Annotated in this window: 62 protein-coding genes and 1 other annotated feature (2 of these 63 cut by a window edge); of the genes, 43 read left to right on the plus strand and 19 right to left on the minus strand. The window is 65.7% G+C overall.

All coding sequences use genetic code 11. The features are described from left to right. The 7 genes from LL253_RS03195 to LL253_RS03225 all read left to right on the plus strand — a co-directional run. On the plus strand, positions 1–512 hold the final stretch of the coding sequence (locus LL253_RS03195) for a beta strand repeat-containing protein (protein ID WP_228226176.1). 1,081 nt of this gene lie to the left of the window's left edge; the window shows 512 of its 1,593 coding nt (coding positions 1,082–1,593); the start codon falls outside the window, past its left edge; the stop codon is at positions 510–512. A 72-nt stretch (positions 513–584) separates the two neighbouring features. After that, positions 585–1,994 (plus strand): hypothetical protein, encoded by a 1,410-nt coding sequence (locus LL253_RS03200; RefSeq protein WP_228226177.1) that lies wholly within the window; start codon positions 585–587, stop codon positions 1,992–1,994. 66 nt (positions 1,995–2,060) lie between these two features. Further along, complete coding sequence (locus tag LL253_RS03205) at positions 2,061–2,717, plus strand: hypothetical protein (RefSeq protein ID WP_228226178.1); 657 nt, start codon at positions 2,061–2,063, stop codon at positions 2,715–2,717. An 18-nt stretch (positions 2,718–2,735) separates the two neighbouring features. After that, complete coding sequence (locus LL253_RS03210; RefSeq protein ID WP_228226179.1) at positions 2,736–3,479, plus strand: hypothetical protein; 744 nt, start codon at positions 2,736–2,738, stop codon at positions 3,477–3,479. A gap of 26 nt (positions 3,480–3,505) precedes the next feature. After that, positions 3,506–3,838 carry a curli-like amyloid fiber formation chaperone CsgH gene (gene csgH / locus LL253_RS03215; protein ID WP_228226180.1) on the plus strand — a complete coding sequence of 111 codons (333 nt, stop codon included), beginning with the start codon at positions 3,506–3,508 and terminating at the stop codon, positions 3,836–3,838. 205 nt (positions 3,839–4,043) lie between these two features. Further along, positions 4,044–5,546, plus strand: a complete 1,503-nt coding sequence (locus tag LL253_RS03220; protein WP_456115068.1) for a peptidoglycan DD-metalloendopeptidase family protein — start codon at positions 4,044–4,046, stop codon at positions 5,544–5,546. Between the two features lie 42 nt (positions 5,547–5,588). Next, positions 5,589–6,371 carry a nucleotidyltransferase family protein gene (locus LL253_RS03225; RefSeq protein WP_228226182.1) on the plus strand — a complete coding sequence of 261 codons (783 nt, stop codon included), beginning with the start codon at positions 5,589–5,591 and terminating at the stop codon, positions 6,369–6,371. Here LL253_RS03225 and LL253_RS03230 read toward each other — a convergent pair. Beyond that, on the minus strand, positions 6,368–7,681 hold the full coding sequence (locus LL253_RS03230) for a lipopolysaccharide biosynthesis protein (protein WP_228226183.1): 1,314 nt from the start codon (positions 7,679–7,681) through the stop codon (positions 6,368–6,370). The genes LL253_RS03225 and LL253_RS03230 overlap by 4 nt on opposite strands. 118 nt (positions 7,682–7,799) lie before the next feature. Between LL253_RS03230 and LL253_RS03235 the strand changes: the two genes are divergently transcribed. The 7 genes from LL253_RS03235 (at position 7,800) to LL253_RS03265 (ending at position 14,769) form a co-directional block, all read left to right on the plus strand. Then, complete coding sequence (locus tag LL253_RS03235; RefSeq protein ID WP_009821199.1) at positions 7,800–8,570, plus strand: phosphocholine cytidylyltransferase family protein; 771 nt, start codon at positions 7,800–7,802, stop codon at positions 8,568–8,570. Positions 8,571–8,629: 59 nt separating this feature from the next. Beyond that, positions 8,630–8,685: a sequence feature (sul1 is cis-regulatory element that is thought to sense ions involved in sulfur or methionine metabolism; They are found in Alphaproteobacteria), on the plus strand. 68 nt (positions 8,686–8,753) lie between these two features. After that, positions 8,754–10,244 carry a SulP family inorganic anion transporter gene (locus LL253_RS03240; protein ID WP_228226184.1) on the plus strand — a complete coding sequence of 497 codons (1,491 nt, stop codon included), beginning with the start codon at positions 8,754–8,756 and terminating at the stop codon, positions 10,242–10,244. Positions 10,245–10,309: 65 nt separating this feature from the next. After that, positions 10,310–10,957, plus strand: a complete 648-nt coding sequence (locus tag LL253_RS03245) for a glutathione S-transferase family protein (protein ID WP_228226185.1) — start codon at positions 10,310–10,312, stop codon at positions 10,955–10,957. Between the two features lie 157 nt (positions 10,958–11,114). Beyond that, positions 11,115–11,666 carry a hypothetical protein gene (locus LL253_RS03250; protein WP_228226186.1) on the plus strand — a complete coding sequence of 184 codons (552 nt, stop codon included), beginning with the start codon at positions 11,115–11,117 and terminating at the stop codon, positions 11,664–11,666. A 116-nt stretch (positions 11,667–11,782) separates the two neighbouring features. Next, the gene (locus tag LL253_RS03255) at positions 11,783–12,013 is read left to right on the plus strand and encodes a hypothetical protein (protein WP_228226187.1); all 231 of its coding nucleotides are present in this window, start codon (positions 11,783–11,785) and stop codon (positions 12,011–12,013) included. Between the two features lie 284 nt (positions 12,014–12,297). Then, positions 12,298–12,792 carry a hypothetical protein gene (locus tag LL253_RS03260; protein ID WP_228226188.1) on the plus strand — a complete coding sequence of 165 codons (495 nt, stop codon included), beginning with the start codon at positions 12,298–12,300 and terminating at the stop codon, positions 12,790–12,792. Between the two features lie 669 nt (positions 12,793–13,461). Further along, on the plus strand, positions 13,462–14,769 hold the full coding sequence (locus tag LL253_RS03265; RefSeq protein WP_228226189.1) for a M28 family peptidase: 1,308 nt from the start codon (positions 13,462–13,464) through the stop codon (positions 14,767–14,769). Positions 14,770–14,812: 43 nt separating this feature from the next. Here the strand turns inward: LL253_RS03265 and LL253_RS03270 are convergent, their stop codons facing one another. Then, positions 14,813–15,013, minus strand: a complete 201-nt coding sequence (locus tag LL253_RS03270; RefSeq protein WP_009821206.1) for a hypothetical protein — start codon at positions 15,011–15,013, stop codon at positions 14,813–14,815. A gap of 115 nt (positions 15,014–15,128) precedes the next feature. On the opposite strand from LL253_RS03270, the gene LL253_RS03275 reads away from it, so the two are divergent. Continuing rightward, entirely contained in the window at positions 15,129–16,442 is a 1,314-nt protein-coding gene (locus LL253_RS03275) for a DNA-packaging protein (protein ID WP_228226190.1), read from the plus strand. A gap of 24 nt (positions 16,443–16,466) precedes the next feature. On the opposite strand, the gene LL253_RS03280 is transcribed toward LL253_RS03275, so the two are convergent. Then, on the minus strand, positions 16,467–16,928 hold the full coding sequence (locus LL253_RS03280; RefSeq protein WP_228226191.1) for a hypothetical protein: 462 nt from the start codon (positions 16,926–16,928) through the stop codon (positions 16,467–16,469). 256 nt (positions 16,929–17,184) lie between these two features. Between LL253_RS03280 and LL253_RS03285 the strand changes: the two genes are divergently transcribed. From LL253_RS03285 to LL253_RS03295, 3 genes are all read left to right on the plus strand, one after another. Continuing rightward, the gene (locus LL253_RS03285; protein WP_228226192.1) at positions 17,185–17,484 is read left to right on the plus strand and encodes a GIY-YIG nuclease family protein; all 300 of its coding nucleotides are present in this window, start codon (positions 17,185–17,187) and stop codon (positions 17,482–17,484) included. 132 nt (positions 17,485–17,616) lie between these two features. Next, the gene (locus LL253_RS03290; RefSeq protein ID WP_228226193.1) at positions 17,617–17,955 is read left to right on the plus strand and encodes a hypothetical protein; all 339 of its coding nucleotides are present in this window, start codon (positions 17,617–17,619) and stop codon (positions 17,953–17,955) included. A 116-nt stretch (positions 17,956–18,071) separates the two neighbouring features. Next, positions 18,072–19,196: a phage portal protein gene (locus tag LL253_RS03295; RefSeq protein ID WP_228226194.1), complete on the plus strand. Its 1,125-nt coding sequence runs from the start codon at positions 18,072–18,074 to the stop codon at positions 19,194–19,196. A 43-nt stretch (positions 19,197–19,239) separates the two neighbouring features. Here LL253_RS03295 and LL253_RS03300 read toward each other — a convergent pair whose 3' ends face one another. Further along, positions 19,240–19,413, minus strand: coding sequence for a hypothetical protein (locus LL253_RS03300; protein ID WP_228226195.1), 174 nt, complete (start codon positions 19,411–19,413; stop codon positions 19,240–19,242). Positions 19,414–19,459: 46 nt separating this feature from the next. On the opposite strand from LL253_RS03300, the gene LL253_RS03305 reads away from it, so the two are divergent. Then, on the plus strand, positions 19,460–19,768 hold the full coding sequence (locus LL253_RS03305; protein ID WP_228226370.1) for a DUF6127 family protein: 309 nt from the start codon (positions 19,460–19,462) through the stop codon (positions 19,766–19,768). Further along, positions 19,765–20,226 (plus strand): HK97 family phage prohead protease, encoded by a 462-nt coding sequence (locus LL253_RS03310; protein WP_228226196.1) that lies wholly within the window; start codon positions 19,765–19,767, stop codon positions 20,224–20,226. Before LL253_RS03305 ends, LL253_RS03310 begins: the two co-directional genes overlap by 4 nt. A gap of 41 nt (positions 20,227–20,267) precedes the next feature. Here the strand turns inward: LL253_RS03310 and LL253_RS03315 are convergent, their stop codons facing one another. Then, a complete protein-coding gene (locus LL253_RS03315; RefSeq protein WP_228220475.1) occupies positions 20,268–20,807 on the minus strand; it encodes a hypothetical protein in 540 nt (179 codons plus the stop codon). 72 nt (positions 20,808–20,879) lie between these two features. Continuing rightward, positions 20,880–21,548: a phytanoyl-CoA dioxygenase family protein gene (locus LL253_RS03320; protein WP_228226197.1), complete on the minus strand. Its 669-nt coding sequence runs from the start codon at positions 21,546–21,548 to the stop codon at positions 20,880–20,882. A gap of 162 nt (positions 21,549–21,710) precedes the next feature. On the opposite strand from LL253_RS03320, the gene LL253_RS03325 reads away from it, so the two are divergent. The 7 genes from LL253_RS03325 to gp17 are packed head-to-tail and all read left to right on the plus strand — an operon-like array spanning position 21,711 to position 26,000. Then, entirely contained in the window at positions 21,711–22,826 is a 1,116-nt protein-coding gene (locus tag LL253_RS03325) for a phage major capsid protein (protein ID WP_228226198.1), read from the plus strand. A gap of 60 nt (positions 22,827–22,886) precedes the next feature. Continuing rightward, a complete protein-coding gene (locus tag LL253_RS03330) occupies positions 22,887–24,410 on the plus strand; it encodes a tail fiber domain-containing protein (protein WP_228226199.1) in 1,524 nt (507 codons plus the stop codon). Further along, positions 24,407–24,580 carry a hypothetical protein gene (locus LL253_RS03335; RefSeq protein ID WP_228226200.1) on the plus strand — a complete coding sequence of 58 codons (174 nt, stop codon included), beginning with the start codon at positions 24,407–24,409 and terminating at the stop codon, positions 24,578–24,580. The genes LL253_RS03330 and LL253_RS03335 overlap by 4 nt, the downstream gene beginning before the upstream one ends. Continuing rightward, entirely contained in the window at positions 24,577–24,855 is a 279-nt protein-coding gene (locus tag LL253_RS03340) for a phage fiber-tail adaptor protein (RefSeq protein WP_228226201.1), read from the plus strand. The genes LL253_RS03335 and LL253_RS03340 overlap by 4 nt, the downstream gene beginning before the upstream one ends. Then, entirely contained in the window at positions 24,855–25,391 is a 537-nt protein-coding gene (locus LL253_RS03345) for a head-tail connector protein (RefSeq protein ID WP_228226202.1), read from the plus strand. Before LL253_RS03340 ends, LL253_RS03345 begins: the two co-directional genes overlap by 1 nt. Before the next feature lie 10 nt (positions 25,392–25,401). Further along, a complete protein-coding gene (locus LL253_RS03350; RefSeq protein WP_228226383.1) occupies positions 25,402–25,599 on the plus strand; it encodes a hypothetical protein in 198 nt (65 codons plus the stop codon). Beyond that, a complete protein-coding gene (gp17, locus tag LL253_RS03355; protein WP_228226203.1) occupies positions 25,596–26,000 on the plus strand; it encodes a tail completion protein gp17 in 405 nt (134 codons plus the stop codon). The genes LL253_RS03350 and gp17 overlap by 4 nt, the downstream gene beginning before the upstream one ends. A 108-nt stretch (positions 26,001–26,108) precedes the next feature. Here the strand turns inward: gp17 and LL253_RS03360 are convergent, their stop codons facing one another. Further along, entirely contained in the window at positions 26,109–26,432 is a 324-nt protein-coding gene (locus LL253_RS03360) for a hypothetical protein (RefSeq protein ID WP_228220466.1), read from the minus strand. 138 nt (positions 26,433–26,570) lie between these two features. Here LL253_RS03360 and LL253_RS03365 point away from each other — a divergent pair, with 138 nt between their 5' ends. From LL253_RS03365 to LL253_RS03410, 10 genes are all read left to right on the plus strand, one after another. Further along, complete coding sequence (locus LL253_RS03365) at positions 26,571–26,978, plus strand: phage tail tube protein (protein WP_228226204.1); 408 nt, start codon at positions 26,571–26,573, stop codon at positions 26,976–26,978. Continuing rightward, positions 26,975–27,286, plus strand: a complete 312-nt coding sequence (locus LL253_RS03370) for a gene transfer agent family protein (protein WP_228226205.1) — start codon at positions 26,975–26,977, stop codon at positions 27,284–27,286. The genes LL253_RS03365 and LL253_RS03370 overlap by 4 nt, the downstream gene beginning before the upstream one ends. Continuing rightward, positions 27,283–27,501 (plus strand): phage tail assembly chaperone, encoded by a 219-nt coding sequence (locus LL253_RS03375; RefSeq protein WP_228220464.1) that lies wholly within the window; start codon positions 27,283–27,285, stop codon positions 27,499–27,501. Before LL253_RS03370 ends, LL253_RS03375 begins: the two co-directional genes overlap by 4 nt. A 56-nt stretch (positions 27,502–27,557) precedes the next feature. Beyond that, positions 27,558–28,115, plus strand: a complete 558-nt coding sequence (locus LL253_RS03380; RefSeq protein ID WP_228226206.1) for a tail tape measure protein — start codon at positions 27,558–27,560, stop codon at positions 28,113–28,115. A gap of 2 nt (positions 28,116–28,117) precedes the next feature. Further along, the gene (locus tag LL253_RS03385; RefSeq protein ID WP_228226371.1) at positions 28,118–30,463 is read left to right on the plus strand and encodes a DUF2460 domain-containing protein; all 2,346 of its coding nucleotides are present in this window, start codon (positions 28,118–28,120) and stop codon (positions 30,461–30,463) included. Then, positions 30,460–31,269, plus strand: coding sequence for a DUF2163 domain-containing protein (locus tag LL253_RS03390; protein ID WP_228226207.1), 810 nt, complete (start codon positions 30,460–30,462; stop codon positions 31,267–31,269). The genes LL253_RS03385 and LL253_RS03390 overlap by 4 nt, the downstream gene beginning before the upstream one ends. Beyond that, positions 31,266–31,649, plus strand: a complete 384-nt coding sequence (locus LL253_RS03395; protein ID WP_228226208.1) for a C40 family peptidase — start codon at positions 31,266–31,268, stop codon at positions 31,647–31,649. The genes LL253_RS03390 and LL253_RS03395 overlap by 4 nt, the downstream gene beginning before the upstream one ends. 13 nt (positions 31,650–31,662) lie before the next feature. Beyond that, positions 31,663–33,861 carry a phage tail protein gene (locus LL253_RS03400; RefSeq protein ID WP_228226209.1) on the plus strand — a complete coding sequence of 733 codons (2,199 nt, stop codon included), beginning with the start codon at positions 31,663–31,665 and terminating at the stop codon, positions 33,859–33,861. 42 nt (positions 33,862–33,903) lie between these two features. Beyond that, complete coding sequence (locus LL253_RS03405; RefSeq protein WP_228226210.1) at positions 33,904–34,401, plus strand: DUF2793 domain-containing protein; 498 nt, start codon at positions 33,904–33,906, stop codon at positions 34,399–34,401. Between the two features lie 200 nt (positions 34,402–34,601). Next, a complete protein-coding gene (locus tag LL253_RS03410) occupies positions 34,602–35,678 on the plus strand; it encodes an OmpA family protein (RefSeq protein WP_009821233.1) in 1,077 nt (358 codons plus the stop codon). 715 nt (positions 35,679–36,393) lie between these two features. Here LL253_RS03410 and LL253_RS03415 read toward each other — a convergent pair. Beyond that, positions 36,394–37,695, minus strand: a complete 1,302-nt coding sequence (locus LL253_RS03415) for a dicarboxylate/amino acid:cation symporter (protein ID WP_228226211.1) — start codon at positions 37,693–37,695, stop codon at positions 36,394–36,396. 152 nt (positions 37,696–37,847) lie between these two features. On the opposite strand from LL253_RS03415, the gene LL253_RS03420 reads away from it, so the two are divergent. Continuing rightward, complete coding sequence (locus LL253_RS03420) at positions 37,848–39,215, plus strand: M20/M25/M40 family metallo-hydrolase (RefSeq protein WP_228226212.1); 1,368 nt, start codon at positions 37,848–37,850, stop codon at positions 39,213–39,215. Positions 39,216–39,304: 89 nt separating this feature from the next. On the opposite strand, the gene leuA is transcribed toward LL253_RS03420, so the two are convergent. From leuA to miaA, 7 genes are all read right to left on the minus strand, one after another. Further along, on the minus strand, positions 39,305–40,978 hold the full coding sequence (gene leuA / locus LL253_RS03425) for a 2-isopropylmalate synthase (protein WP_228226213.1): 1,674 nt from the start codon (positions 40,976–40,978) through the stop codon (positions 39,305–39,307). 241 nt (positions 40,979–41,219) lie between these two features. Beyond that, positions 41,220–41,843 carry a YceI family protein gene (locus LL253_RS03430; RefSeq protein WP_228226214.1) on the minus strand — a complete coding sequence of 208 codons (624 nt, stop codon included), beginning with the start codon at positions 41,841–41,843 and terminating at the stop codon, positions 41,220–41,222. Positions 41,844–41,989: 146 nt separating this feature from the next. After that, positions 41,990–43,009, minus strand: coding sequence for a ketol-acid reductoisomerase (ilvC, locus tag LL253_RS03435; RefSeq protein WP_062734658.1), 1,020 nt, complete (start codon positions 43,007–43,009; stop codon positions 41,990–41,992). A gap of 202 nt (positions 43,010–43,211) precedes the next feature. Beyond that, positions 43,212–43,727, minus strand: a complete 516-nt coding sequence (gene ilvN, locus LL253_RS03440) for an acetolactate synthase small subunit (RefSeq protein WP_009821240.1) — start codon at positions 43,725–43,727, stop codon at positions 43,212–43,214. Continuing rightward, the gene (locus LL253_RS03445; RefSeq protein ID WP_228226215.1) at positions 43,727–44,095 is read right to left on the minus strand and encodes a hypothetical protein; all 369 of its coding nucleotides are present in this window, start codon (positions 44,093–44,095) and stop codon (positions 43,727–43,729) included. Before LL253_RS03445 ends, ilvN begins: the two co-directional genes overlap by 1 nt. Before the next feature lie 10 nt (positions 44,096–44,105). Next, positions 44,106–45,857 carry an acetolactate synthase 3 large subunit gene (locus LL253_RS03450; RefSeq protein ID WP_228226216.1) on the minus strand — a complete coding sequence of 584 codons (1,752 nt, stop codon included), beginning with the start codon at positions 45,855–45,857 and terminating at the stop codon, positions 44,106–44,108. Positions 45,858–45,957: 100 nt separating this feature from the next. Beyond that, the gene (miaA, locus tag LL253_RS03455; protein WP_228226217.1) at positions 45,958–46,908 is read right to left on the minus strand and encodes a tRNA (adenosine(37)-N6)-dimethylallyltransferase MiaA; all 951 of its coding nucleotides are present in this window, start codon (positions 46,906–46,908) and stop codon (positions 45,958–45,960) included. On the opposite strand from miaA, the gene serB reads away from it, so the two are divergent. Then, complete coding sequence (gene serB, locus LL253_RS03460; protein ID WP_228226218.1) at positions 46,907–47,785, plus strand: phosphoserine phosphatase SerB; 879 nt, start codon at positions 46,907–46,909, stop codon at positions 47,783–47,785. The genes miaA and serB overlap by 2 nt on opposite strands. Positions 47,786–47,821: 36 nt before the next feature. Here the strand turns inward: serB and LL253_RS03465 are convergent, their stop codons facing one another. Further along, entirely contained in the window at positions 47,822–48,574 is a 753-nt protein-coding gene (locus tag LL253_RS03465) for a MauE/DoxX family redox-associated membrane protein (RefSeq protein WP_228226219.1), read from the minus strand. Positions 48,575–48,645: 71 nt separating this feature from the next. Here LL253_RS03465 and LL253_RS03470 point away from each other — a divergent pair, with 71 nt between their 5' ends. Continuing rightward, complete coding sequence (locus LL253_RS03470; protein WP_228226220.1) at positions 48,646–49,029, plus strand: MerR family transcriptional regulator; 384 nt, start codon at positions 48,646–48,648, stop codon at positions 49,027–49,029. Positions 49,030–49,055: 26 nt separating this feature from the next. Here the strand turns inward: LL253_RS03470 and ruvX are convergent, their stop codons facing one another. Both ruvX and LL253_RS03480 read right to left on the minus strand, forming a co-directional pair. Then, the gene (gene ruvX / locus LL253_RS03475) at positions 49,056–49,523 is read right to left on the minus strand and encodes a Holliday junction resolvase RuvX (protein ID WP_198005942.1); all 468 of its coding nucleotides are present in this window, start codon (positions 49,521–49,523) and stop codon (positions 49,056–49,058) included. A gap of 38 nt (positions 49,524–49,561) precedes the next feature. Beyond that, positions 49,562–50,680, minus strand: a complete 1,119-nt coding sequence (locus LL253_RS03480; RefSeq protein ID WP_228226221.1) for a DUF3089 domain-containing protein — start codon at positions 50,678–50,680, stop codon at positions 49,562–49,564. A gap of 128 nt (positions 50,681–50,808) precedes the next feature. Here LL253_RS03480 and gatC point away from each other — a divergent pair, with 128 nt between their 5' ends. From gatC to gatB, 3 genes are all read left to right on the plus strand, one after another. Next, a complete protein-coding gene (gatC, locus tag LL253_RS03485) occupies positions 50,809–51,096 on the plus strand; it encodes an Asp-tRNA(Asn)/Glu-tRNA(Gln) amidotransferase subunit GatC (protein ID WP_009821249.1) in 288 nt (95 codons plus the stop codon). Between the two features lie 102 nt (positions 51,097–51,198). Then, positions 51,199–52,698 (plus strand): Asp-tRNA(Asn)/Glu-tRNA(Gln) amidotransferase subunit GatA, encoded by a 1,500-nt coding sequence (gene gatA, locus LL253_RS03490; RefSeq protein ID WP_228226222.1) that lies wholly within the window; start codon positions 51,199–51,201, stop codon positions 52,696–52,698. A 228-nt stretch (positions 52,699–52,926) separates the two neighbouring features. Beyond that, entirely contained in the window at positions 52,927–54,432 is a 1,506-nt protein-coding gene (gene gatB / locus LL253_RS03495) for an Asp-tRNA(Asn)/Glu-tRNA(Gln) amidotransferase subunit GatB (protein WP_009821251.1), read from the plus strand. Positions 54,433–54,645: 213 nt separating this feature from the next. Here gatB and LL253_RS03500 read toward each other — a convergent pair whose 3' ends face one another. Then, positions 54,646–54,823 carry the final stretch of an autotransporter outer membrane beta-barrel domain-containing protein gene (locus LL253_RS03500; RefSeq protein ID WP_228226223.1) on the minus strand. It continues 3,038 nt past the right edge of the window, so the window shows 178 of its 3,216 coding nt (coding positions 3,039–3,216); the start codon falls outside the window, past its right edge — the gene reads right to left on this strand; the stop codon is at positions 54,646–54,648.

A 54,823-nucleotide genomic window follows, 5' to 3' on the forward strand; every position in this document is an offset into this window, starting at 1 on the left:
GCCAGCTGTCCGATGCCATGATCGACCAGATCGGCGACGACAACTATGCGTCGATCGATCAGAGCGTCGGCAATGCGCCCAACCCTCCGGGCGGTCCCGATCCGCGCGTTGCCACCGCTTCCATCTCGCAGGATGGCAGCAACAACAGCAGCACAATCGACCAATTCGGCGGCAGCGCCACCATCAGCGCGCGTCTGATGGAAGCGAGCAGCAGCCAGGGCGGCGACAACAACCAGAGCACGATTTCGCAGACCAATACGCTGGTTGCGGGTGCAAGCTCGGGTAACTTCGCCAGCGTCGACCAGGGTGGTAACGACAACATCTCGACGGTGATGCAGGACGGCGCGCTGAACGAGGCCATGGTCGACCAGAGCGGTAACGGCAACGAGTCCTGGGTCTCGCAGGCCGGTTCGGGTCACTCCGCCACCGTCACGCAGAGCAGCGACATGAACAATTCGGTCGTCAACCAGACCGGCATGAACAACACGGCCACTGTCACGCAGGGCATGTGATTGGAAAGGGGATCAGCGCTGCAGAATCGCGGCGCTGGTCCCGCCTTTCGCACAGACTAAAGGGATAAGATCATGCAGCGCATCCTTCTTGCGAGCGCGTCGGCGCTTGCCTTCCTGGCCGCGGTTCCGGCCCTGGCGCAGAGTAACGGCTCCACCGTGACGCAGACCGGCACCGACGCGACGGCCACCGTCACCCAGTCCGGGTCCAACGCGGCCTCCACCGTCACACAGGGTGGCGACAATAATGCGGCGACCGTGACCCAGTCGGGCAATGGCGCTGAATCCATCGTCCTGCAGGACAATGGCACCGGCGGCGGCAGCAATGCCAGCGACGATGATAACAGCGCCACCGTCGACCAGACCGGCGACGCCTGGTCGCGCGTCCGTCAGTATAATGACAATGCTGACGCGCAAGTGACGCAGAATGGCGATGGCAACAGCTCCGACATTTTGCAGACCGGCGACAATGACGACGCGACCGTCGATCAGCAGGGCACGGACCTGACATCGACCATCGCTCAGGCGGGCAACAGCAATGACGCCAATGTCAGCCAGAGCGGCGACACCAACCAGTCGGGTATTATCCAGAGTTCCGGCGCCAATGTCGCGATCGTGACGCAGGAAGGGTCGCTGAACGAATCGTCGATCTTGCAGAACGGCCTTGGCCTCAACACCGCCAATGTCGAGCAGACCGGCGAGGATAATGATTCGCAGATCACGCAGGGCGGCATCGCCAATGACGCGGGCGACGATGCGACCGTGCGCGGCGTGTTCCAGAGCGGCGACCGCAACAGCTCGCAGATCAGCCAGTCGGGCGGCTTGCAGGATGCGGCGGTGCGCCAGACCGGCGACGACAATGATTCGCAGATCACCCAGGGCGGGTCGCTGGGCGCGGCGCATTACGCCGATGTCGACCAGAGCGGCAATGGCAACGGATCGGTCATCAGCCAGGCGGGCGCGCTGTCCGACGCGCTGGTCGATCAGAGCGGCAATGACAATGGTTCGACGGTCACGCAGGGCGTGCTGGGATCGCATCTGGCCGATGTCGACCAGAGCGGGAACGACAACAGCTCGACCGTGACGCAATATGGCTGGAGCCAGGCCGCCTATGTCGATCAGGTGGGCGATGGCAACACGTCCTCGATCGACCAGGGCACCGCGCTCAATGGATCGGACCAATATGCGTCGGTGGCGCAGAATGGCGACGATGGCATGTCGACCATCACCCAGCGCGGCCAGGACCAGCGGGCCGAGCTGACGCAGGGCGGCGTGTCGAACGAGTCGTTCATCGACCAGTCGGGATCGGATCATCTGGCTGAAGTGACGCAGGATGGCGCCGACAATTATTCGTCGGTGATCCAGTCGGGCAGCGGCAGCAGCGCGACCGTCACCCAGACGAGCGACCTCAACAACAGCTTCGTCAACCAGAGCGGCAATGGCCACAGCGCCACGGTCGTCCAGGGTTCGACCGGCGCGATGTAAGCGCACGGCCCGCCAGCCCGCCCCAGACGGGCGGGCCGGCGGGTATCTTTTTGTGTGAAGGAGGCGATGATGGGCAAATTCGGCATGGCGGCGCTGCTGGCGCTGGCTTTGGCAGGCGCGATGGCCGCGCAGGCCAGCGAAGCGCAACCCGGCATCCCTGCCCCCAGCCTGCCCTATATGCTGGAGGTGCCGGCATCGAATGGCCGCAGCGTCTATATCGAGCAGGTGGGCTCCTATAATCGCGTCACGGCCGTGCAGAGCGCGCCGCGCGCGGCGGCCCGGATCGCGCAGGATGGCGCACGTAATATCGCCCATGTCGAGCAGCGCGGCGAAGCGGCCGCCGCAGCCGTGACACAGCGGGGCGACGACAATGCTGCGCGGGTGACGCAGCAGGGCGCGGGACAGAATATGCTGGCGCTGGCGCAGATCGGCCATGGCAACAGCGCCGTGGTGCAGCAGCGCGCGATGGCCGCGAGCAGCAATCAGGCGACGATCGCGCAGACGGGCAATGGCAATCAGGTCGCGCTGACGCAGGATGGCGGCGACAATCAGGCTACGCTGGCGCAGACCGGCGACAATAATGCGATGACCGCCAGCCAGACCGGCGCGGGCAATCAATTGACCTGGACGCAGGAGGGCAATTACAATGCGGACCTGGGCGTTCAGCAACAAGGCGGCAGCGCCATCGCCATCCATCAGAGCGGTGGCGCGGGCGGCAAGTAGCGCCATGGAGAGGCGGCGATGACGGGCTGTCGAATAAGAACCGGGATGCTGATCGCGCCGCTGCTGCTGGCGGCGCCGGGCGTGGCGGCGCAGGTGAGCGTCATCGACGGCGAACCCGCGCGGGCGGCCGGAGAGGTGGAGCAGATCGGGGACAAGGATGCGCGGGCGGGACCGCTGCTGCCGCCCGACGATATCGTGACCTGGCGTGATGAGGGGGCGGGCGGGCTGGCGGACCCGGTGCGGACGGAGAACCGCCGGGATTCGGTGCAATCCGTACGCCAGCTCGGCCCAGTGCAGGATGATGAGCCGGTGGTGCAATTGTATCGCGGCGGGCGGACCGCCCAGCCCAGCGCGCCGTTGTCTTCGCCGGCGCAAGGTCGAACCGGGGCGGTCGAGGCGGTTGATGGGCAGGACCGGTGTGATCCGGGCGCGGAAGACAAGGAGACGCCGGGGCGCTGCGCGCAGGTGATCGAGACGCGATCGGCCGAATTTGCCAAGCCATCCCCCACCGCCTTGTCGCCCGAGCAGAAATTGCTGGTCGACGGGCGCATTCGTGGCGAGCCGGTCGCTGCGGATCGCCGGATCGCGACGCGATCCGACGCGGACGATCCCGACTATCAGCGGATTGCCGCCGCCGCTGCTTTGCAGAACGCGCCCGCCAGTGTTGCGCAAAAGCCGGTGGATGAGGAAAAGGACGCGCAGGCCGAGGCATTGCAGAATGCAGCGATCGGCGCGGTCGTCGACATCCTGACGCCGCGATGACGGGGGCGGCGATGCCAGGAAGCCTGATGATGATGCTGGCTGCGATGGGAGGGACGCCGATGCAGGCGCAGGACATGGCCGATCGCCCGGTCGAAGCGGTGCTGACGGCGGCGGATGGTGCGGACGTGCTGACGGTACGCGGCCTGTCGGCGGTCGCGGTTTCGGGCTCGTATGAACTGGACGTGGTGTCAGGCGCCCGGTCGGGCAATCATGCCGTGCAGAAGGGGCGTATTCACCTGGCCGCGAACAGGCCCGCGACATTCGTGACGTTGCGGGTCAACCAGTTTCGAACGGCGCGCCTGAGGATCAGCATCGATGGCCAGCCGCCCTATGAGCAGGCAATCACGCCCGAGCGTTGACCAACCGGAAAAGACCGTTTCAAGCGCCGTTCGTCGCGGATGCCGGCCGGGTCATGGCATCTTAAGGCGGCTTTAACCTCACTTGCTTCACAAGGGCGGCGCGGGCGCATATGCGGTTGGCGGGCGTCGCGGCGGACAGATGCCCTTGGGGGTCGCGGGTTTGTTTCAGGATAACCAGGTCGGGTTTCAGCAGGGCGGCGCGCCCATGTCGCTGTGGATGGCGGAATCGCTGCGGCGCGGCATGCCCATCCCGACGCGCAACTGGCGCATGCGCCTGCGCGACTGGGCCGAGGATGTGGAACTGGTCCCCGACCTTGGCCAGCGGATCGGGAGCCGCACCTGGTTTCGCGGCCTTGCGACCTGTTTCGGGCTTTGCGCCAGCGCGCTATATCTCTCGCCCGGTTTCCAGCCCGTGCCCGGCGCACCCGGCCCGACGCTGAGCGATGCGCACTATGACGAGGTGCGCAGCCAGATGATCACGCCACTGGCGCTGGGCGGCGACAGCGGCCATCGCATGGGATCGACGGACGCGGTGCAGCCGCTGCGCGAGACGCCCGAACGACCCCAGATTGAGCTGAGCGCCCAGGTCGGCAGCAGCGATACGCTGGCGCGCGCCTTGTCGCGCGCGGGCGTCAGCAGCGCCGATGTCGCCGCCGTGGTCGGGATGGCGGGCGCGGACATTGCGGGCGGGGTAAAGCCGGGGACGCGGCTCAATATCGTGCTGGGCCGCCGCGCGAGCCGGGATCGGCCGCGACCGCTGGACAAACTGGGGTTTCGCGCGCGGCTGGACTTGGACATGACGTTCGAGCGGCTGGGCGGCGTGCTGTCGATGCAGCGTGTGCCGATCCGCGTCGACAATACGCCGCTGCGCATTCAGGGCGTGGTGGGGGACAGCATCTATCGTTCCGCCCGCGCGGCCGGCGCACCGCCCAAGGCGGTGCAGGCGTTCCTGCGCGTGATCGCCAAGCAGGTCGATCTCGGCTCCATCGCGGCGGGCGACCGCTATGACATCGTCACCGAATATCGGCAGGCCGAAACCGGCGACGTGGAAGTGGGCGAATTGCTCTATGCGGGTCTGAAGCGCGCGCGGGGCAAGGATATCGACATGGTGAAATGGACCAGCAATGGCCGCACCGAATGGTATGAGGCGTCGGGCGTTGGCGAGCGGCGCGGCGTGTTGTCGGCGCCGGTCGCCGGGCGCATGTCGTCGGGCTATGGCCAGCGGCGGCATCCGATATTGGGCTATACAAGGATGCATGCCGGCGTTGATTTCGCTGCGCGCTACGGATCGCCTATCTATGCCGTGACCGATGGCGTCGTATCCTTTGCCGGGCGGCATGGCGGGCATGGCAATTATGTGCGCATCCAGCATGGCGGCGGCCTGGCGACCGGCTATGCGCATATGAGCCGGATCGCGGCGGCATCCGGGCAGCGGGTGCGGCGAGGGCAGGTGATCGGCTATGTCGGATCGACCGGCCTGTCGACCGGGCCGCATCTGCATTATGAGCTGTATCGCAATGGCAAGACGGTCAATCCACTGTCGGTGAAGTTCACGACGACGGCGCAGCTGGCGGGCCGCGAGCTGACGGCGTTCCGGGCGCAGCTGGCGGCCTTTAAGGGGCTGGCGGTCGGTGCGCATCAGCGGTTCGCCCAAGGAGCGTCGCAGGCCGCAACGGAGGCGGCGGCGCCTGTGGGCAGGGGCCGGTAATCTGATCTTTTCGCCGATGCGTCCTTCCGCTAACGGGCGGGGATGACAGGCACCGTTAGCGCCATCCTGCTTGCAGGCGCGCGTCCCATTCCCGATCCGCTGGCCAAGGCCGCGGGTGTTGCGGTGAAGCCGCTGGTCCCGGTGGCGGGCGAACCGATGATCAATCGCCCGGCGCGAGCGTTGCTGGACCATCCCACGATCGGCGAGGTCATCATCCTGACGCAGCGGCCCGATGCCTATGCCGCAGAGCCGGCGACCGCGTGGCTGGCGGATCACCCGCGCGTGCGGTTCGAGACGGGCGGTCAGGGGATCGCATCGTCGCTGCTGGCGATGATGGAGGCGCGGGCGCTGGCCTTTCCGGTTCTGCTGACGACGGCAGACCATGTGCTGCTGGACCGGGCGATGCTGGACCAGTTTGTCGGGGAGGCGCAGGGGGCGGACATCGCCGTCGCCATGGTCGAGCGGGCGACATTGGTGGCGCGCTATCCGCAGTCGCGGCGAACCTGGCTCAAATTCCGGGACGGCGGATGGTCGGGCGCGAACCTCTTCTGGATCGGCAGCGATCGGGCGCGCCGCGCGATCGCGCTGTGGCAGGAGGTGGAGCAGGACCGCAAGAAGGGGTGGAAGATCCTGGCGGCGTTCGGGCCGCTGGCGCTGATCGGCGCATTGCTGCGGATATCGACGCTGCGCGGTGGCATGGCGCGGGCGGGCCGGCGGCTGGGGCTGGAGGCACGGCTGGTGGCGATGGCGAGCCCGGAGGCGTGCATCGACGCGGACAAGGCCGAGGATGTGACGCTGATCGAGGCGATCCTGGCCGCGCGCTAATCTTTGGTAGCGACCGCGCGGCGGCTGGCGAGACCCATCATCGTGAAGGCGGCGAGCGAGGAGAGGATGTTCGCCATTGCCGCACCCTGCGTGCCGTAGAGGGGCAGGAGCGCCGATTGCAGGCCAAGGAGAAGTAATGTCGCGATGACGCTGATCCGCAGCGACAGTCCGGCGCGGTCGGTGGCCATTAGCAGCGGGCGGTAGCTGACCCCGGCAAGATCGATACAGGCCGCAACGCCCAGCATCAGCAGCAGGGGGTAGGCGGGCAGAAATTCGTCGCCCGCGATGAGGCCCAGCAGCGGCCGGCCGACGGTGAGGATGATCGTGATGATGACCGCGCCGGCGATCAGCGCCAGCCGGTTGGTGCGGCGGAATAGCGCGCCCAGGGCTTCGGTCCCCTGCGCCGTGGTGCGCGAGAGTTCGACGAAGATGCTGCGCGAGAGAAGGCTGGAAATCTTGGTCAGGGAATTAGCGAGCTGGTTGGCGAGGCGATAAAGGCCCGCGCCTGCCGGCCCGACAAAGGCGCCGACGATCAGCACCGCCACCTGCTGCCCGACCGAGGACAGGCTCGTCTGGACATTGGTGGCGGTGAGAAAGCCGACGATGCCGGGATTTTCCGCGCGCGCGTCAAGGGCGCGACCGGCGCGCCAGCTGCCGATCCGGTCGCCGCCGACCCGCAGCGCGAGGAACCAGTAGCTGGCCGCGCAGAGCAGTTCGGCAAAGGCCCAGGCCAGCAGGAAGGCGGTGATGCCGGGTGCGAGCGCCCAGGCGACCAGCGCGCCGATCATGCGGCCGACCGGGATCATGGTTTCGGCAAAGGCGGCGGAATCGAAGCGATCGAACAGGCGCAGCACGCCCGTCGGGCTGGAGCGGATGGTGATCATCATCAAGAGCGCAAACAGCCAGACCTGAAGCCCCATGTCCGGTTCCAGCCCCAGCAGCGGACCGGCAAAGAGGATGACGCCCGCCGCGATGGCCGCGCCCGCCGCCGCCGAGGCCAGGTCGATAAGGATGCAGAAGCGCAGCACGCGGTTGAGCGCGTCGCCATCGCCCGCGGCCAGATGCGGCTGGCCATAGCGCACGACGATCTGCCAGCTGTCGAAGCTGACCAGCGTCTTGATGACGTTGGCAGCGCTCAAGACCAGGGCGAAACGGCCGAAATCGGCGACGCCCAGCGTGCGGGTGACGATGGCGAGATAGGCGAGGCTCAGGACCGCGCCCACGCCCTTGCCGCCCAGCAGCCAGCCGGTATTGGCCAGGATGCGGGCGAAGGCGTCGGCCGCCGCGCCTGATCCGCGCTTGAATATCACTTGAGTGCCGGCCCTTCCTGTCCCCAGCCGGTCGTCCGGCGGGGCCTATCTAGGGCCTGACGCGCCCGGTTTGAAGCCGCCTTTTTTTCGGCCCAATTGCGGGCTAAAGCCGCGCGCCATGACGATCAGCAAAGCCATCATCCTTTCCGCCGGCCAGGGATCGCGCCTGTTGCCGCTGACCCGCGACGTGCCCAAATGCATGATTGATTTCAATGGCCGCAGTCTCATCAGCTGGCAGGTCGCGGCGCTGGTCGCCAATGGCGTGACGGACATCGTGGTGGTGACGGGGTTCCGCACCGAGCGGGTGGAGGACCATGCGTTGCAGCTGTATCGCGACACCGGCGCGCGTATTCGCACCGTGTTCAATCCCTTTTTCCAGGTGGCCGACAATCTGGGCACCTGCTGGATCGTGCGGGAGGAGATGGACCGGGACTTCATCATCCTGAATGGCGACACCATCGTGTCGGACGAGATCGTCGCAAAGCTGGTCACAGGCGCGAAGGACGCGATCACCGTCACCGTCGATGTGAAGCCGCAGGGCGACTATGACGACGATGACATGAAGGTCAGCCGCGACGCGGATGGGCGGCTGCACGCCATCGGCAAGCGGTTGCTGCCGCCCGACACCAATGCGGAATCGATCGGCATGCTGGCCTTCACCGGCGAAGGCCCGGCGATATTCCGCAACCAGATCGACCAAATGATGCGCACGCCCGAGGGCGTGGAACGCTGGTATCTGCGCGCGATCGACATCATCGCCAAGGGCAATCGCGTGGGCACCGTGTCGATCGAGGGGCTGGAGTGGCAGGAGGTCGACTTCCCCCAGGATGTGGAAGCGGCGCAGGCGCTGACGGCCAAGTGGATCGAGGAAGGACGTTACGCGCGATAACGGGCGGGGGCCGGCGGGCTTGCCCGCGCGGGCGTGCTGGGTTAAGGGGCGCGCATTCGCATGGACCCGGTGCAATTCCGGGTGGCTATTCCGGCCGCCGATCCGCCGGACAACATCACACATGATTTTTCAGACTGCGCGGGCGATCCGCGTCATGTGCCTTGTTGTGGACATTCAGACATCATGACAGACAATCTCATCCGCTACCGGCAGGAGTGGTTCAGCAGCGGCGCGGGTGCGCGCCGCGACATATTGGCGGGCATCGTCGTTGCGCTGGCGCTGATCCCCGAAGCCATTGGCTTTTCCATCATCGCGGGCGTCGACCCGCGCGTCGGCCTCTATGCCTCGGTCGCGATCGCCATGACGATCGCGCTGATCGGCGGGCGGCCGGGCATGATTTCGGCCGCGACCGCCGCCGTCGCCGTGCTGGTGACGCCGTTGGTGCGCGAGCATGGCGTCCAATATCTGTTTGCCGCGACGATCCTGATGGGCATCGTGCAGGCTATTGCCGGGTTGTTGCGGCTGGACCTGCTGATGCAGTTTGTTTCGCGATCCGTCATCACCGGCTTCGTCAATGCGCTGGCGATCCTGATATTCCTGGCGCAGTTGCCGCAGCTCACCAATGTCGGCTGGGAAACCTACGCCATGGTCGCGGGCGGGCTGGCGATCATCTATGGGTTTCCCCGGATCACGACGGCGGTGCCGTCGCCGCTGGTCGCGATTTTGGTGCTGACCGCGATCAGCATTGCCATGGGCCTGCCGGTCAACATGGTCGGCGACATGGGCAAGCTGCCCGAAGGGCTGCCCAGCCTGGCGCTGCCGCAAGTGCCGCTGACCTGGGAAACGCTGCGCATCATCGCGCCCTATTCGGTGACGATGGCGGCGGTGGGGCTGCTGGAATCGCTGCTGACCGCGCAGATCGTCGATGACATGACCGACAGCGACAGCGACAAGAAGCGCGAATGTTTCGGCCAGGGGGGCGCGAACATCGTGTCGGCGATGCTGGGCGGCATGGGCGGGTGCGCGATGATCGGCCAGTCGGTCATCAATGTGACGTCGGGCGGGCGCGGGCGGCTGTCCACATTCGTCGCGGGCGCGTTTTTGCTGTTCCTGCTGGCGGTGCTGGGGCCGTGGGTCGGGCGGGTGCCGATGCCGGCGCTGGTCGCGGTGATGATCATGGTGTCGATCGGCACGTTCAGCTGGAATTCGATCCCCAATTTGCGGCGGCATCCGCCGACATCGTCGGTGGTCATGCTGGTGACGGTGGTGGTCGTGGTGGCGACGCGCGACCTGTCGCTGGGCGTGCTGGCGGGCGTGCTGCTGTCGGGCATCTTCTTTGCCGGCAAGGTGCAGCGGATGTTCGGCGTGGAGCGGAGCGAGGCGGCAGGGCGGGCGACCTATCGGGTGACGGGGCAGATCTTCTTTGCCTCGGTCGATCGCTTCACCCGCGCCTTCCAGGACGAGAGCGGGACGCACGCAGTGTTGATCGATGTGTCAGCCGCGCATTTCTGGGACATTTCGGGCGTGGGCGCGCTGGACAAGGTGGTGGCGAAGCTGCGCGCGCAGGGCGTGGCGGTGGAGGTGGTCGGCTACAACCGGGCGAGCGCCGACCTCATTGACCGGTTCGCGCTGCATGACAAGACCGGGGTGGAGATGGGCGTCGTACCGCATTGAACAGGGTTGCGTTCAACTACTGATGTGACATGGTCCAGCTCTAAGGCAAGAGAGGAGTCGGACCGATGATCATCCATGGTGCCAGAGTGTCGCCCTTCGTGCGCAAAGTCCTTGTTTTCGCTAGCGAAAAGGGGATCGAGACGGAGGTTCGGATGGCAGGGTTCGGGCGCGGCGGTCCGGGCTATCTGAACGGGTCGCCCTTTGGCAAGATTCCGGCACTGGAGGATGGCGACTTTCTGCTGTGCGATTCGACCGCGATCATAACCTATATGGATGCGTTGCATCCCGAACCCAATCTGATTCCGACCGAGGCCAAAGCGCGGGCGCGCACAATCTGGTTCGAGGAATTTGGCGATACGATCGCGCAGCAGGCGGGCCAGAAGATATTCTTCAACCGGGCGGTGGCGAAGCGATTGAAGCGCGAGCCGGACCTGGCGGCGGCGGACTTGGCAGAGGCCGAGGAAATGCCGAAAATCTATGATTATCTGGAGAAGGTGCTGCCGGAGAGCGGCTGGCTGGTGGAAGATCGCTTCACCCTGGCGGATTTGGCGGCGGCGTGCCCGATCATCAATGTGGGCTATTGTTCGGACGGGCTGGACGCGGCGCGCTGGCCCAGGGTCGCGGCCTGGCTGGCGGCGGTGAAGGCGCGGCCGAGCATGGCGGCGGCGTTGGAGGAAGAAGCGCCAGCGGTTCGTGCCATGCTGGATAATTAACCTATATGGCACTTTTCTCTTGACATCGTCACGCTGTTCCGGCAGATAGGTCGATATTGGGAAAATGTGAGTCGCCAGGGCGGCGCGAGAGCAGGTCGGTTCCGAAAGCGGGGCCGGCCTTTTTCGTGCCGGGCGGATGGGGTGGGGGAATCGGGCGATGGCGGGGATGGAGACTGGGACGGGGATCGAAACGCGGCTGGTGCCGCAGCGGCAGGCGAGGGCGGACGGCGCGCGCGTGCAGCAGCGACAGGCGCGCAAGGACAGCTGGACGCTGGAAGAGGAGCGCGACTTCCTGTTGGCTTTGGCGGAATATTGCAATGTCAGCGAGGCGGCGCGGTCGATCGGCAAATGCCGGCAGGGCGCCTATGCGCGGCGCAAGCGCCGGATCGCCTTTGCCCGCGCCTGGGACGCGGCGCTGGAGGAAGGCTATTGCGAGCTGGAGATGATGTTGATGCGCGCGTCGCTGTTCGGCAGCGAGAGCGAGGAAATCATCATGGATGGCGATGGCGTGGTGAAGAGCCGCAAGGTCAAGCGCGCGCCGAACCTGGCCGTTGGGCTGCGGCTGTTGCAGCATCACCGTGCCCGCGTGACGCAGATCCGCGCGGCCAAGGGGCGCAAGCGAAGCGGGCCGGACAGCGCCGATGCCAAGGCGCGGGTGCGCGCGATGCTGGAGGAGATCAGGCGGCGGCGCGCGGCTGCGGGCGAATGACGCGGGCGCGCCATGGGTTTGTGACGGGGCCGACGAAGCGGGCCGCGCACGGGATGGGTGGTGCGTTAACCCTTTTTCCACCGGAACGGATTGTGCAGGCGCGGCATTCGAAGGCCATGACGTTGGAGAGCCGGATTTTACAACAGCTTGGCGCTGGGCCGATCCGTCAATTGACGCTGGAGGGCGTGGACGTGGACGAACTGGCGACGACGCTCCAGCATATGGCGGCGCGGCGGCAAATCTGCATCCGGCCCGACCAGATTTCGCTCTACTGGCACCGCCACATGATCCTGTCGCCCATGGCGGCGCTGGTGCGCAAGGTAACGGCGCCGCCGGTCGCCGCGTGAGGGGGCGGTAGCGGAAGGACGGGGGATGCTCTTGTTTGCCCGTGGCCGTCCTTCGGGGCGCGAGGAGGACGGGATGGGGTGGTTTGTGGACCGTGTGTTTCCTATCGTCATCTTCGCGAAGGCGGGGTTCCGTCTTCCGGCACGGCACCTGGGCTACAGTCGAAAGATGGGTTTCCGCTTTCGCGGGAATGACGGAGAGGGGTGGAAATGAGATCGTCGGTATTCGTGGCAGTCAAAGGACAGCGGACGTTGCCAAAGTATAGGATACTCGCCATCATCGGTTCATGTTGAAGCAAACCGTCATAGCTGCATATCTTGGAGCGATTGTAACAATCCCCTCATCTGTACAGGCATGCTCAGTGGTTCGGGGCTATCGCGTACCGACCGCTTTGCAACTGGTGGAAGGCTCGGACGCAATTGTTCTGGCAAAAGTCAGAGCGGGGGCGGTTCATTCTGAATTTGGCTTTCGCCAAGCGTCGCTAACGCCAATCGCGCTTCTAAAGGGTGACGGACTGCCCCAACAGATATCTTGTGAATATTGCGCTATATCAAGCCGTCGACGGAAGGCTGTCGCAAGTAATCCTCGCGATTTGCAAAAGCCAAATCCCGATGTCTTTTCAGGCGGATGTAATCGGCAGGTTTTCGATAAAGGCATGCTCGTTGTAGCCTTCTTGAAGAAAAAAGATAATACATATGTCGTTAACGCACCTCCATTTGCGAGGGCATTGGAGGATGTGCCATCGCCAAATGCTCTTTGGGTGAAGGCTATAAAGATATAAGTCAAAATCGCAGCGTTGCCCGGCGTGAAGCGCCGAAAAGCCATGGAAGCGGAACAGGCGCGGTTAGCAGCGAGCAAAAATGACCCGGATGCTCCACTGCTTGCCCGCGAGCTAGACAGGGCAATTCATGAAAACCCCTGAGTTTTCGTAAGGGCGGGGGGAATCTCTGTTCTAGGTATATGCAGGAATCACCTTAGCTGACCTAACATGGTCTCTTCCACACGATCCTCCCCTGTAAGAGGAGGTGGCTGGCTGTAGGCCAGACGAAGGGGGGGCGCTCTCGATAGGATGATACCCCTCCACCACTGCGTGGTCCCCCTCTCCTTGCAGGGTAGGATTTTCACCGTCGCTTTTGGTCGGAGCATGACGTCCGGATTTGCTTTCGCAGATCAAATGGAGAGGCGGATTCCCGCGTTCGTGGGAATGACGGGCGGGCGGCCTGGGGAAAAAGAACCCCCGGCTTGGCGCCGGGGGTCGAGGTTCAGGGAGGGTCAGCGGCGCAGAGGGGGACTGCGTGGTGCCGCTGACAGGGGCATGACTAGGGCGGCAATGCTGCGGGGGAATGTCCGGTTTGTAGCCGGTGTGACATATGCGCGGATGTGGGACGGGATTCCCGACATGCGCCGGGGTGGCTTTACAGTCGTCAAATAGCCGATAAGGTTTGGCCCCATGAAAAAATTGATCCTGCTTGCCGCCGCTTCCGCCCTCTCGACGTCCGCCAGCGCGCAGACGCGCGCGCCCGATCCGGCGCGGTTGAAGGCGACGGTCGAGAAGCTGGTGCGTTTCGGCACGCGCCATACGCTGTCTTCGGCGAGCGATCCCAAGCGCGGGATCGGCGCGGCGCGGCGCTGGGGCGCGGCGGAGTTCGAGAAGATTGCCAAGGGCTGTGGCGGGTGCCTGACCGTCGAGACGATCGCGGATCGCTTCACCGGGCCGCGCGCGCCGAATGGGGTGGAGGTGGTGGACGTGCTGGCGATTCAGAAGGGGACGGGGGACCCCAACCAAGTGGTGATCGTCGCGGGGCATATCGACAGCCGGGTGAGCGACGTGATGGACGCCACCAGCGATGCGCCGGGCGCGAATGACAATGCGTCTGGCACGGCTTTGGTGATCGAGGCGGCGCGGGTGCTGGCGGGCGAAAAATTTGACGGGACGATCGTCTATGCGCTGCTGTCGGGCGAGGAGCAGGGGCTGTGGGGCGGCAAGCTGCTGGCGGCCACGGCCAAGGCGCGCGGCTGGCAGGTGCGCGCGATGCTGAACAATGATATTGTCGGCAACACGTTGGGCCAGAATGGCCAGATCGTCGCCGACCGGGTGCGGGTGTTTTCCGAAGGCATCCGCTTTGCCGAGGATGAAAAAGCGGCGCGGACCCGACGGGCGATCGGCGGGGAGGATGACGGGCCATCGCGCGCGCTCGCCAAGAAGATCGACGGCATTGCCGAGGCCAATCCGCAGGTCGGGCTGGACGTGTTCGCGGTGCGGCGGCTGGACCGGTTCGGGCGCGGCGGCGACCATTCGCCCTTCCTGGAACTGGGCTTTCCCGCGGTGCGCTTTTCGGTGGGGATCGAAAATTACGACCGGCAGCATCAGGATTTGCGGACCGAAAATGGCCGCGTCTATGGCGATACGGCAGACGCGATGGACTTTCCCTATCTGGCGAAGGTGACGGCGCTCAATGTCGCGGCTTTGCGCGAGCTGGCCGATGCGCCCGCCGCGCCCGCCAGCGTCTCGCTGGACGGGGCGCTTTCCATGGATACGCGGGTGTTCTGGGACGCGGTGCCGGGCGCTGCGGCCTATAAGGTCTATTGGCGGCGCGCGGACGCGCAGGATTGGACCGACAGCCGCGTCGTGACGGGCGCGACCGAAACGCTGCTGAAGAATGTCGTCGTCGACGATCATTTCATCGGCGTGGCGGCGGTCGCCAGGGACGGAGCCGAGAGCCTGGTAACGTTCGGCGGGATGGCGCCGCGAAAATAAGCACGGGATAGCGGCCGCCCCGAGCGAGGCGGCCGAGCTGCGATCAGTCCCTGACGGGTTTCGCGCCCGCCAGCGCCATGGCGTTCGCCGTGCCGGTGGCGGGCTTGACCGTGGCCGGGCGGTGAGTGAGTGCGCTGGCAGCGATCATGCCGCCGCCGACGATGGCGGCGATGCCAAGGATCGCGAACAGTGTCGGTCGCTGGGTCGATCGCTGGCCGGAGCTTTCACGGGAAGGGGATTCCATATCTGTCCTTTCTGCTGCGGATGCGTAGGTCAGAATGGCGATTTTGCCTGAGCGTTCCCGCTCGTTTCTGTAAGATTTTGTTGCAGCGCGGTGGCGTGCAGGATGGAGGGGCGCGATGCAGCTTTCGGACCGGGAGTGGCTGGCGCGCGCCGATGCGGCCGAGCAGGGGGCGATGCTCAAGCTGCTGACGCAAGGCGCGGCGGAGCGGATCGCGGCGGACTGGGATTTTCTGGCGCGGCCGGGGCAGCGCGCGCCGGCGGGCGACTGGCGCATCTGGCTGATGATGGCGGGGCGCGGCTTTGGCAAGACGCGGGCCGGGGCGGAATGGGTGCGCGGCATCGCGGAGGCAGACCCGGCGGCGCGGATCGCGCTGGTCGGCGCGAGCCTGGGCGAGGCGCGATCCGTGATGGTGGAGGGAGAGAGCGGGCTGCTGGCCATCGCGCCGCACTGGGCGCGGCCGGCCTATACCCCGGCGCTGCGGCGGCTGACCTGGCCCAATGGCGCGGTGGCGATGCTGTTCGGCGCGGCCGACCCCGAAGGGCTGCGCGGCCCGCAGTTCAGCCATGGCTGGGCCGACGAAATCGCCAAATGGGCGAGCGGGGAAGCGGCCTGGCATAACCTGATGATGGGAATGCGGCTGGGGCGTAACCCGCGCGTGCTGGCGACGACGACGCCAAGGCCGGTGCCGCTGGTGCGCAGCCTCGTGGCGCGGGACGGCGATGACGTAGTGGTGACGCGGGGGCGCACGGCGGACAATGAAGCCAATCTGGCGCCCGGCTTCGTCGCCGCGATGATGGCGGGCTATGGCGGCACGCGGCTGGGGCGGCAGGAACTGGACGGCGAACTGATCGAGGAGGTGGAGGGCGCGCTGTGGACGCGGGCGCTGATCGAGCAATGCCGGGTCGTGCATGTGCCGGGCGTGCTGAGCCGCGTGGTGGTGGCGGTCGATCCGCCGGCGAGCGTGGGCGGCGACGCGTGCGGCATCGTGGTGGCGGGAATGGGCGGAGACGGGCGCGCCTATGTGATCGCCGACGCGAGTGTCGCCGGCGTGCGGCCCGAAGGCTGGGCGCGCGCGGTCGCGGCCGCCGCGATGGTGCATGGCGCGGACCGGGTCGTGGCCGAGGCGAATAATGGCGGCGCGATGGTGGAAAGCGTGCTCCGCGCGGCGGAAAAGACGCTGCCGGTGAAACTGGTCCATGCGAGCCGCGGGAAGGTGGCGCGGGCGGAACCGGTGGCGGCGCTGTATGAGGCCGGGCGCGTGGCGCATCGCGGGGCTTTCCCAGAGCTGGAGGACGAGATGTGCGGATTGCTGGCGGGCGGCGGCTATGTCGGGCCGGGGCGATCGCCCGATCGCGCCGACGCGCTGGTGTGGGCGATGAGCGAGCTTATGCTGGGGAAGATGGGGGAGGCGCGGGTCAGGGGGATGTGAGGGGCGGGCTAAACCCGGCTGTGCTCATGCCTCGCCATTACATTCGACAGCTAATACCCGACGCGCAGTAACATCATATTCGACATTGATCTGGGTGCAGCCACCATCGTTTATAAAGTGGAGGCTTTTTGGGCTATCATGCCAACGTACCTCTCCCGCGGGCGTCTGACTTGCTGCCATGCTGGCTCCGGCATCTGCCAACTCCCTGATTTCATTCTGCGTGCATGGGCGCGATTCAAAATTGTCCAGCATCACCTCGCATCCCTCATCCAAGGATGTGTTCAATAATGGGATCAAATAGGTCGCAACCACCTTACCTTGCCCATCGAATGCATAGTTCCGACCGTATGCGTTGAGCGGTTGGGCACCATCAGGCAGCGTGATTGCGCGTTCAATTTCGTCTGTAAGCGCTTGCCTCTCCGAAGGTCGATCAGCCGCCGCACATAAAACCATGGGAAGACCAATGAAGAGGATGTTCAGCTTCATTGGCCGGAAATATCACAAGAATGTGTAGAAAGACGAATGGAAATCCGGGGGGAGTAAGGAGCGAGGCAGGCAGTGATCCGTCATGACGGGAGCTTCCCGACACGAAAGTCTGACGGCAGCGGGACCCCGGCTCAGGGCCGGGGTGACGGGTGAATGGGGGTGGCGGGTGAATGGCTGTCAGTACGGTAAATGATCATCGGTTCCCATTCGTCGCCCCGGGCTTGACCCGGGGTCCCGCTTTTTGAAGGCTCATGCCATGCGCGAAGGAGCCAAGGGCGGCTGGGTCTATATCATGGCCGATCGTTATCGCGGGACAATGTATGTTGGCGTCACTGCCGACATTGTTACGCGCGTCGATCATCATAAGCGGGGCAGCGGATCGGATTTTTGCGCGCGTTATGGATTGGGCCGGTTGGTCTGGATGGAATTTGGCGAAGATATTCGGGCGTGCATCGAGCAGGAGAAACGCCTGAAGCGATGGCGGCGGGCCTGGAAATTCGACCTGATCGAGCGCGATAATCCGCTGTGGCGGGACATATCGGATACGGCGGTGTGAAAGGCAGCGGGACCCCGGCTCAGGGCCGGGGTGACGGTGTTGGGAGGGGAGTGCCAAGGGGCGTGAGGCTCCCTTTTCGGGAACCTCCGGCCCGCCGTCACCGTTTTCCTGAGGTAATCAGGAGTATGGATCATGAAGACGGTTAAGGTGCTGGCGGCGATCGTCGGCGTTTGCGTGGTGGCGAGTCCGGTGATGGCGGCGAGCCTTAATAGCAAGGATCGGGCGCGGATCGCGCGGGCGGCTCCGCGCGATCGGGACGATGTGCGCTATTGCCTGCTCAAGGGCAAGGAAGGGCGCGACAAGGGCACGGTGATCGGCGCGGCCGGTGGCGCGGGCGTCGGCGCTCTGGCGGGCGGCAGCCTGGGCGAGAGCCTGCTGGCGGGCGCCGCCGGCGCCGTCGCGGGCCGGGTGATCGGCAAGAGCGAGGGCACCAATTCGGAATGTGACCGGGTGCTGGCGCGCAATCCCTGAATATCGGGGCGGGTGCGCAGGCCCCTCTCCCAGTTTCGGTAAGCGGCGGGGCCGCTAACCTTCACTAGCCCTCTCCCCCCTTGTGGGGAGAGGGTTTTGCTTTTGGGGAGCAATCCATGAAATGGTTCGGGACGAAGGCTGCGCAGGGGGATGCGCGGCCGGTGTTGGCGCGGGCGTGGGGGACGGGCGCGGTGGCGCTGGGGGAGTGGCCCGCCAGTTACGAGGCGCAATTGCGCGCGGGCGTGATGGGCAATCCGGTGGCGCAGCGGGCGATGCGGCTGGTGTCCGAAGGCGCGGGGGCCTGTGCGATCAAGGTGCGAGGGATCGCGGAGGATGCGCGGGTGCGGGCGCTGGTCGGCCGGGCGTCGGCGGGTCAGGGCCTGATCGAGACGCTGGCCTGTCACTTGCTGCTGCATGGCAATGGCTATGTGCAGGTGATGGCGGGCGCGGACGGCATGCCGGCAGAGCTGTTCGCGCTGCGGCCCGAACGGGTCAGCGTGGAGGCGGACGCGCGCGGGTGGCCGGCGGCCTATCTGTATCGCGTGGGGGAGAGCGTGACGCGGCTGAGCCCCGAAGACGCGGCCGGGCGGACGAGCGTGCTGCATATGAAGGCGCTGCACCCGCTGGACGATCATTATGGGCTGGGCTGCGTCGGCGCGGCGGCGGGCGCGGTGGCGGTCCACAATGCGGCGAGCGTGTGGAACAAGGCGCTGCTCGACAATGCGGCGCGGCCGAGCGGGGCGATGGTCTATGAGCCGGGCGACGGGTCGGTGCTGAGCCGCGAACAGTTTGAGCGGGTGAAGCGCGAGATGGAGGCGGCCTTTGCCGGCGCGGCCAATGCCGGGCGGCCCATGCTGCTGGAAGGGGGGCTGAGCTGGAAGGCGATGAGCCTGACGCCGGCCGAGATGGACTTCGTGGGATTGAAGGCGGCGGCGGCGCGCGAGATCGCGTTGGCCTTTGGCGTGCCGCCGATGCTGATGGGCCTGCCGGGCGACAATAGCTACGCCAATTATCGCGAGGCCAACAAGGCGTTGTGGCGGCAGGCCATCTTGCCGCTGGTGACGAAGATCGGCGCGGCGCTGGCCCAGGGACTGGATGGCTGGTGGCCGGGGCTGGAACTGGAGCCGGATCTGGACGCGGTGCCGGCGCTGTCGGACGAGCGCGCCGCGCTGTGGGAGCGGGTGGCGGCGGCGGATTTTTTGTCAGCCGAAGAGAAGAAGGCGATGCTGGGGATCGGGTGACGGGTCGCTTCTCGACTGCGCTCGAAGCGAACGGAGGGGGCGATCAGCCGAGAGGGTGCTGGGCGAGGCTGTCGAGGCGGCAGAAGCCGCCGTCCCAGTTCCAGCGGCCGCCCTGGAGCAGGCAGTCGCCGGCGCGGTCGAGGCCGAAATGCCAGCCGGCAAGGCCGAGCGCGGCGATGACGAGAACGATCAGGATTTTGCGGGTGGGGCGCTTCATGGCGCGGGAGATAGGCGCGTTGGGCGCCGATGAAAAGGAGGGGGCGATGAAGGAGGAGATGCTGGCGCGGCTGGTCGCGCAGGCGCAGGGGCAGGTCGCGGACATGGTGACGATCCGCGCGCTGATCGAGGAGGCGAGCGATCTGGGCGCGGGGCGGGCGCTGGAGCGGCTGGGGCTGAGCGATCGGGGCGCGGAGACGGATGTGCGCGAACTGCGCGAATTGCTGTCCGCCTGGCGCGACGCGAAGAAGGCGGCGCGCGGCGCGGTGATCGGCTGGATCGTGCGGATCGGCATGGCGCTGGTGCTGCTGGGGGTGGCGGTGAAGGTCGGGCTGGTCGGGTTGGTGAAGGCATGAGCGGCGAGGCGGTGCTGGCGACTTCTCGACTTCGCTCGAAGCGAACGGAAGGGGGGGCGACAGGCGACCTGCGCTTTGCGGGCTATGCAGCGATCTTCGACCGGGTGGACCGGGGCGGCGATGTCGTGCGGGCGGGGGCGTTTGGCGATGTGGCGGCGGCGGGCGTGCCCCTGCTGTGGCAGCATGGGCCGGCGAGCGTCATCGGCGTCGTGGAAAGCGCGCGGGAGGACGCGCGCGGGCTGCGCGTGATCGGCCGCGTGTCGCGCGCGAGCGCGGCCGGGCGCGAGGCGGCTGCGGCGATCGCGCAGGGTGCGGTCGACGGGCTGAGCTTTGGATATCGGGTGAAGGCGGCGCGGGGGGCAGGTGCGCGCGAATTGCTGGCCCTGGAGCTGGTGGAGGTGAGCGTGGTGACGCACCCGATGCAGGATCTGGCGCGGGTGGTGGCGGTGGAGGGGTGATTTATAAGGTGGATGCTTCTTTGGTCGCGTTACCGCCGAAATTACGACGTAAATTCGTCGGAGAGGTAGGCTGACGGCGACAAATAGATGAATTCGGCATCGTTGACCTTATCGACGATCATGAGGCTGTCATAGACACCCATATGGCCATATCTGCCCTTGTAGGCTGCGCGTCGACCGACAAAGTCGATAAGGAACATTGTCGAATGATCGTTGTCGTGACGCCTTCTGAGCGAGGGTTCGAGACTTTGCGAAAAGTTCAGCCATTCCGCGCCGCGTCCTTGACGACCCCGGAGGGCGCGATAGCGGGATTTCACCTCAGCCGGCGTGGACGCGCCCTCGAAAAAGCGCGATCCTTCGAATTCGTCGAGCCAGATGCCTTTGTATCGTCTGGCAGGCAGTAGCCTATAACATTGCTCGGCCGGAATGCGACCGTAGACAACTATTCCATCGATGGTTTCCTTTTGGCTGCATGGGTACCCCAGGAGGCCGCCCGCCTTGCTGGCCACGCCATCGCTGAAACGCTGGTATCCACGGATGGGCGTTGCGCGTTCGTCGCAGGCTGTGATGTTCAGGGCCAAGATGGCGGCATAGCCTTTTAGATGACGCATTGTATTTCCTAGCGAGCGAACGGTCCGGTTCTAGATAGCATCTCACACCCCCAGCCATTCAAGCCCGTTGGGCAAGTTATCTGAGCTATAGTCGAGTTGCAGGACGCGGCGGTGGCGGGGATTAGTAGCGGCGTCGGACGCGTGAAGGATGGGCGTGGCGTAGAGCCAGATGTCGCCGCGCTCCGCCAGGCAGGCGTGCGTCCCGCAGCGGGCGACGAGGGCGGCGACATCGGTTTCGGGGATGCGGCCGTGGCGGTGCGAGCCGGGGGCGATCAGCAGCGGAGCATTGTCTGTGTCGACGGGGTCGAGATGGATGCGCAGGGTGAGCATCCGATCAAGCAGGGATTGCGGCGGCGCGACGTGCTGAATGCCGGACTTGAGCGTCCAGGGGCCGAAGCCCGGTGTGCCGATGCGGGTGCGTACGGCGATGGTGCGGTCCTGATGCCAGCCGAGCGCCCAGTTGGTTACGGGGCTTTTGTCGAAGAGGATGGCGCGTACCGCTTTTGTGGTCGGGCCTTGATGGGCGGCGGCGTGGCGGCCGATCGCGCCGGTGGCGCTGAGCATGCTGGCGAGGGCGGGCAGGCTGGCGAGACGCAGACCGGGCTGGCCGGGCGGCAGATCTGAGAGCGCGGATTCTATGGTGGCAAGCGCCGCAGCATTAAGAGCGGAGCGGACATGAAAGGCTCCGTGGGTGTCAAGACTTGGGCGCATGACGACTTCATGGGCGAAGGGCTGAGCGGGGGCAAGGGGCCGGCCCCCTCTCCAACGGCATCCAGGCGGCTGCGCCGCCAAGACTTTGTATCCTCTCCCCCAAAAGGGGCGAGGAAATTATGGGCGGTCCATTTTGGGCCGCCCTTTTTTGTGGAGACGGGCATGACGGATCATTTGGAAGCGAGCCTGGACATGGTGGTGCAGGGGGAGCGGATTGCGGGACTGGCGCAGGAGGTGGCGATGCTCAAAGGGGCGTTGCTGAGCGCGCAGCGGCCGGCGCTCGATGGGGTGAAGGGCGGGTTGGAGGACCCGGCGCGGGCGGCGTTTGTGAATCGCTATGTGCGGCAGGGGCATGAGGCGGGCGTCGAGCTGAAAAGCTTTTCGGGCACGTTGGGCGCGGCGGGCGGCTATGCGGTGCCGCGCGAGATCGACCAGCTGATCGGGTCGACGCTCAAGGGCATGTCGCCGATCCGCGCCATCGCCAATGTGGTGCGCACGGGGAGCGCGGGATACCGCAAGCTGGTGACGGCGGGCGGCATCGTGTCGGGATGGGCGAGCGAGACGGGCGCGCGGGGCGAGACGGGGACGCCGAGCTTCAACGAAATCGTGCCGCCCGGTGGCGAGCTGTTCGCCAATCCGGCGGCATCCCAGGCGATGCTGGACGATGCGCAGTTCGATGTCGAAGGCTGGCTGGCGAGCGAGATTGCCCGCGAGTTCGCGGTGGCTGAGGGCGCGGCCTTTGTGACCGGCAATGGGACGAACAAGCCCAAGGGCTTCCTGACCTATACGACCACCAATGAGGGCGATGCGGCGCGCGCGTTCGGATCGCTGCAATATGTGGCGTCGGGCGCGGCGGGCGGCTTTGCGGCGAGCAACCCGCAGGACAAATTGATCGACCTGATCCAGAGCCTGCGCGCGCCCTATCGCCAGGGGGCGTGCTTCGTGATGAACAGCGCCACGCTGTCGGTCATCCGCAAGATGAAGACGAGCGACGGCGCGTTCCTGTGGCAGCCGGGCCTGAGCGCAGGCCAGCCCGCGACCCTGCTGGGCTATCCGGTGGTCGAGGCCGAGGATATGCCCGACATTGCCGCGGGCAGCCTGTCCATCGCCTTCGGCAATTTCGCGATGGGCTATGTCATCGCGGAGCGCAGCGAGACGAGCATCCTGCGCGATCCGTTCAGCAACAAGCCGTTCGTCCATTTCTACGCGGTCAAGCGGATCGGCGGCGGCGTGGCCAATAGCGAGGCGATCAAGCTGATGAAGTTCGCTGCGTCGTAAACGGCAAGACGGCAGGCGGATGACTTGGTGGGGGGAGGCATGGGCCTTCCCCCCTTTTTTGTGTCGAGACTGGCAGGGGAGCGGGGCGTGGCGATCACGGGGCTGGAAATGGCAGAGCTGGTGCGCGAGCTGTGCCATGACGAGGGGACAGGACCGCTGGCGCTGAGCGGCGCGGCGGCGGGATATAGGCGCTTTGCCGACGCAGTGGGGGCGGGCGCGGCCTTTCCCTATGTCATTGTGGGCGCAGGCGACGCGCCGCAATGGGAGGCGGGCAGCGGCGCGCTGGACGCAAGCGGGCGGCTGGTGCGGACGCCGTTGGCCTCTTCGGCGGGCGGCGCGGCGGTGGATTTCGGACCGGGTGAAAAGCGCGTGACGCTGACCCCACATGCCGGCTGGATCGCGGCGGTCGAAGATCATGGTCATGCCATGGCCGAAATTGCCGGGCTGGCCGAAGCGCTGGCGAACATGGAGCAGCTGGGCGCTACGGCGGATGCGGCCGCCCGGGCGATCGATGGATTGAGCGGGGCGCTGGCAGGCAAGCAGGCGGCGAGCGGGCAGCTGGATGCCATCGCGGCGCTATCGACCACGGCGTTCGGCCGGTCGCTGCTGGAACAGGGCGATGCGGGGAGCGTGCGCGCCCGGATCGGTGCGCTGGGCGCGAGCGGCGTGCAGCGCATGGGCGGCGCCGAGTTGCACATCAATACGATGACGGGCGAGGCCTATCCCACCGAAGGCTGGATGGGGCGGGTCAGCGTGTTGGGGCCGGCGGTGTCGGTGGTGATGGATGGCGGCCAGGGCAGTTTTCGCGTGGTGGGCACCGGCGCGCTGGCGAACAACCGGTTGTATCGCGCCAATGGGACGCTGGCGGCGCGGGCCGATATTACGAGCGGTGACGTCATTGGCGACTATAATGTGTGGGGGCAGATTGGCGGCGATTTCGTCGAATTGTCGCGGGTGCGCACCACCTATGTCGGCGCGGCGCCCGCCACCAATAATCTGGCGTCGCGGATGAATTTCTATGTCGGGCGGACCGGATCGTCGGCGATGCAGGAAACGCTGCGGCTGGAGCATCAGGCGATCACCGCCTTCGGTGCGGTTGCGCCATCGTCCGACAATGGCTTTGCGTTGGGGAGCGGGGCGGCGCGATGGTCGGCCATCTATGCCGCGAGCGGGACGATCAGCACGTCCGACGCGCGGTCGAAACAGGACCTGGCGGATATTGACGAGGCGTTGATCGACGCCTGGGGCGCGGTGGACTGGCGGCAATATCGCTTTGGCGAAGCGGTGGCGGCCAAGGGCGACGCTGCGCGCACGCATATAGGGCTGGTGGCGCAGGAAGTGCGCGATGCGATCGACGCGCGGCTGGGCACAGGCGCGGCGGTGCGGCTGGGGCTGCTGTGCCATGACAGCTGGGACGCGCGCGAGGGGGAAACAGACGATGATGGCGAGGTGACGCCGGCGCGCGCGGCGGGCGACCGCTGGGGGCTGCGCTATGAGGAGTGTCTGGCGCTGGAGGCAGCCTGGCAGCGACGGCGTATCGCGCGGCTGGAGACGCGGATCGCGGCGCTGGAGATAAGCGCATGATGCAGGGTGAGGCGCTGGGCGCGCTGCCGATCGGAGATGGCGGCGGCGCCGATGGGCCGCAGTGGCGCGGGCCATGGGGCATGGGGGTGCGGCCGGGGCTGGGCGTGCGGGTCGATGCGCGCGCGCCGGCGATCCGGGTCGCGGCGAGGATGGGGAGCAAGATCAGATGAGCCTGTTGTTGAAGGACCCGCAGGCGCGGGTCGATCATGCGATTGACTGGTCCGCCTATCTGGCGGGGCAGACCCTGATCGCCAGTGACTGGACGGTCGAGCCGCAGGAGGCGGGCGGGATGACCGTAGAGGAAAGTGCGTTCGAGGCGCAGCGCAGCAGCGCGCGGGTGGCCGGCGGGCGGGCGGGGCAGGTCTATCGGCTGACCAATCGCGTCACCCTGTCCGACGGCCAGGCGGATGAACGGTCGGTGACGATACGGGTGGAGGAACGCTGATGCTGGCGCAGCAGGAGAGCGGGGCGCTGGCGGCGCCACTGGCGGAATTGAAGGCCTATCTGCGGATCGCGCATGACGACGAGGACGCGGTGCTGGCCGGATTGCTGCGCGGGGCGAGCGCGCTGTGCGAGCAATTTGTCGGCCAATGGCTGATCGCACGCGATGCGCGCGAAACGGTGGCGGGTGGCGGCGGGTGGCAGCGGCTGTCGGCGCGGCCGGTGCTGGCGGTGAGCCAGGTGCGCGCGGTGGAGGCGGATGGCACGAGCATGGCGTTGCCTGTCGAGGCCTATGCCATCGACATCGACGCAGCGGGCGACGGATGGATGCGATCGACGCGGCCGGGTGACGGGCGCGCGCTGGCAGTCGACTATCGCGCGGGCATGGCGGCGGAGATGAACGGCCTGCCCGAAGCGTTGCGGCAGGGGATCATCCGGCTGGCGGCGGACCATTATCTTGCGCGCGGTAGCGAGGATGCGGCGCCCCCCGCCGTGGTGAGCGCGCTGTGGCGGCCCTATCGGCGGATGCGGCTGGCATGAGGCGGCTGGCATGAGGGCGGGGCTGGAACGGCGGGTGGCGGCGCGGGCGAGGGCGGTGCGGGCGCGGATCGCGGCGGCGGTCAGGGCGGAAGGCGTGGCGGCGCGGGTGGAGGGCGAGACGGTCGAACTGTCCGCGCCGGGGCTGCGCGCGCGCTGGTGGCGCGACCTGGCGCTGCGCGAGGCGGGGCGAGGGGGGAGCGAGCAATGAGCGCGGAAGTAGCGATACGGGCGGCGGTGATCGCGGCGCTGCGGGAGGATGCGGCGCTGATGGCGGTGGCGCAGGGCGTGCATGATGGCGAGCCGGGGCGGGCGGCGGCCCCTTATGCGCATGTGGGCGAATGCCTGGGTTCAGACTGGGGCGGCAAGGATGTCGCGGGGCGCGAATTGCGGCTGACCATCGGGCTGACCGTGGCGGAGGAGGTGCCGGCGCGGCTGGCTGGGATGATGGCGCGGGTCGAACCGGCGCTGGGCGCGGCGGCCGGGCGCGATGGCTGGCGGATCGTGAGCGCGCGGCTGCTGCGGTCGCGCGTCGCGCGGACGGGAGGCGGCGCGGGCGCGGGGTGGCGCGCGGTGATGGATTACCGGCTGCGCGTGGTGCGGGAGGGGTGAGTAGGAGGCGGGCGATAGGTGACACCCATCCCACAGCACCGCGTGCTGCCACCTCCCCTTAAAAGGAGAGGATGACGGGGCATGGGGGGTGGACGGACGCTCCCCAACTCAGCCGGGGCGGCTGTTTTCCTCATATTCGCTGGTGATCTTGTCGACATATTCGGCGATCTGGTCGTCGGCGTCGGCGCTGGCTTCTGCGTCGGACATGCCATCCGCCTTGTCCTGCGCGATGATGGCGGCGCGGAAGGCGGATTGCTGGGTGGCGCAGGTCTGTTTGAGCATCGACACAAAGTCGCCGAGCGGCATTTTCTTGTCGAGCGCGGGCTGCATCTGGGCGCTGAGGCATTTCGAAAAGTCGCGGCGTCCCGTGCCGACAGGATCGGCGGATGGGGCGGCGGCGAGCATCATCATGAACGAAGCGGCAACAATCATCGGGACCTCTCCTTGAAACCCTGAGCCATTGTTGTGACGGGTCGGCCAGACACCGCCCAATCTATCTGTTTTTCCGCGATTTTCCGGGCCGAAGCAGCGGGCTTCGATCCCGGGCGTCGCTTGTCGGGAGAATGCGCCATGGGCGTCGAAAAGGGAAGTGCGTTTCTGCTGAAGGTGGGCGACGGCAATGTGCCGGCAACATATGCGACGGTGGCGGGCATGCGCACCACGCAATTGTCCGTGAATGGCGAGGCAGTGAACATCACCAGCAAAGATTCGGGCGGCTGGCGCGAATTGCTGTCGGGCGCGGGCGTGCGGTCGGTCAGCGTGTCGGCGGCCGGGCTGTTCACCGGGTCGGACGCTGAGGTGCGCGTGCGCAATCATGCGCTGGGCGGCACGATCGAGGATTATGAGCTGAATTTCGAAAGCGGCGAGCGGATGCGCGGGCGGTTCCTGGTCACGCGGCTGGACTATGCCGGCGACTATAATGGCGAGCGCAATTATGCGCTGAGCCTGGAAAGCTCCGGCGCGGTGGTAAGCCTGTGAGTGGTGGCGCGAACCCGGAGCGCGGGGAAACGGCGCTGGTCGTGGGCGGCGAACATCTGGCGCTGCGGCCGAGCTTTGCCGCGCTGGTGGAAGCCGAGCAGGAATTGGGGCCGCTGTTCGATCTGGTCGAGCGGGCGGCGGACGGGAAATTGTCGCTGGGCGATTTGGTGGCGCTGCTGTGGCATTGCCTGGTCGATCGCGAGGCATTGAGCCGCGAGGCGCTGGGCGAGGCGGTGCTGGCGCTGGGCCTGGCCAGGGTGACGCCAGTGCTGCGCGCGGTGCTGCAACAGATATTGGCGGGGAAATGACGCGCTTTGCCGACGGGGCCGGGCGGCTGGCGGGATTGGCCGGCTGGCTGCTGGGATGGCGGCCGGACGAGTTCTGGCGCGCGACCCCGGCCGAACTGGCGAGCGTGCTCAAGGCCGCAAAGGGCGAGGAGGCGGATGGCGCGGCCGGCGTGGATGGCGCGGAACTGGCGCGGCTGATGGGCGCGATGCCGGATCAGGGGCGGACTGTGCGCTGAGCGGATGCTCTTCAAGTTGCGGGAATGACGCGGATAGTTAGTCAGGAGTGGCCGACATGGACGAGGATGTCGAGACGTTGGTGGTGCGGGTGCGGGCCGATACGCAAGGGCTGGGCCGCGATGTCGAGGCGATGCGGGCGAGCCTGGAGGGGCCGCTGGCGAGCGGCGCGGAGCGGGCGGGACTGCGCATCGAGCAGGGGCTGATGCGCGCAGTGCGGACGGGGAAATTCGGCTTTGAGGATCTGAAGCGGCTGGCGCTGAGCACGCTGGACCAGATTGCCGCGAGCAGCCTGCGATCGGCGCTGGGGAGCGGAGGGTCAAGCGTTGGCGGGCTGGTGGGCCTGGGCGCGACCCTGCTGACGTCGGTGCTGGGGTTGCCGGGGCGGGCGACCGGCGGGCCGGTGGCGCCGGGGCGCGCCTATATGGTCGGCGAGCGCGGGCCGGAAATGTTCGTGCCCACGGCGAGCGGGCAGGTGATCGCCCATGGCGGCGGCGGGCGCGACGTGCGGGTGAGCATCGCGGTCAATGGGCGTGGCGGGGAGAGCGAGCCGCGATTGCTGGCGCGCAGCGCGCGACAGGTGGCGCGCGCGGTCAGGGGGGCGCTGGAGCAATGAGCATGGGATATTGGCTGGCGGACGCGCGGGAAGGGCAGGAGGCGGGGTTCCTCAAGCGGTTCGCGGCGACCCATTGGACGGTGAACTTTCCCCGGCCGATGATGGCAAGCGTGGTTACGATTGCCCCAGACGCCGCTGCGACAGGCTCGGGACCGGGCCTGCGGGTGGATACGGTTTTCTATGGGTCGGGGGATCTGGCGGGCCTCATCTGGGAGGCGGAGGACAGATGGAGCCATCCGCTGCTGGCCTATGAGACGGATCGGGACTTTCGGCATTGCACCCTGTCCTTTCGCTGGCGCAGTGGCGGGCTGCGGCGGCTGGATGAAACGCATGGGCCGACCCTGACGATCGAGGGGCGCGATGCGGCGGGCAACCCGCGCGCCTGGTATGTGCGCTTGTGGAATTATGCGAGCGGCGGGCCGGAAGATGCTGTCATCCGGCTGGATTTTGCCGCGCTAGTGGCGGGATATGACCCGCCGGAGGACGCCGACCCGGTATGGGCGGGCGATGTCGATAGGATGTTCATTTCGCTGGTTCCGCCCGGTTATGACGAGGGCGACACGCCTTTCGCGCAGGCGCAGGAAGGCTGGGCGGAGCTGAACGCCATTGCGTGCGAGGGCGCGGGATCGGTGCTGGCGGTGGGCGACGTGATGCTGCCCGAACATGGGCTGAGCATGGCGACCGGCTATGACGATTGTTTTAACCAGACGCCCGAGCGGGTGGTCGCGGCGATCCATGCGCTCGGCTATCGCGGGGCGATCAACCATTATGTCGGGATGAGCCATTATTTCCGGCTCGAACGGTTGGGCAGCGACCTGTATGTGAGCTTGGCGGGTGGGGCGCTGAATGCGCCCTGCGCGGCATGGCACCGGGATTTTGCGATGCGGGCCAAGGCGCTGGGGTTCGGCGTTATCTGGTCGCTATCCTATGAATTGTTCGACGCCCATTGCTGGAACGACTGGAAGCAGCGGGCGGACAATGGCGACCCGGCGTTGACCGGGTGGGAACCGCCATCGACATTATTGTCGCCCGCCGATGGCGGGGCGATGGCCTATTTGCAGGCGATTGCGACGGCCTTTGTTTCCATCGGCTTGGATGCGGACTTGCCGATCCTGTTTCAGGTGGGCGAGCCATGGTGGTGGGTGATGCCGGGCGACGGGCGCATCTGCCTGTATGATGACGCGGCGCGGGCGGCTTTGGGCGGCGCGCCGGTGTCGATTCCGAGCGTATGGGGCGAACTGGACGCGGCGCAATGCGCGCTGCTGGATACGGCGGGCGCTTTGCTGGCGGCATCGACGGCGGCGCTGTGCGCGGCGGTGAAGGCGGCTGCGCCGGGCGCGGTGACGCATCTTCTGGCTTATCTGCCCACCATATTGGACCCGCGCGCGCCCGAAGCCAAACGCGCGAACATGCCGGTCGGTTGGGCCGCCCCGGCGTTCGACGTGCTGCAACTGGAAGATTATGACTGGGTGACGGAGGAGCGGCCCAATCTGACGGCGCGCGGGATTGCGATGGCGACCGCGCGGTTGAGCTATCCGGTCGAGGAGCAGCAGTATCTGGCCGGGTTCGTCCTGCTGCCCGAACAATCCGGGCAGTGGCGGGCGATCATGGCGGCGGCGCGCGCGGCGGTGGCGCGGGGGACGGCGGCGACATTCATCTGGGCGCTGCCACAAGTGTGCCGCGATGGCTTTACCTGTTTCAGCATAGAAGGGGAGGATGGGGTGCAAGCCTTTGACGACATACGCTTTCCGCTGGCGATCGGGCGGGAGGCGAGCCTGAGCCCCGCCTTTTCCACGCAGATCGTCGAAAGCCCGTCGGGGCATGAGCGGCGGTCGAGCGATTGGGCCGATGCGCGCCTGTCCTATGATGCCGGGCCGGGCGTGCGGTCGGAGGCGGACATAAGGGTGTTGATCGACTTTTTCCGGGCGCGGCGGGGGGCGGCGCGCGGGTTTCGCTTTACCGATCCCTATGACGATTGCAGCGGGCCGGCGGGCGCGGCGCCCTCGCCGATCGATCAGCGGCTGGGCGTGGGCGATGGCGTGCGGTCTCAGTTTCCGCTGATGCGCCATTATGGCGCGGGCGAGGAGGCGCAGGTGCGGCGGATCACCCGGCCTGTTGCGAGCAGCATCCGCGTCGCGGCAGACGGGGTGGAGATGATCGACGGCTGGAGCCATGAAGGGCTGGGCGTGATCGCGTTCGACGAGGCGCCAGCGGCGGGGGTGGTGCTGACTGCCGGCTACCGGTTCGATGTGCCAGTGCGTTTTGCCGAGGATCGGCTGGAGATCAGCCGCGCGACCTTTGCCGCGGGCGAAGCGGTGTCGGTGCCGCTGGTGGAGATACGCGAATGACCGGCGGGCTGGACGAGGCGCTATGCACGCTGGCCTTTTGCTGGCGGATCGCGCGGCGCGACGGGGTGACGATCGGGCTGACCAGCCATGACCGCGACCTGGAGATTGGCGGCATCCTCTATCGCGCAGTGCCGGGCATGACACCAGCGGCGGTGCGCAGCGGCATGACGCTGGATGGCGAAGACAGCGATGTGGCGGGCGCCTTGTCGAGCGAGGCGATCAGCGAGGCGGACCTGATGGCGGGGCGCTGGGACGGTGCGGCGCTGGAGCTGCGGGTGACGCAATGGGAAGCGCCGGGCGCGCTGTGGCATGTGCTGGCGCGCGGCGAGATGGGCGCGGTGTCGCGCAAGGGGCAGGAATTTTCGGCGGAATTGATCGGTGCGGCCGCAGTGTTGGGCGCGCCGGTGGCCCCGAGCACATCGCCCGACTGCCGGGCGCGGCTGGGCGACCGGGCATGCCGGGTTGATATGGCAGGGCGGCGGCGGATCGTGGCGGTGGACGGCGTGGAGGGAGCGGAGGTCGCCGTCGCCGGACTGGTGGCGGGGGCCTATGCCTTTGGCGCGCTGCGATGGATGACGGGGCGTAACGCAGGGCTGACGCAGGCCGTGCTGGATAATGATGCGTCCGGCTTGACGCTGGCGGACGCGCCCGCCTTTGCGGTGGAGGTGGGGACGCTGGCGCATTTGATCGAAGGCTGTGACCGGCAGGCCGCGACCTGTGGAGCGCGCTTTGGCAATATCGCCAATTTCCGGGGGGAGCCGTTCCTGCCGGGCATGGACCTTCTGACCCGCTATCCCGGCGCATGAGCGGGGAGGAGCGCGCGGCGGAGGTCGTCGCGGCGGCGCGGGCGCTGGTGGGCGTGCCGTTTCGGCTGCATGGGCGCGATCGGGACGGGCTGGATTGCGTCGGCGTGGCGGCGCTTGCGCTGGGGCGGGCCGCGCCGCGCGGCTACGGATTGCGCAGCGGAGACACGGCCAAGGCGGCGGATTGGCTGAAGGCGGCGGGTCTGAGGCCGGTGGTGGAGGGCGGCGCGGGCGACCTGGCGCTTGTGCGGCCGGGGCCGTTGCAGCTGCATCTGATGGTCGGGACCGGCGCGGGCTTCGTCCACGCCCATGCCGGATTGCGGCGCGTCGTGGAAATGCCGGGGGAATCGCCCTGGCCGATCATCGGCTGGTGGCGGGGATGAAGGAGGGGCGAGCATGGCGACAATAGTGCTGAGCGCGGTGGGCACGGTGCTGGGCGGGCCGATCGGCGGGGCGATTGGCGGCCTGATCGGTAACGCTTTCGACAATGAAGTGCTGTTCAAGCCCAAGGGGCGGCAAGGCGCGCGCCTTGCCGACCTGCAAGTGCAGACGTCCAGCTATGGCACGCAGGTGCCCGCGCTATTCGGGACCATGCGGGTTGCGGGCACGGTCATCTGGGCGACGGATTTGCAGGAGACGTCGAGCCGCAGCGGCGGCGGCAAGGGGCGGCCGAGCGTCACCAGCTACAGCTATTCGGCGAGCATCGCGGTGGCGCTGTCGTCGCGGCCGGTCCGGGCGATCCGGCGGATATGGGCGGACGGCAATCTGCTGCGCGGGGTGGCGGGGGATTTCAAGACCGAGGTCGGCGCGTTCCGGGTGCATCCCGGCGACGAGGGGCAGCCGCCCGATCCGTTGATCGCATCGGCACAGGGCATCGGCGCGACGCCGGCGCATCGCGGCATGGCCTATGTCGTGTTCGAGGATCTGGCGCTGGCCGACTATGGCAATCGCATTCCGTCGCTGACATTCGAGGTCGAAGCCGATGACGGGGCGGTGTCGCTGGACCGGATTGCGTCTGACCTGAGCGCGGGGCGGCTGGCGGGGCCGGCACAGATCAGCGTTGGAGGCTTTGCCGCGAGCGGGGCCGACATGCGCGAGGCGGTGATGCCGCTGGTCAGTGCCTACGGATTAGGCCTGCGATCCGGCGCGGAGGGGCTGGCGCTGGTGGATACCGCGGCGGCGGCCGGGACCATCGCCGATGAAGCACTGGCGCAGCGGGTCAATGGTCGCGCTATCGACGCGGTTGAGCATAGTGGCGGGTCCGCCGATGGCGTGCCGGTGGCGCTGAGCCTGCGTTATCATGATGCGGCGCGCGATTATCAGGCCGGGGTGCAACGGGTGACGCGGCCGGGAGCGGGGCGGGCCGAGAGCGGGATCGACCTGCCCGCCGTGTTGGACCCCGATGCGGCGCGGGCGTTGGCGAGCGAGCGCCTGCGCGCGGCATGGGCCGGGCGGGCACGGATGACGGCGCGCTGCGACTGGCGGGCGCTCGGGCTAGCGGCGGGCGACGTCGTTGCGGTGGACCAGGCGTCGGGGCTGTGGCGGATTGAGGAGCGCGAATGGGAAGCGACGGCGGTGCGGCTGGCGCTGCGGCGATTGCCCGGCGGCGGCGGCGCACCACCAGCGGGGGCAGGGTCAGGCGCGATCGTGCGGCCGGTGGATGCGCCGCACGGGCCGACGACGCTGATGCTGGCGGACCTGCCGCGTATCACCGACGGGGTGGCGAATGCGCCTTTGATCGTCGCGGCGGCGAGCGGTGGGGCTGGCTGGCGTAGCGCGGCGCTGTTCGTCACGGGCACGAGCGGGGAGGCGGTGCCGATCGGCCGGAGTGCCGGGCGCGCGGTGATGGGCGTGGCTGACACGGCGCTGAGCGGGGGAAGCGCGCAGCTGGTGGATCGCCGGCAATCCGTGTCTGTGACGCTGCTGGCGGAGGATATGATGCTGCCGAGCGCGGACGAGGCTGCGCTGGACCAGGGGCGGAACCTGGCGTTGCTTGGTCGCGAGCTGATCCAGTTCGAGACGGCGGAGCGGACCGGCGCCGCGACCTATCGGCTGACAGGCCTGCGGCGGGGGCTGCGCGGCACCGACTGGGCGATGGCGGATCATGGCGCGGGCGAGCGGTTCCTGCTGATCGAGGAAGGACGGCTGGTCGAACCGCTGTCGATGCAGGGCGCGGACGCAGAGGCCGGGAGCGTGCTGCGGCTTTCGGCGGTCGGCATCGGCGATGTGGCGCAGGCCGAGGCGACCCTGACGATCAGCGGCGAGGCGCTGTTGCCGCTGGCGCCGGTGCATATGCGCGCGCGTCGCGATGGCGCGGGGGGCTGGGCGATCGCATGGACCCGGCGCAGCCGCGACGGATGGCGCTGGCTGAGCGGAACGGATGTGCCGATTGCCGAGGAAAGCGAGAGCTATGCGGTGCAGGTCATGGACGGGACGGTTCTGGTGCGGGCGCAGGACAGGACCAGTCCCGGCTGGACCTATACCGCAGACATGATCGCGGCGGACGGCATGGCGGGACGCAGCGTGACGATCTGCGTGCGGCAGCGGGGCACCTATGCGTTGGGGCGGGCGGCGAGCCTGCCCCTGATCCTGTGACAAAGGACGGCGATCACGCCGGAACGAGGAAGGACATAAATCATGGATGCTACGCCCAGATGGGGGCTGCCGCTGCTGTTCGCGGGACAGGCGCACAAGGAAATTGCCCATAATGAAGCCCTGGTCCTGATCGATGCGCTGTTGCACGGCCGGGTCGAAAGCGCGGCCATCAACGCGCCGCCGGAAGACCCGGCGCCCGGGCAATGCTGGATCGTCGCGAACGCAGGGCAAGGCGCGTGGGAAGGCCGCAGCGGATCCGTCGCTTGCTGGACAGATGGCGGCTGGCGGTTCCTGACGCCCCATGCGGGTTTCGCCGTTGCGGTGGCCGACGAGGGGCTGACGCGTATGCATGACGGGAGTCAGTGGCGCGCCGGACCGATCCGTCCCGATGGCATTTATCTGGGCGAGGAAAGAGTGGTCGCGCAACGCCAGCCGCCTATTGCCGCCCCGGCCGGCGGGAGCGTGATTGACGCCGAGGCGCGATCAACCATCGCCGCCATTCTCGACCGACTGGGTTCCCACGGCCTGATTGTTGCATAATATTACTGAACTGCTCATTTCTTGTTGCAAGGGTGCGTCAATAGTCTAGGATTTCTGCACATTAGCCTGATCCCTTCGCGTTAAAGAGGCTAGTGCGTTATTTTTGCAACGGTTTCACTAATTGTGGACTTGCCATGAAACCTTCCCGTAGCTACAGGGTTTCAGCAGTCCTTCGTGACACTTTTGAAAGGGGAATCCATATGCGGAAGCTTGCCCTCGCGGCTGCGCTTGCGACCAGTGCCCTGGCCACTCCGGCCTTGGCGCGTGATAATAGCTGGTATGTTGGCGTGGACGCCGGCGTGCTGCTCGTTGAAGATCAGGACCTGACCTTCGACGCCGTCCCTCCCGGTGGTGCGGCGGTCCCGTCGATCGACTACCACAAGGGCTACGACTTCGACGCTAACATCGGTTACGACTTCGGTGGCTTCCGCCTCGAAGCCGAAGCCGCCTACAAGCGTGCGAAGATCGATTTCGACAAGACCGGCGGCGGCTTCGGCGGCGCTGCTTCGGCCCTGTCGTTCATGCTGAACGGTTTGCTGGACTTCGGTCCCGATGACGGCCTGCAGGGCTTCGTCGGCGGCGGTGTCGGCGTTTCGCGCGGCAAGCTCGCTTCGGACATCGTGAACGACAGCGACACCGGTTTCGCCTGGCAGGCGATCGCGGGTGTTCGTTACCCGGTCACCAACAATGTCGACGTTTCGCTGAAGTATCGCTTCTTCAACCAGGACGATATCAAGCTGATTCCGGCTTATCAGAGCATCTACGGCCAGGCCGGGTCGAACGCCGAAACCAAGCTGCGCACGCATAGCCTGCTGCTCGGCCTGACCTACAACTTCGGTGCGCCGGAAGAAGCGGCTCCGCCGCCTCCGCCTCCGCCGCCCCCGCCGCCCCCGCCGCCGCCTCCGCCGCCCCCGCCGGTTGCAGAGTGCCAGCCGGGACCGTACATCGTGTTCTTCGAATGGGACAAGTCGGACATCACGCCTGATGCCGCCACCATTCTGGACAACGCGGTTTCGGCCTACAGCAGCTGTGGCAGCGCCCAGGTCATGCTTGCCGGTCACGCGGATAAGTCGGGTTCGGCGTCGTACAACGTCGGTCTGTCGCAGCGTCGCGCTGACTCGGTCAAGGCCTACCTCGCGTCGAAGGGTATCCCTGACGGCGTGATGACGACCGAAGCCTTCGGTGAATCGCGTCCTCGCGTTGAAACCGCTGACGGCGTCCGTGAAGTCCAGAACCGTCGCGTGGAAATCACCTACGGTCCGGGCGCAGGCATGTAATCGGATCGTCCTTCCTTCGGGATGGACGGCAAAAAGAGGGGCCGGTCGAAAGACCGGCCCTTTTTTGTTATCGCAACGATTTTAGCGTGCTGGCCGAAACGGGGCGAGGCGCGCGGCGTCGCGACTGGTGGCGCGCGAATGGGCCTTGAGTGCTGCCCGATTTGACCGCCCTGCGGTCCATTTCTAGCCGGCGTCCATTTCTAGCCGGCAGGGCCAAGCGAGGACCTGGGTTGAATGCGGCAGCGGAGGGAAAACGCCCTGCCTGGTTCAGGCTATGTCGTTCAACCGACATGTGAAGCGGGTTCCGCTGGTTCAGTCATGCGAAACGCTCATCGGCCAAGCGAGGCAAGCTGGAGAGCGGCATGGTCATCTGGTCAGCATGGCTGCATAGCTGCGTTAATGGGGGCAGTCCGCGTGGCTGCTGCGACTGCCCCGCACGGGACAAATCCCGTCAACGGCGATGAAGACGCCGAGCGTAGGCATGAGGGTGAAAAGGCCCATTTTGCGGCCGGCGTTTGACAGTCAGTCGCCCACCGTATCGACGCGCGGAAGCAGCGAGAAAGCGGGCGTGCCAAACGCGGCAGAGGCGACGCGAACTTAACGCTTTCTGGCGGCAGGGCGCGGCTATCATCTTCATCGCTCATCAATTCCGTCCGGCAAACGGCTCGTTCCGGTAGTTATGAAATTGAATGAACAAATGCGGCCGTCGAATGCCTCAAGCCGTAACGGGAGTGGCTTTCCCGTCATAGGCGGCTTCGTCCAATATGCCTTCGCGCTTGGCGACGAGGGTCGCGACGAGCACCTGGCCTGCGACATTGACGGCGGTGCGGCCCATGTCGAGGATCGGATCGATGGCGAGCAACAGGCCGGCGCCTTCGAGCGGAAGGCCAAGCGTCGAGAGCGTAAGGGTGAGCATCACGATCGCGCCGGTCAGGCCCGCCGTGGCAGCCGATCCCAGGACAGAGACGAAGACGATCAGCACATAGTCGATGAAGTGCAGCGGGATGCCGTAGAAGCCCGCCACGAAGATCGCGGCGAGCGCCGGATAGATGGAGGCGCAGCCATCCATCTTGGTGGTGGATGCGAGGGGAATCGCGAAGGCGGCATAGCCCTTGTCCACGCCCATCCGTTCGGTGACGGTTTCAGTGACGGGCAGGGTGCCGACCGAAGAGCGGGAGACGAAGCCGAGCTGGATGGCTGGCCACGCCTTGGCGAAGAAGGGGCCGGGGCGCAGGCCGTTGGCGAGCAGCAACGCCGGGTAGACGACCAGCAGTACCAGGGCGAGGCCAAGATAGATGGCGGCGGTAAACACGCCGAGCTGCGCCAGCGCGCTCCAGCCATAGGTCGCGATCGCAGTGCCGATCAGCGCGGCCGAACCGATCGGCGTTAGGCGGATGATCCAGCCCAGGATCGCGCGCACGACAGCGAGCAGCGAGCGCACGAAGGCAAGGAAGGGATCAGCCTTGTCCCCGACCTTCAGCGTGGCGAGCCCCACGACGATGGAGATGACCAGCAGTTGGAGGATGTTGAAGGACAGGCTGGTGGTCGCCGCGCCGTCGGTGATGCTGGTGCTGCCGGTCAGGGCCAGGCTGTTGCCGGGCACCAAGCCTTTAAGAAAATCCAGCCAGCCGCCATAGCTGTCGGGCTTGCCAACCGCGAGCGCGGTGCCGCGCAGACCCGCGCCCGGTTCCAGCAGCAGCCCGATGGCGAGGCCGATGCTGACGGCGATCAGGCTGGTGATGGCGAACCAGAGCAACGTCTGTCCCGCCAGGCGGGCGGCATTGTCCAGCGCGCGCAGATTAGCGATCGATGCAACGATGGCGGCAAAGACGAGCGGCGGAACCACCGCTTTCAGCAGCGAGACAAAGATCGACCCGGTCGTCTTTAACGCGGTTGCCAGCCAGTTGAGATCGCCGTCGGGACCGACCCCCATTTGACGCGCGACGAGGCCCAGCAGCAGGCCGACAACCATGCCGACCAGAACCTGAAACCCGAAACTGCGAAAATTGAGGGCCATGACGCATGCATTCCTTGGGACGAACGGGCGCTTATATCGGTCGGGGACGGGGGGATTGCGCGCAAGCAATTCTTTCAGGGGGGTGAAGCTGGGTGATTGGCTGGACCCGATGGCTGTGCCAGACAGGTCTGATCATTTCGGGGAGCAGATATATGGGATTGGGTAAGGCGTGTCTGGGGCTGGCGCTGGCGATCGCGCCGCAGGGCGCGCAGGCGGCAGCGGATGCCGGGGTGGCCAAGGACATATTGATGCGGTCCGTCGCGTATCGCACGGTCCAGGGGGCGGGGCAGGTGCCCAAGCTGGCGGCCTATTATGCCGACATATTGAAAAAGGCGGGCTTTGCCGACGCCGATGTGGTCATCACGCCGATGGGCGAGACGGCGACATTCGCCGCGACCATCAAGGGGCGGGATGCGGCACTCAAGCCCTTGCTGATGATCGGGCATATGGATGTGGTGGAGGCCGATCCCAAGGACTGGACGCGTGATCCGTTCGTCCCGGTCGAGGAAAATGGCTATATCTTCGGCCGCGGCGCGGAGGACAATAAATATGATGTCGCGATGATGGTCGCGACGCTGGCGCAGCTGAAGAAGGAAGGCTGGAAGCCGCGTCGGACCGTTACATTGCTGTTGTCGGGGGACGAGGAAACCGACATGGCAACGACGCGCGCGCTGGCGTCCCAATATCAGGACGCTGAAATGCTGTTGAACGGGGACGGCGGCGGCGGGCTGCTGAGCGAAGAGGGGAAGCCCGTCCTCTATCAGTTGCAGGCCGGCGAGAAGACCTATGCCGATTTCGAGATCGGCTTTACCGATGCGGGCGGTCATTCCAGCGCGCCGACACCGGGCAATCCCATCTATCGGCTGGCGAAGGCGATCGACCGGATCGCGGCCTTCACGTTTCCCCCGATGCGCAACGAATTGACCAAGGCGTCGCTGACCCTATCGGCGGACCGCATGGGGGGCGATGTGGGCGAAGCCATGCGCCGTTTTGCAGAGACCGGCGATCCGACGGCGGCGGAGATATTGTCGGGCCACCCGGAATTTGTCGGGCAGGTGCGCACGACCTGCGTCGCGACCATGGCGCAGGCGGGGCATGCGCTCAACGCCTTGCCGCAAAGCGCGAAAGTCAGCGTCAATTGTCGGATTTTCCCCGGCGTGGCGATTGATGACGTGAAGGCGCAGCTGACCAAGGTTGTCGACGACTCGAGCGCCACGATCACGACATTGGGGGATCCGACCGGCAGCGATGCGTCGCCGCTGCGCGAGGACGTCATGCAGGCGGTGCGCGATGCCGTACTGGCGCGCGCGCCGGGCATTGCGATCATGCCAGGCATGTCGGCCGGAGCGACAGACAGCGTTCATTTCCGCGCGCTGGGTGTGCCGAGCTATGGCGTGTCCAGCCTCTTCATGCGCGCAGAGGACGGCTTTGCCCATGGGCTGAACGAGCGCGTGCCGGTCGCGGGCATCCGGGAATCGCTGGAGCAATGGGACCGGGTAGTCCGGGCGTTGGCAAAGTAGGCGCTTATCCTCTTACCCCCGTTCGGTTCTAGCTTGTCGAGAACAGTTCTCGACAAGCTCGAACCGAACGGATGTGGAAAGGCTTTGCTTTACCCCCGGACCGCGATTCCGTTGGCGGCTGACAGGATCGCCTTGACCGAAGCGGTCGCCACGTCGCTGTCGGTGCCGATACCGAAGACGGTGCGACCGTCGGGCGTGCGGCATTCGACATAGGCGGCGGCATTGACATCGCTGCCCGCGCCGATGGCGTGTTCGCTATAATCCGCGATTTCCAGTTGGACGCCAAATTCGTCACGCAGTGCGGCGAGGATGGACGAGAGCAGGCCGTTGCCGCGGCCGGAAATGGAACGCTCGCCGCCCTTGTGGCTGATCTTGCCGGTAAAGATGCGGTCGCCTGCCTGACCGCCTTCCTGATAGTCGATCAGGGCATAGGGCTGATCGCCGGTCAGGCAATAATGGGCGTCGAAGGCTTCGCTGATGTCGGCGGCGTTGAGTTCGCGGCTGGAGCTGTCGGCAAGGGCCTGAACCACGCGCGAAAAGTCCGCCTGCATTCGCTTGGGCAACTTGTAGCCCTTGTCCTGTTGCAGCACCCAGGCGACGCCGCCCTTGCCCGACTGGCTGTTTACGCGAATGACCGCTTCATAGTCACGGCCCAGATCCTTGGGGTCGATTGGCAGATAGGGGACGTTCCAAATCCGGTCGTTGCGCGCGTCCTGCGCGGCAAAGCCCTTCTTGATCGCGTCCTGATGGCTGCCGGAAAAGGCGGTGAAGACCAGTTCGCCGGCATAAGGATGGCGGGGGTGAACCGGCAGCTGGTTGCAATATTCGACCGTCTGGATGACGTCGTCAATGTCGCTAAAATCAAGGCCGGGGTTGATCCCCTGCGTATACATGTTGAGCGCGACGGTCACGAGGTCGCAGTTTCCGGTGCGCTCGCCATTGCCGAACAGGCAGCCTTCGACGCGATCCGCGCCGGCCATGATGCCCAGCTCCGCCGCCGCGACGCCAGTGCCGCGATCATTATGGGTATGGAGCGAGATGACGACGCTGTCGCGACGCGAGATGTTGCGGCAGATCCATTCAATCTGGTCGGCATAGATATTGGGCGTGGCGCATTCGACCGTGGCGGGCAGGTTCAGGATCAGCGGCCGCTGCGGCGTGGGCTGGAGTATTTCCATCACCGCCTCGCAGCATTCCAGGCTGAAATCCAGTTCGGCGGTGGAGAAGGTTTCGGGCGAATATTCGAAATGCCAGTCAGTGTCGGGCTGGGCGGCGGCATGGTCGCGCAGCAGCTTGGCGGCGTTGACGGCGATTTCGCGCACCTGACTGCGCTCCATCTGGAACACGATGTCGCGCCAGGCGGGCGAAATGGCATTGTAGACATGGACGATCGCCTGCTTGGCGCCCCGCAGGGATTCAAAGGTCGTGGCGATGAGGTCGGCGCGGGCCTGGGTCAGCACCTGCGGCATCACGTCGTCGGGAATGGCGCCATTTTGCACCAGGCTGGAGATGAAATCAAATTCGGTGGCGCCGGCGGAGGGGAAGCCTACCTCGATTTCCTTGACCCCAACCTTGACCAGCAGGTCGAAGAAGCGGCGCTTCTTTTCCGCATTCATCGGGTCGATCAGCGACTGGTTGCCGTCGCGCATGTCAGTCGAGAGCCAGCGGGGCGGCGCGGTGATGACGCGGCTGGGCCACTGGCGGTCAGGCAGATCGACCTGCGGGAAGGGGCGATATTTCAGCGAGGGATCGGTCAGCATCATGGGATGAGATATTTCCTGCGACAGACGCGAATCCGCGCCCGTGGAACGACTTGACTGTGATGGATGCCCTTAGGCGGATCGACGCTGCCCTTAGCCGGAAGGCAGCACAAAAGCCACGCCTAAGGGCGTGTAAGTCGTAGCAGGGGAAGGCGCGCGACGCTCTGCATGATGCGCGGTGCATACGCAAAACAGGGCCAGCATGCAAGCCGGCCCTGTCTATTGGACATTTTATGTCGTGCGCTTACTGTTTTTCGAAACCAGCGATGACCTTGAGTTCGATCGCATCGCTGACGATCGGGACCGCATAGCCCATGCCGAAATCGCTGCGCTTGATCGTCGTCGTGGCGACGAAGCCGACATTTTCCTTCTTGCTCATCGGCTGGATGCCGGCGCCATAGAATTCGGCGTCGAGCATCACGGGCTTGGTCACGCCATGCAAGGTAAGGTTGCCCGTGATTTCAGCGCCGGTCGCGCCGTCAGGCTTGACGCTGGTCGAGACGAAGGTGGCCGTCGGGAATTTCGCTGCATCGAAAAAGTCCGGCTTCATTAGATGCTCGTCGAGCTTGGTGACGCCGGTGCGCAGGTTGGCGACTTGAAATTCCACCGACACCTTGCTGTTGGCGGGGTTCGCCTTGTCGAGGGTCAGCGTGCCGGTGGGCTCGGCAATGGTGCCCATATTGTTGGTGAAGCCCATATGGTCCCAGGCGAACACGACCTGGGTATGGCCCCCGTCGACCTTGTAGCTGCCGCCGGTGACTTTTGCGGCGTCCTTCGTGCCGGGCGCGGCGGTGGGCATTTGCGCAACGAGGGCAGTGCCGCCGGCAAGCGCGATCAGGGCGGCGGCGGGGATCAGGATTTTTTTCATGGAACGGATTCTCCGAAATGCTCAAGGGGCGCGACAATGATATGCCGCGCCCCCCGATTATTCCAGAGCCGTAACCGCGAACGGATTGTTTCCGTTCCGGGCCGGCCTGACTTGCCGATCCGTCCCTTAAGACAGCAAGGTGGCCCTCAGTTCTTGTCCTTGTCCACCAGCTTGTTGGCGCCGATCCAGGGCATCATCGCGCGCAGCTTCGCGCCGGTTTCCTCGATCGGGTGGCGCTGGGCGGCGATGCGGCTGGCCTTGAGTTCGGGCTGGCCGGCGCGGTTGTCGAGCACGAAGTCCTTGACGAAGCGGCCAGACTGGATGTCGGCGAGAACGCGCTTCATTTCCTTCTTGGTTTCTTCGGTGATGATGCGCGGGCCGGTTTTGATATCGCCATATTCCGCGGTGTTGCTGATCGAATAGCGCATGGTGGCGATGCCGCCTTCATACATGAGGTCAACGATCAGCTTCAATTCGTGCAAGCACTCGAAATAGGCCATTTCGGGCGAGTAGCCGGCCTCAACCAGCGTTTCGAAGCCGGCCTGCACCAGCGCGGTGGTGCCGCCGCACAGCACGGCCTGTTCGCCGAACAGGTCGGTTTCGCATTCCTCGCGGAAATTGGTTTCGATGATGCCGCTGCGGCCGCCGCCCACGCCCGAGGCATAGGACAGGGCGATGTCATGCGCATTGCCGGTCGCGTCCTGATGGACGGCGATGAGGCAGGGGACGCCGCCGCCGCGCTGATACTCGCCGCGCACGGTGTGACCCGGGCCCTTGGGCGCGATCATGATGACGTCGACGTCCTTGCGCGGTTCAATGAGGCCGAAATGGACGTTGAGGCCATGGGCGAAGGCGAGCGCCGCGCCGGGACGCAGATTGTCGTGGACATCGGCGGCATAGATGGCGGCCTGATGCTCGTCGGGGGCGAGGATCATGAAGACGTCGGCCCAGGCGGCGGCTTCGGCGTTGGGCAGCACCTTGAAGCCCGCGCCTTCCGCCTTCTTGGCGCTGGGCGAGCCGGCGCGGAGCGCAATGCAGACTTCGGCGACGCCGCTGTCGCGCAGGTTCTGCGCATGGGCGTGACCCTGGCTGCCATAGCCCAGTATGGCGACCTTCTTGCCCTTGATCAGGCCGATGTCCGCGTCACGATCATAATAAACCTTCATGTCTCGTCTCTTCCCTCGAACAAATGCCCTCGCCCCGCAGGGGAGAGGATATGAAATCTTGGTTCGGCGAGGCCGGACCTAGATGATGGTGGAGGAGGAGGGGGCGGGCTACCGTGGCGTCGCTGCCCCCTCTTCCAGCTACGACCAGGCGGGCAAGCCGTCAGGTCTTCGCAACCCTCTCCCCCCGATGGGGAGAGGGAAATTAATTCGCCTCTTTCCCGCGCATGAGGCCGACGACGCCGGTGCGACCGACTTCGACCAGCCCGATCTGGCGCATGAGCGCCACGAAATTGTCCACCTTCTCGGTCGTGCCGGTGAGTTCGAAGATGAAGCTTTCGATCGTCGTGTCGACCACCTTGGCGCGGAACACATCAGCCAGGCGCAGCGCCTCGATCCGGTCCTCGCCCGTGCCAGCGACCTTGACCAGCGCCAGTTCACGTTCGACGAAGGGGCCGGCGTCGGTCAGGTCCGTCACCTTGTGCACCGGCACCAGCCGGTCGAGCTGGGCAATGATCTGGTCGATCACCTTGGGCGGCCCGCCGGTGACGATGGTGATACGGCTGATCGCATGATCGTCGGTAATGTCGGCCACGGTCAGACTGTCGATATTATAGCCGCGCGCGGTGAACAGGCCGGCGATGCGCGCCAATATGCCCGCTTCGTTCGAAACGGTCAGCGACAGGACGTGCCGCTGGCTGAGTTCTTCCTGGATATGCATCAGATGGTTCCGTGATCCTGATGGTCGTCGGCCTGCCCGTCGGGGGCGGGCTTGTCGTGCCGCTGCGAAATCATGGCGACGAAGGCGAAATGCCATTCGCCGTCCTGGCGATGGGCGAGACGTACGGGAAAGCCCGATACCGCATCGAACATCCGTTCCAGCCGTTCCCCGACATAGCGAGGTCCCACCAGCAGCGTGCCGATATGCCGCTTGTTGAAATCGAAGCCATGGTCGAGATGCACTTCCCATTCCTCGTTGTCGGGACCGGCATGATCGGTGGTCCAGCCGGTCAGTTCGGCCGTGCCGGCCTGGCGCTCGAAATCCCAGGGCTCCGTCACATGGATGCGGAGCTTTAGATGTTGCGTCACATGCCCGTCCTTACACCAGCGCCTTGGCTTCGTCGGACATGATGCCCGCGATCTGGTTGGGATCGAGCAGCATGTCGGTATGCGCCGCGCCCGACGGGATCATCGGGAAACAGTTGGACAGCTTGGCTACGCGGCAATCAACGATCACCGGGCCGGCGGTGTCGAGCATCTGGCGAATGCCGCTTTCCAGATCCTCCGGCCCTTCGATGCGGATGCCGGTCCAGCCATAGGCTTCGCCCAGCTTCACGAAATCGGGCAGGCTTTCGGAATAGCTGTTGGAATAGCGGCTTTCATAGGTCAGTTCCTGCCACTGGCGGACCATCCCCATATATTCATTGTTGAGGATGAATATCTTGACCGGTAGGCGATATTGGGTCGCGGTGCCCAGTTCCTGAATATTCATCTGAATAGAGGCGTCGCCCGCGATGCAGATGGTGATGCTGTCGGGATTGCCCATCTGCGCGCCGATCGCGGCCGGAAAGCCATAGCCCATGGTGCCAAGGCCACCGGAGGTCAGCCATTTATTGGGGGCTTCGAACCCGAAATGCTGGGCCGCCCACATCTGATGCTGGCCAACCTCGGTCGTGATGATGACATCCCTGCCGGTCGACATACAGGCCTGATACAGGTCGGCGATCGCGCGCTGCGGCATGATTTCCGGCCCGGTTTCCGGGTAGGAGAGGCTGCGTTTGGCGCGCCATTGCGCAATGCGGGACCACCAGTCGGACAGATCCTGCTGCTGATGCCCGCGCTGTTTCCAGAGCGCGATCATGTCGTCGAGCGCGCTGCCGACGTCGGCGACCACGGGCAGGTCGACATCGACCGTCTTGTTGATGGAACTGCGGTCAATGTCGATATGGATCTTGCGGCTGTTCGGGGCGAAGGCGTCGAGCCGCCCTGTCACCCGATCGTCGAAACGCGCGCCGATGCACAGGATAAGGTCCGCCTGATTCATCGCCCAATTGGCTTCATAGGTGCCGTGCATGCCAAGCATGCCGAGCCACTGGTCCGACGAAGCCGGGAATGCACCCAGGCCCATCAGCGTCGACGTGACCGGCGCGCCGGTCAAGGCAGCAAGTTCGCGTAGCAGCGCGCTCGCCTGCGGGCCTGAATTGATGACCCCGCCGCCGGTATAGAGGACGGGGCGTTCGGCCGCGGCCAGCATTTCGACAGCCGCGTCGATCGCCGCGGCGTCCGCCTTGGTCTGCGGACGATAGCTGGCGTGGACCTTGAGCTCCGGGCGTGCATAGGGCGCGGTCGCGATCTGCACATTCTTGGGAATGTCAACGACCACCGGGCCGGGGCGGCCAGTGGTGGCGATGTGGAAGGCTTCATGCACGACGCCAGCCAGCTTCGCCGGGTCCTTCACCAGATAATTATGCTTGCTGCAATGGCGCGTGATGCCGACCGTGTCCGCCTCCTGAAAGGCATCAGTGCCGATCAGTTGCGTGGGAACCTGGCCGGTGATGACGACCATCGGGATGGAATCGAGCAGCGCATCGGTGATGCCGGTGACGGCATTGGTGGCGCCGGGGCCGGAGGTGACGAGGACGACGCCGGGCTTGCCGGTCGAACGCGCATAGCCCTCCGCCATATGCGTCGCGCCTTGTTCGTGGCGGACGAGGACGTGGCGGATCGTGGGGTGATTGTAGAGCGCGTCATAGATGGGCAGCACCGCGCCGCCCGGATAGCCGAACACGACTTCGACGCCCAGATCAACAAGGCATTCGACCAAAATGTCCGCGCCGCTCTTTTCGGCCACGATGAAACTCCTCTTGTTGCTGCAAGCCGCCTGTTTGCGCCGGGGTACGGGCGATGGCAAGGCGCCTGCCTCTAGTGGACATAAAATGGCCGGTCAAGCGTTATTTGCGTAATAAAGTTGCTAGTTCATCGACTATATTGTCATCTAAATATCGTTCTTCACGTTGCCAGCCCTCCGGTGGCTGGTGTGCGAACCAGGTATATTGCCGTTTGGCATATTGGCGCGTGGCGCGTTGGCCGCGCTCGATCATGGTGCCGCGGTCCATGTCGCCGTTCAGCCATGCTGCGATGTCCGGCACGCCGATCGCGCGCATCACCGGCAAAGCAGGATCAAGGTTGCGCGCGAGCAACGCCTCCACTTCCGCCACTGCACCCTGATCGAGCATCTGAACGAACCGCCGATCACACCGGTCGATCAGCCACGGGCGAGGTGGCAGGAGAATGAGAGGGGCGAGGGCGATACGATCGCCGATGCCGCCGATTTTGTGCGCCTGCCATGCCTTGAGCGTGCGCCCGGTCGAGCGGATCACTTCAAGCGCACGGGCGACGCGCGTTGTGTCTGCCGGCGCCAGACGGGCTGCTGCCTGCGGGTCTTCCTGGCGCAGCGCTTCATGCGCCTGCGCCACGGGCAGGGCGCGGACGGTAGCGCGAATGTCGGGATCAATGTCCGGCACGGGCGCGATCCCGTCGAGCAGGGTGCGCAGATAGAGGCCGGTGCCGCCGACGAGGATCGGGAGTTTGCCCTGGTCATGGGCCGCGTCGATTTCCGCGCGCGCGTCGGCTGCCCAGCGCGCCGCCGAGCAGGCCTCCCCGCCGTCGATATGGCCGAACAAGCGGTGAGGCACATCGGCCATTTCCTCTGGCGATGGGCGGGCAGACAGGATGGAGAGGTCGGCATAGACCTGGCTGGCGTCGGCATTGATGACCACGCCATCGGCGCTATGGGCGAGGCGAATGGCGAGCGCGCTCTTGCCGCTGGCGGTCGGCCCGGCAATAAGCGCCACCCGTGGGCGGGATTCGCCGCTGCCTGTTTCTGGTTCGGGAGTAAGCATGTTCGTCGCGACCTTAGTGGCTAGTGGCTCGATGGGGCAGGGGGATATTGCCGAAGCTGCCGATCGGCTGCGCGATGCAGGCTGCGCGCCCAGCGATTGCTGCTGGCTGGACACGGACAAGGCGGCCGACCTGTTCTTCGCAGCTGATCCAGCCGCTGCGCGCGCTGCGCTGGCTGGCATGGGCGCCCATATCGACCTTATCGTCCAAGCGAGCCAGACGCGGGCCAAGGCCTTGCTGATCGCTGACATGGATTCGACCATGATCACGGTCGAGTGTATCGACGAATTGGCCGACTATGCGGGGATCAAGCCGCAGATTGCCGACATTACCGAGCGGGCGATGCGCGGCGAACTGGACTTTGCCGGCGCGCTGCATGAGCGGGTGGCGTTGCTGAAAGGTCTGCTCGACAGCGCCATCGATCAATGCCGTGCGGAGCGCGTGCGGGTCATGCCCGGTGCGAAGGCGCTGGTGCGCACGATGAAAGCGCGGGGGGCGCGGACATTGCTGGTGTCGGGCGGGTTTACGCGCTTTACCGGCCCGGTCGCGGCTGAGATCGGGTTCGATGCGCATGTCGCCAATGTGCTGGAAATCGCCGATGGGGCATTGCTGGGGACGGTTGAGACGCCAATCGTCGATGCGGCGCGCAAGCGGGCGGAACTGGATGCTGCCATTGCGCAGGGCGTCGAGCGGGAGCTGACTCTGGCGGTGGGCGATGGCGCCAATGATATCCCGATGATACAGGGCGCGGGATTGGGCGTGGCCTATCATGCCAAGCCCAAGACGCGGGAGGCCGCTGCGGCCGAAATCGTCCATGGGGATCTGTCGGTGCTGCTCTATGCGCAAGGCATCGCGTCGGAGCATTGGGTGGTCGCGTAGGTGGCTCAGCCTTTGGGGAATGGCGATGAGGGCCGTTCATTGGCCCAAGCCGGACAGCATCCACACCGCCATGGCAATCATCATCAGATTTTCGGTCAGGGATACAAAGCCCAGCGGCACAGTGCTGCTGCCCCCGACGCAGGCGCATTTGAGTTCCCGCTTGTCGATGTAGACAGCCTTGAAAACCGATAGCGCGCCGACCCCGCCGATGAAGAGCGCGACCGGAATGGCCAGCCAGTCCAGCAGGCGCGTGAGCATCAGCAGCCCCGCGCCCAGTTCAAGAAACGGATAGAGCAGCCCATAGGGCGGCAGGCGGCGTGCCAGCAGGTCATAGTTCAGGAACATGGTGGAAAATCGGCCGACATCCTGCAATTTCAGCATGGCGAGCAGGACCATGGCGATGGCTATGAACCGTTCGGCCGTCACCGAGGACAGCAGGGGCAGGACGGTCAGCCAATTGACCGCCAGCGTCAGCAGTCCCGCTATCGCAAAAGTGGCGAGCACGGGCACATAGCTTGAAGCATTGGGACTACGCACTTTGAGGCCCAGGTAACGCCGCAGGTCGTCATGGCCGCCGATCCGCTGGCCGTCGATGAAGGTCTGGGGCGTGGTCTTGACGCCGTGCTTCGCCTTGAAGGCATCGGTTTGTTCGCGGGTTTGGAGCCAATGATCCTCGACCCGATAGCCATGACGTTTCAGCAACCAGCGGGATTTTATGCCATAGGGGCAAATGTGGCTGGGCATCACCATGCGATAAAGGCTCGCGGTTTTGGGCTGGGTCTGGGCCATGGCGCATCCTTGCATTGAGAGGGGATGGATGCTCTCCATATAGGGTCCGTACCATGGTACGGAGTCAAGGCATGCGTGAAACGATTTCCGGACTCGCTCGATCGGCCGGCGTCAATGTCGAAACAGTGCGTTACTATCAGCGGCGCGGGCTGATCGCGACGCCGCCGCGCGGCGAGGGCGTGCGGCGCTATGGCGCGGAGGATGTACGGCGACTGGGCTTCATCCGGTCCGCGCAGGCGGCTGGTTTCACGCTCGATGAAATAGCGGAATTGCTGGAACTGGACGCCGGGCAGGATCGGGCGCGGGCGCGCGAATTGGCCGCTGAGCGGATCGCTGCGCTGGACGCCAGGATCACTGCGTTGCAGCAAGCGCGGTCCGCGCTGGAGCGGCTTGCCAGGCAATGCCGCGAAACGGACGAGGGGCCGTGCCCGATCCTCACGGCGTTCGAAGCATGAGGGAATGGGAGCGGCCCGTAAGGCGGCTATTCCAGTCCCGCGACCAGCCCGTCGATCGCGCCCTGAAGGATGTAGCTGGCGGCAAGTTTATCCACCAATTCGTCGCGCCGCGCGCGGCTGGCATCGGCTTCCAGCAGGGTGCGGGTGACAGCCTGTGTTGACCAGCGTTCGTCCCAGAGCAGGATGGGCAACCCAAGATCGGCGATATTGTGCGCAAAGGCGCGGCTGGCCTGCGCGCGCGGGGAAAAGCTGCCATCGAGGTTGAGCGGCAGGCCGATGACGACACCTTTCACCTGCTGCTGGTCGATGAAGGCGGCAAGGCCGATCTTGTCCTTGCCGAATTTGCCGCGGGTAACGGTGTAGGCCGGGCTGGCAATCGTCCATGCCGCGTCGCAGAGCGCAAGGCCGATGGTCTTGGTCCCTACATCCATCCCGATCAGCCGACCGCCATGGGGCAGCGCCTGCCGGAAAGCCACGCGATCAATCGTCACCAAGGTCATGGTGATGCCTGTGTCACCGATCGCGGCGAATGTCACTCTCCCCGAAAGGCGGACAGCCTTTTCCGGGCGTCCTCCCGCACATTGCTCCAGAACAGGCTGTAGTCATAGACATGGTAATTATTCCCCGGCAGGGTGAATGGCCCCATGTCCACAGGTTCGCCGATCATGAGCACGCCGCTGGTGTCGCAGCGTGCCGGCACGATGCCGGGTATCAACCTGGGCGGCTGTCCTTCCTCGCGCGCGTCGAGCGTTCCCTTGTTGGCGCTGGCCGGAGCTTGTCCGTTGAAGGCGCCGGTAATGGGGTTGGTGCAGAGCATGTGCGTGCCCTTGCGCGGGCGGCCGGTGTAGCCGTCCTTGCGCTCGAAACTTTCGACCACGGCGGACGGATCAGCCGGTTCGGCATAGCTTTGCCAACTGACGATGCAATGCGCCTGGTCGCGGCGGGCGCAGGCGGGCAGGCCGAGAGCGGGCAGGTCCGCCTCTACGGAAACCGGCCAGCCCACCACATAGGCAGCGACGATCCGGTCTGCGGTCGGTGTGCCGGCGATTTCATTCCGCAGCAATTCCAGCAGGTGACGTGAGCCCTGGCTATGCGCGGCGAGGATCAGCGGACCTTGGGGATTGGCTTTGAGGAAAGCCGCGAAGGCCTGGCGCACGTCACCATAGGCCGCCGCCAGCGCCTTGTCGCCTTCCGGCCCCTGGGTCAGGAAGGCGCCATAATTGGCCTGGCGATAGCGCGGCGCCCAGATTTCGCCCGCGCCGTTGAAGGCGCTGGCCTGGCTGGCGACGAAGCGGCGGGCGGTGGCGTTGGCCTCCGCATTGTCCAGCGCAGCGTTCCAGTGCGCGCTGCCGAAGGTGGTGATGTAGCTGGTAGGATGGATGAAAAAGACTGCCGCCTGGCCCATGTCTTTCACGGCGGGGGTGCCTGCAGGCGTCCAGAGCGCCGGATTGTCCTTGACGATGTCCGGGCGCGCGATCCACATCGTCGCGTTGGCATAGGCATCGGCGGGCAGCGGCTTGAGCGGCTCGAACGGTTCGCGCGGCACCATGACGGCGCGGATCAGCGCATTTCCCCAGAGCGCATAGACCGCGCTCGCGCCGATCGCCAGCACGACCAACGCCGCGACGACATAGAGGAATTTACGCGCCACCCTTTTTCTCTCCGCCCTTTGGGAACGTGCCGTTCCCATGCCGCCTCATGTCTGGCGCAATGGCGGCACCCGCGCAAGAGGCGCGAAAGCCGCTTGATGGCGGGCGGTGCCGATGGTAGCGGCGGACCATGTCGATAGACCTTCAGACCGTGAAAAAGATCGCCAGCCTGTCGCGCATTTCGGTGACCGATACCGAAGCGGAGGCGATGGTGCCTGAACTCAACAACATTCTTGGCTGGGTGGAGCAGCTGGGTGAGGTGGACGTGTCCGGCGTCGAGCCGATGACGGCCGTCATCCCCAATCACCAGCGCCTGCGCGACGACGTCGTCACCGACGGAAATGTGCGCGACAAGGTGCTGGCTAATGCTCCGCAGGCCGAACATGGCTTCTTCGCGGTGCCCAAGGTGATCGAATAGCACAATCCTGAATTGCCCTCCGCCCTGAGCTTGTCGAAGGGCTGCACGTTTCTACAAGAAGGACTGGGCTTCGACAGGCTCAGCCCGAACGGGGTTAGAATTTTGACTGATCTGACTGATCTCACCGTAGCTGAAATCCGAAACGGCTTTCGTGGCGGCGATTTTTCGGCGCGCGAAGTGGCGGAGGCGTTCAATGCCAATGTCACCGCGGCCAAGGCGTTGAACGCATTCATCGTCGAGACGCCTGAAAAGGCGCTGGAGGCGGCCGATGCTGCCGACAAGGCGAAGGCCGCGGGCGACTCCCTGGGCGCGTTGGCCGGCGTGCCCATCGGCATGAAGGACCTGTTCTGCACGCAGGGCGTCCAGACCACGGCGGCGAGCCATATGTTGGAAGGCTTCGTGCCGACCTACGAGTCGACGGTGTCTGGCAAGCTGTGGGCGGCGGGCGCGGGGATGCTGGGCAAGCTGAACCTCGACCAGTTCGCCATGGGATCGTCCAACGAGACGAGCTATTATGGCAATGTCATCTCGCCCTGGCGGCGGGCCAAAACAGATGGGGGCAGGGGCGACAATGCGGCGCTGGCTCCCGGTGGCTCTTCGGGCGGTTCATCGTCGGCGATCGCGGCGCGGCTTTGCCCGGCGGCAACCGGCACCGACACGGGCGGTTCGATCCGCCAGCCGGCGGCCTTCACCGGTATTTCGGGTATCAAGCCGACCTATGGTCGCTGCTCGCGCTGGGGCATCGTGGCGTTCGCGTCATCGCTGGATCAAGCTGGGCCGATGGCGCGGACGGTGCGCGACAATGCGATTTTGCTGGAGGTGATGTCGGGCTTCGATCCCAAGGATTCGACGTCGCTCGACCTACCCGTTCCGCAGTGGGAAGCCAATCTGTCGAGCGACCTGAAAGGCAAGACCGTCGGTATCCCGAAGGAATATCGCCCCGACGGCCTGAACGCGGAAATTTCCGCCCTGTGGGATCGCGGCATCGAGTGGCTGAAGGATGCAGGCGCGCAAGTGGTCGAAGTGTCGCTGCCGCATACCAAATATGCGCTGCCGACCTATTATATCATCGCGCCTGCCGAAGCGTCGTCCAATCTCGCCCGCTATGACGGCGTGCGCTATGGCCAGCGCGATTTGCCCGACGGGGCGGGCTTGCAGGACATGTATGCCGCGACCCGCGCCGCCGGTTTCGGACCGGAGGTGAAGCGCCGCATCATGATCGGCACCTATGTGCTGTCGGCCGGCTTCTACGACGCCTATTACACTCAGGCGCAGAAGGTCCGGGCGCTGATCGCGCGCGATTTCGAGCTGGCGTTCGAAAAGTGCGACCTGCTGCTGACGCCGACCGCGCCGAGTGCCTCCTTCGCGCTGGGCGAGAAGCAGGCCGACCCGCTGGCCATGTATCTGAACGACGTCTTCACCGTGCCGGCCTCGCTGGTCGGTCTGCCGGCGATGGCGATTCCGGGCGGGCTGGATTCGGCGGGCCTGCCGATCGGCCTGCAGGTGATCGGCAAGGCGCTGGACGAACAGACCGTGCTGAACGCCAGCCTCGCCATCGAGGAACGGGCCGGCTTCACCGCGCGGCCGGACAAGTGGTGGTAAGATGACCTTCCTAGAACTGGTGGGGGAACTTGTCGATTTGCTTAGTTCCTTCACTGTTTCTGGGAAACAGCGATATCAGCGTAAGGATGATCGACCAGCCAGGCGGCGGAAGATCGTCATTGCTACCGCGGAAGCGACAACGGATCGCCCCAGGACCAGTCTGTGGGGCAAGGGTCGCCGAAGCAGAGGTCGGATCGCTCCGACAGAAATTGATGGGCAAGAAGCGAAATGACTGAATCAACCTATCGTATCCAGGGCGCAACCGGCGAGTGGGAGGTCGTGATCGGCCTGGAGGTCCATGCGCAGGTGACGTCGAACGCGAAGCTGTTTTCCGGCGCGGCAACCGCGTTCGGGGCAGAGCCGAATACACAGGTTAGCCTGGTCGATGCGGCGATGCCCGGCATGTTGCCTGTCCCCAACCGCGAGTGCATCCGTCAGGCAGTCCGCACCGGCATGGCGATCGACGCGCAGATCAACAAATGGTCGCGCTTCGACCGCAAGAATTATTTCTACGCGGATCTGCCGCAGGGCTATCAGATCAGCCAGCTCTATCACCCGATCGTGGGCGAGGGGCAGATCGAGATCGTCCTGGACGAGAAGAACCCCGAGGCGAGCACCAAGGTGATCGGCGTCGAGCGCATCCATGTCGAGCAGGATGCCGGCAAGCTGATGCACGACCAGCATCCCACCAGCTCCTATGTCGACCTCAACCGGTCGGGCGTGGCGCTGATGGAAATCGTGTCGAAGCCGGATATGCGTTCGCCTGCCGAAGCAGGGGCTTATCTCTCGAAGCTGCGAACCATTCTTCGCTATGTCGGTTCGTGCGACGGCAATATGGACCAGGGGTCGATGCGCGCCGACGTCAACGTCTCCGTGCGTCGTCCGGGCGAGGCATTCGGCACCCGTACCGAGACCAAGAATGTGAACTCGGTCCGTTTCGTGATGGCCGTGGTCGAGCATGAGGCGAACCGCCAGGTCGACGTCCTGGAAGCCGGCGGCAAGATCGTGCAGGAAACGCGCCTCTATGATCCGGATCGCAACGAGACCCGTTCGATGCGGTCGAAGGAAGATGCGCACGACTATCGCTACTTCCCCGATCCCGACCTGCTGCCGCTGGAACTGGACGATGCCTTCCTGGAGGAATGCCGCCAGTCGCTGCCGGAACTGCCCGATGCCAAGCGCGCGCGTTATGTGAACGATCTAGGCTTGTCCGCCTATAATGCGACGACCCTGACCGCCGACGCCGACACTGCGCGCTGGTTCGAGGCGCTGCTGGCGCAAGGCGCGCGCATCCAGAAGAAGAGCGAGGGCGAGGTCGCTAAGGCTTCGGCCAACTGGCTTTTGTCGGAACTTTATGGTGCGCTCAATCGCCTGGGCAAATCGCTGGACGAAAGCCCGGTTGGGCCGGAGGAAGGCGCGGAACTGCTGGCGCTGGTGGCGGATGGCACGATCAGCGGCACCATCGCCAAGCAGGTGTTCGAGATCATGCTGGAAACGGGCGCGCGCGCGCCGGCGATCGTCGAGGAAAAGGGCCTCAAGCAGACGTCCGACACGGGTGCGATCGAGGCCGCGGTTGCCAAGGTGCTGGCCGACAATGCGGACAAGGTCGCCCAGTATAAGGGTGGCAAGGAAGCATTGTTCGGCTTCTTCGTCGGCCAGACGATGAAAGCGATGCAGGGCAAGGCTAATCCCCAGGTCGTCAACGAACTGGTGAAGAAGGGGCTGGCTGGCTAGCCCGCGCGCTCGAAAAAATGACGGCAGAGGGGCGTTCGGACGAACGCCCCTTTTTTGTTCATAGGGATGGCCAAAAAAAGAAGGGGCGCCACCGGGGGGACCGGCGACGCCCCTCTTTATGTTCGGCGCCCTTGGGGAGGGTTTGCTGCCGAAGCGGAAGCGGCGGACCGGGAGGGTCTGTGGGGTGTGGCCCACCGCTTCAATGGTCAGACGTCACAGGACGAAATTAACCGTCGCGCGAAATGAGATGGCGACATGATTTTGTTGTTCCTCCGCGCCAAATTCTCCGCCGACGCGGAACGTGTCCGTGCCGCCATAGAGGCGCGCGCGGCCGGTCCAGCCATTGGTGCGATCTTCCGCCACCAGCGTGAACTGGTCGCCATCCTTGAAA

The sequence above is a fragment of the Sphingobium soli genome (assembly GCF_020782245.1).
GTDB lineage: Bacteria > Pseudomonadota > Alphaproteobacteria > Sphingomonadales > Sphingomonadaceae > Sphingobium > Sphingobium soli.

Coding starts and splice junctions, on each gene's coding strand:
- LL253_RS03395 (WP_228226208.1), top strand. CDS start 31,266: ATGAGCGGGGAGGAGCGCGCGGCGGAGGTCGTCGCGGCGGCGCGGGCG.
- LL253_RS03270 (WP_009821206.1), bottom strand. CDS start 15,013: ATGGAATCCCCTTCCCGTGAAAGCTCCGGCCAGCGATCGACCCAGCGA.
- LL253_RS03295 (WP_228226194.1), top strand. CDS start 18,072: ATGAAATGGTTCGGGACGAAGGCTGCGCAGGGGGATGCGCGGCCGGTG.
- LL253_RS03200 (WP_228226177.1), top strand. CDS start 585: ATGCAGCGCATCCTTCTTGCGAGCGCGTCGGCGCTTGCCTTCCTGGCC.
- LL253_RS03430 (WP_228226214.1), bottom strand. CDS start 41,843: ATGAAAAAAATCCTGATCCCCGCCGCCGCCCTGATCGCGCTTGCCGGC.
- LL253_RS03305 (WP_228226370.1), top strand. CDS start 19,460: ATGAAGGAGGAGATGCTGGCGCGGCTGGTCGCGCAGGCGCAGGGGCAG.
- LL253_RS03245 (WP_228226185.1), top strand. CDS start 10,310: ATGATCATCCATGGTGCCAGAGTGTCGCCCTTCGTGCGCAAAGTCCTT.
- LL253_RS03300 (WP_228226195.1), bottom strand. CDS start 19,413: ATGAAGCGCCCCACCCGCAAAATCCTGATCGTTCTCGTCATCGCCGCG.
- LL253_RS03265 (WP_228226189.1), top strand. CDS start 13,462: ATGAAAAAATTGATCCTGCTTGCCGCCGCTTCCGCCCTCTCGACGTCC.
- gatB (WP_009821251.1), top strand. CDS start 52,927: ATGACTGAATCAACCTATCGTATCCAGGGCGCAACCGGCGAGTGGGAG.
- LL253_RS03235 (WP_009821199.1), top strand. CDS start 7,800: ATGACGATCAGCAAAGCCATCATCCTTTCCGCCGGCCAGGGATCGCGC.
- csgH (WP_228226180.1), top strand. CDS start 3,506: ATGATGATGCTGGCTGCGATGGGAGGGACGCCGATGCAGGCGCAGGAC.
- LL253_RS03415 (WP_228226211.1), bottom strand. CDS start 37,695: ATGGCCCTCAATTTTCGCAGTTTCGGGTTTCAGGTTCTGGTCGGCATG.
- ilvC (WP_062734658.1), bottom strand. CDS start 43,009: ATGAAGGTTTATTATGATCGTGACGCGGACATCGGCCTGATCAAGGGC.
- LL253_RS03255 (WP_228226187.1), top strand. CDS start 11,783: ATGACGTTGGAGAGCCGGATTTTACAACAGCTTGGCGCTGGGCCGATC.
- LL253_RS03335 (WP_228226200.1), top strand. CDS start 24,407: ATGATGCAGGGTGAGGCGCTGGGCGCGCTGCCGATCGGAGATGGCGGC.
- LL253_RS03365 (WP_228226204.1), top strand. CDS start 26,571: ATGGGCGTCGAAAAGGGAAGTGCGTTTCTGCTGAAGGTGGGCGACGGC.
- LL253_RS03405 (WP_228226210.1), top strand. CDS start 33,904: ATGGATGCTACGCCCAGATGGGGGCTGCCGCTGCTGTTCGCGGGACAG.
- LL253_RS03220 (WP_456115068.1), top strand. CDS start 4,044: ATGTCGCTGTGGATGGCGGAATCGCTGCGGCGCGGCATGCCCATCCCG.
- LL253_RS03310 (WP_228226196.1), top strand. CDS start 19,765: ATGAGCGGCGAGGCGGTGCTGGCGACTTCTCGACTTCGCTCGAAGCGA.
- LL253_RS03320 (WP_228226197.1), bottom strand. CDS start 21,548: ATGCGCCCAAGTCTTGACACCCACGGAGCCTTTCATGTCCGCTCCGCT.
- ilvN (WP_009821240.1), bottom strand. CDS start 43,727: ATGCATATCCAGGAAGAACTCAGCCAGCGGCACGTCCTGTCGCTGACC.
- LL253_RS03385 (WP_228226371.1), top strand. CDS start 28,118: ATGGGATATTGGCTGGCGGACGCGCGGGAAGGGCAGGAGGCGGGGTTC.
- LL253_RS03285 (WP_228226192.1), top strand. CDS start 17,185: ATGCGCGAAGGAGCCAAGGGCGGCTGGGTCTATATCATGGCCGATCGT.
- LL253_RS03260 (WP_228226188.1), top strand. CDS start 12,298: ATGTTGAAGCAAACCGTCATAGCTGCATATCTTGGAGCGATTGTAACA.
- leuA (WP_228226213.1), bottom strand. CDS start 40,978: ATGATGCTGACCGATCCCTCGCTGAAATATCGCCCCTTCCCGCAGGTC.
- LL253_RS03225 (WP_228226182.1), top strand. CDS start 5,589: ATGACAGGCACCGTTAGCGCCATCCTGCTTGCAGGCGCGCGTCCCATT.
- LL253_RS03360 (WP_228220466.1), bottom strand. CDS start 26,432: ATGATTGTTGCCGCTTCGTTCATGATGATGCTCGCCGCCGCCCCATCC.
- serB (WP_228226218.1), top strand. CDS start 46,907: ATGTTCGTCGCGACCTTAGTGGCTAGTGGCTCGATGGGGCAGGGGGAT.
- gp17 (WP_228226203.1), top strand. CDS start 25,596: ATGAGCGCGGAAGTAGCGATACGGGCGGCGGTGATCGCGGCGCTGCGG.
- miaA (WP_228226217.1), bottom strand. CDS start 46,908: ATGCTTACTCCCGAACCAGAAACAGGCAGCGGCGAATCCCGCCCACGG.
- LL253_RS03375 (WP_228220464.1), top strand. CDS start 27,283: ATGACGCGCTTTGCCGACGGGGCCGGGCGGCTGGCGGGATTGGCCGGC.
- LL253_RS03410 (WP_009821233.1), top strand. CDS start 34,602: ATGCGGAAGCTTGCCCTCGCGGCTGCGCTTGCGACCAGTGCCCTGGCC.
- LL253_RS03350 (WP_228226383.1), top strand. CDS start 25,402: ATGAGGGCGGGGCTGGAACGGCGGGTGGCGGCGCGGGCGAGGGCGGTG.
- LL253_RS03380 (WP_228226206.1), top strand. CDS start 27,558: ATGGACGAGGATGTCGAGACGTTGGTGGTGCGGGTGCGGGCCGATACG.
- gatC (WP_009821249.1), top strand. CDS start 50,809: ATGTCGATAGACCTTCAGACCGTGAAAAAGATCGCCAGCCTGTCGCGC.
- LL253_RS03400 (WP_228226209.1), top strand. CDS start 31,663: ATGGCGACAATAGTGCTGAGCGCGGTGGGCACGGTGCTGGGCGGGCCG.
- LL253_RS03470 (WP_228226220.1), top strand. CDS start 48,646: ATGCGTGAAACGATTTCCGGACTCGCTCGATCGGCCGGCGTCAATGTC.
- LL253_RS03280 (WP_228226191.1), bottom strand. CDS start 16,928: ATGAAGCTGAACATCCTCTTCATTGGTCTTCCCATGGTTTTATGTGCG.
- LL253_RS03465 (WP_228226219.1), bottom strand. CDS start 48,574: ATGGCCCAGACCCAGCCCAAAACCGCGAGCCTTTATCGCATGGTGATG.
- LL253_RS03325 (WP_228226198.1), top strand. CDS start 21,711: ATGACGGATCATTTGGAAGCGAGCCTGGACATGGTGGTGCAGGGGGAG.
- LL253_RS03390 (WP_228226207.1), top strand. CDS start 30,460: ATGACCGGCGGGCTGGACGAGGCGCTATGCACGCTGGCCTTTTGCTGG.
- LL253_RS03275 (WP_228226190.1), top strand. CDS start 15,129: ATGCAGCTTTCGGACCGGGAGTGGCTGGCGCGCGCCGATGCGGCCGAG.
- LL253_RS03210 (WP_228226179.1), top strand. CDS start 2,736: ATGACGGGCTGTCGAATAAGAACCGGGATGCTGATCGCGCCGCTGCTG.
- LL253_RS03340 (WP_228226201.1), top strand. CDS start 24,577: ATGAGCCTGTTGTTGAAGGACCCGCAGGCGCGGGTCGATCATGCGATT.
- LL253_RS03205 (WP_228226178.1), top strand. CDS start 2,061: ATGATGGGCAAATTCGGCATGGCGGCGCTGCTGGCGCTGGCTTTGGCA.
- LL253_RS03345 (WP_228226202.1), top strand. CDS start 24,855: ATGCTGGCGCAGCAGGAGAGCGGGGCGCTGGCGGCGCCACTGGCGGAA.
- LL253_RS03240 (WP_228226184.1), top strand. CDS start 8,754: ATGACAGACAATCTCATCCGCTACCGGCAGGAGTGGTTCAGCAGCGGC.
- LL253_RS03290 (WP_228226193.1), top strand. CDS start 17,617: ATGAAGACGGTTAAGGTGCTGGCGGCGATCGTCGGCGTTTGCGTGGTG.
- LL253_RS03420 (WP_228226212.1), top strand. CDS start 37,848: ATGGGATTGGGTAAGGCGTGTCTGGGGCTGGCGCTGGCGATCGCGCCG.
- LL253_RS03250 (WP_228226186.1), top strand. CDS start 11,115: ATGGCGGGGATGGAGACTGGGACGGGGATCGAAACGCGGCTGGTGCCG.